The sequence below is a fragment of the Variovorax sp. PDC80 genome (assembly GCF_900115375.1).
Taxonomy (GTDB): domain Bacteria; phylum Pseudomonadota; class Gammaproteobacteria; order Burkholderiales; family Burkholderiaceae_C; genus Variovorax.
Genome location: NZ_FOWG01000002.1, coordinates 331,841 through 387,476, shown reverse-complemented (window position 1 = coordinate 387,476; position 55,636 = coordinate 331,841). Strand labels below are relative to the sequence as shown.

Sequence of the window (55,636 nt, the reverse complement as noted above, 5' to 3'; positions counted from 1 at the left end):
CGCTCGAAGACCTCGTGCTCGATGCATGAGCCCCGCCCTCCGTTTCCATCCCACCGCCCCATGAGAACCATCGATACCGAAACCACCCGCGACGCCCTGCGCTTCGAGCGCCTGATCCCCGCGCTGCGCGACATGTTCGTCGCCGGCTGCGAAGTGCCGTTGCGGCATGTACACACGCTCCAGAACCAGGCTCCACAAGCGGGCGGAACCGTGCTGATCATGCCGGCGTGGCAGGAGGGCCGCTATCTGGGCATCAAGACGGTGAACATCTTCCCGGGCAATGCCGAACGCGGGCTGCCCGGGCTGTTCTCGACCTACACGCTCTACGACGCAAGCACGGGCGAGCCGCTGGCACAGATCGACGGCAACGAGATCACCTCGCGCCGCACCGCCGCCGCATCGGCCCTCGCCGCCTCGTACCTCGCGCCCGTGAAGGCGCGCAGCCTGCTCGTCGTCGGTTGCGGCCGTGTCGGTGGCCTCGTTCCCGAGGCCTTTCGCACCGTGCGGCCGATCGAGCGCATCGCGGTCTGGGATCGCAACGAAGTGGCGGCGAAGGAACTCGCCGCGCGCCTGCACGCGCAAGATATCGATGCGTTCGTCGCCACCGACCTCGGCCAGGCCGCGAGCGAGGCCGACATCGTGAGCTGCGCCACGCTCGCCACGCAGCCGGTGATCGAGGGGGCCTGGCTGCGGCCGCACAGCCACCTCGACCTGATCGGCAGCTTCACGCCGCAGATGCGCGAGGCCGACGACGCCGCGTTCGTCGGCGCGAAGCTCTTCATCGACACACGGGAGGCGCTGCAGAAGAGCGGCGAACTGCTCGGGCCGATGTCGCGCGGCGTGTTCGCGGCGGCGGACGTGGCGGGAGAGCTGGCCGACCTGGCAGCCGGCCGGATCCAGGGTCGCACCGAGTCCGATGGACGGACCGTCTTCAAGGCCGTGGGCACAGCGCTGGAAGACCTCGCGGCGGCGATCCTCGTCTACGAGAGCGTTGAAACCGCGTGAGCAGCGGGGTTTCGGCCTCCGCACCAAATTGACAAAATAGATCAATACTGTAAAGTTCGACTTCTGTCCTCACGGACCGGCGGCCGAGCTTCGCGGCGCGTCGACCGGCGGGGGCCTTGAACACCCACCCTCATCGCCGAACTCGCCCATGCCTTCTCTGCCCTCGATCTCCTTCGGCCTTGCCGGAGCGCCCCGCTGATGGCCCCCACCCCCGACCGGCGCGTCGCGATCATGGAGGCCGCGATCGGCGTCTTCCTGCGCTATGGCTACCGCAAGACCTCGATGGACGACCTCGCGCGCGCCGCCGGCATCTCGCGCCAGGGCCTCTACCTGCACTTCAGCGCGAAGGACGAGCTCTTCAAGCAGGCCGTCACCTGGTTCGCCGAACGCGGCCTCGCGGCCATGCGGGCCGCGCTGGCGCGCGAGGAGCTGCCGATCGAGGAGCGGCTGGTCGGTGCCTTCGCGGCGCTGCATGCGCAGAACGACGGTTCGCAGATGTCGCTCGAGCACATGAACGAGATCGTCGCGACCGCGCGCGAGCTGGTCGGCCCGGTGCTCGAGGAGTTCGACCAGGCCGTGCCCAAGGAACTGGCACGCGCCATCCAGTCCAGCGGCGACGCCGTGCCCTGGCGCGGCGCCGGCCTCACGGCCAAGGCGCTCGCGCAGCACCTGTATGCCGCCTCGCACGGCCTCAAGCACTACGCCCGCACGCCGGCCGAGTACCAGGCCGGCATCCGCACCGCCGTGCGCCTCGTCTGCGGCCGTCCCGGCCCGGCGGCCGGCGCCTGAGCCCCATCCACCTGTTCACGAACGGAGTCCTCGCCATGTCCACCTTCTCGCTTTGCGCCTGCGGCTCGCGCCCCACGGCCCATCCCCGGTCGCCGCAGCAGCGCGACGGCGTCTATCGCAACGTCGTGCCGCGCGCGCCGATGGGTTTCCTGAAGACCGTGGCGATCGGCTGGCGGGTCCTGACCGGCAAGAGCGACACCACCGTGCCGAGCACCCTGATCCCGGTGCGGCCGCTGACGACCGCGGCACTGCTGGCGGCGCCGGACGGCAGCCTCTACCGCCTCGGCCATTCGACCCTGCTGCTCAAGCTAGACGGCGAGTTCTGGCTCACCGACCCCGTGTTCTCCGAGCGTGCGTCGCCGGTGCAATGGGCGGGCCCCAAGCGCTTCCATGCGCCGCCGATCGACATCGACGACCTGCCCCCGATCAAGGGCGTGATCCTCTCGCACGACCACTTCGACCACCTGGACCGCGCCGCCATCGCGCGGCTCGCGCCCAAGGTCGAGGTGTTCGTCACCCCGCTCGGCGTGGGCGACCGCCTGATCGGCTGGGGCGTCGACCCGGCGCGGGTCCGGCAGCTCGACTGGTGGGACGAGACCAGCGTCGGCGGCATCCGCCTCGCGGCCGTGCCCGCGCAACATTTCTCGGGCCGCACCCTGCTCGACGAGGACCGCACTCTTTGGGCCTCGTGGGTGATCCTGGCCGGCGACCTGCGGCTCTTCTTCAGCGGCGACACCGGCTACCACGCCGACTTCAAGACCATCGGCGATCGCTACGGTCCCTTCGACGTGACCATGCTCGAGACCGGTGCCTACGACAGGCAATGGGCCGACGTCCACATGCAGCCCGAGCAGACGCTGCAGGCCCACCTCGACCTGCGCGGGCGTTGGCTGCTGCCGGTACACAACGGCACCTTCGACCTGGCGATGCACGCCTGGAACGAGCCATTCGAGCGCATCCAGGCACTGGCACAGGCGCGCGACGTGAAGCTGGCCACGCCGGTGATGGGGGAACGGGTGGCGTTGGAGGCGCCGCGCACGGGGCGTGCGTGGTGGGTGGCCCCTGAGACTTGAAGGGTCATACGTCATCGGCATTGGGATATCGGTAAATTCCGATACGATCGGCGCATGGAACTGCTCGAAGTCTTCAAGGCCCTCTCGAACCGGACGCGCCTCGACATCCTCAAGGGCTTGAAGGATCCCGCGAAGAACTTCCCTCCGCAGGACGAAGGCGACGTCCTGACGGTGGGCGTCTGCGTCAGCAGCATCCAGGAAGGCGTTGGGCTGTCGCAGTCGACGGTGTCGGACTACCTGGCGACCCTGCAGCGGGCCGGTCTCGTCGAAGTCCGTCGCATCGGCCAGTGGACCTACTACAAGCGCAACGAGGCAACCATCAGCGCCCTTGCCGAGATCATCGGCAAGGAGCTTTGACCCTTTTTTTACCCGCAAACATCGGAAATTCCCGATATCCCTTTTTACAGAAATGAAGGACATCCAATGAAAGCCCTGAGACTCACATCGTTCGGCGGCCCCGAATCGTTCGAACTGTGCGACCTGCCCCGCCCTGTGCCCCATGCGGGACAGGTCCTGGTCCGGGTCCACGCGACCTCCATCAATCCGCTCGATTACCAGGTCCGACGCGGCGACTATCCCGACCTGGTGCCACTGCCGGCCATCACCGGCCACGATGTATCGGGTGTGGTCGAAGAAGTCGGGCCGGGCGTGACGGCCTTCTCTCCCGGAGACGAGGTCTGGTACACGCCGCAAATCTTCGACGGGCCGGGAAGCTATGCCGAGTACCACGTCGCCGCCCAAGGCATCGTCGGGAAGAAGCCCTCCTCGCTGAGCCATCTCGAGGCGGCGAGCCTGACTCTGGTGGGCGGCACGGCGTGGGAAGCGCTGGTCGTGCGCGCGGCGCTCAGGGTGGGCGAAAGCATCCTGGTGCACGGTGGCGCCGGAGGCGTCGGCCATGTGGCGATCCAGCTCGCCAGAGCCATCGGAGCCCGGGTGTTCACGACCGTGCGCGAAGCCAACTTCGAGTTCGCGCGCAGCCTGGGTGCCGACGTGCTCATCGACTACGAGAAGGAGGACTACGTCGACGCCGTCCTGCGCGAGACGGGTGGCCGCGGCGTCGATGTCGTGTTCGACACCATCGGCGGCGACACCCTGTCGCGCAGCCCCGATGTGCTGGCCCAGCTCGGCCGCGTCGTCAGCATCGTGGACATTGCCCGGCCGCAGAACCTCGTCCAGGCCTGGGGCAAGAACGCGAGCTACCACTTCGTCTTCACGCGACAGAACCGCGGCAAGCTCGATGAGTTGAGCGCCTTGATCGAGCGCGGGCAGCTACGGCCGCATGTGGGTGCCGTCTATTCGCTGGCCGACATTCCGCTTGCCCATGCGCGGCTGGAAAGTCCCAACAACGGGGTGCGAGGGAAGATCGCGATCGAGGTCGGGCCGTCGGCCTCTTGAAGGCCGATGGGGTTTTCTTCGCGGACGACAGTCCGCGAAGGACCCGACCTCACTCCCACTCGATCGTCGCCGGCGGCTTGCTCGACACGTCGTAGGTCACGCGGTTGATGCCGCGCACCTCGTTGATGATCCGCCCCGACACCTTCTTGAGCAGCGCATACGGCAGCTCGGCCCAGTCGGCGGTCATGAAGTCGCTGGTCTGCACGGCACGCAGCGCGACGACGTAGTCGTAGGTGCGGCCGTCGCCCATCACGCCGACGCTCTTCACGGGCAGGAACACGGTGAAGGCCTGGCTCGTGAGGTCGTACCAGGTCTTGCCGGTCTCGGCGTCGGTGAAGTTGCGCAGCTCCTCGATGAAGATGGCGTCGGCGCGACGCAGCAGGTCGGCGTATTCCTTCTTCACTTCGCCGAGGATGCGCACGCCCAGGCCCGGACCGGGGAACGGGTGGCGGTAGACCATCTCGGGCGGCAGGCCGAGCGCGACGCCGAGCTCGCGCACCTCGTCCTTGAACAGGTCGCGCAGCGGCTCGAGCAGCTTCAGGCCGAGTTGCTCGGGCAGGCCGCCGACGTTATGGTGGCTCTTGATGGTGACGGCCTTCTTGCTCTTGGCGCCGCCGCTCTCGATGACGTCGGGATAGATGGTGCCCTGCGCGAGGAAGGTGGCGCCCTTGTGGCCGCCGTCGCCGGCCTTGAGCTTGGCGGCTTCCTGCTTGAACACGGTGACGAACTCGCCGCCGATGATCTTGCGCTTGGCTTCGGGGTCGCTGACGCCCGCGAGCTTGCCGAGGAACAACTCGCTGGCATCGACGCGGATGACCTTGGCGTGCAGCTTGCCCTCGAACATCTCCATGACCATGTCGCCTTCGTTCAGACGCAGCAGGCCGTGGTCGACGAAGACGCAGGTGAGCTGGTCGCCGATGGCGCGATGGATCAGCGCGGCGGCCACGCTCGAATCGACGCCGCCCGACAGGCCGAGGATGACCTCCTCATCGCCCACCTGCTCGCGGATCTTCTGCACGGCCTCGGCGATGTGGTCGCGCATGACCCAGTCGGGCTTGGCCTCGCAGATGCCGAGCACGAAGCGCTCGAGGATGGCCTTGCCCTGCACGGTGTGGGTGACCTCGGGATGGAACTGCACGGCGTAGTAACGGCGCGCCTCGTCGGCCATGCCGGCGATGGGGCAGCTGTCGGTGCTGGCCATGAGCTTGAAGCCCGGCGGCAGCTCGGTGACCTTGTCGCCGTGGCTCATCCACACGTTGAGCATGCCGTGGCCCTCGGGCGTGGTGAAGTCGGCGATCTCCTTGAGCAGCGCGGTGTGGCCGTGGGCGCGCACGGCGGCGAAGCCGAACTCGCGCTTGTGGCCGCCCTCGACCTTGCCGCCGAGCTGGTGCGCCATCGTCTGCATGCCGTAGCAGATACCGAGCACGGGAATGCCGAGGTCGAACACGGCCTGCGGGCACTTGTCGGTGGTCTCCTCGTACACGCTGGCATGGCTGCCCGAGAGGATCACGCCCTTGAGATGGCCGTCGGCCGCGTACTCGCGCACCCATTCGTCGCTGACGTCGCAGGGATGCACTTCGCTGAGCACATGGGCCTCGCGCACGCGGCGCGCGATGAGCTGGGTGACCTGCGAGCCGAAATCGAGGATGAGGATCTTGTCGTGTTGCATGGGCTGGGACTCAGAGCGTTGAAATGTCGAACAGCCGGACGCCCGCTTGCGGCGCGGCCTGGATGAGTTGCTCGTCGAAGGTCGCGAGCGGAAGACCGAGCGAGCGCGCGAGCCACAGATAGCCCGCGGCATAGAGCGACACGCCGGCATCGATGGCGACGGCGAGCACGGCCTTGTGCTGGGCCGGCGCGAGCTCGTGCAGCTCGACGCGATGGCGGATGGCATCGAGCACGCTCCACAGGCCCTCGACGGCCGACGAGGGAATGCGGCCGCTGCGCACGCCGTTGGCGATGACGTTGGCGCACTCCCACTGCCAGGCATTGGGCGCCTGCGGCTCGACCTCGTCGCGGCGGATGGCGGCGTAGAGCCTGCGCGTATGTTCGTTGGCGTGGTCGGGCAGCAGCCAGGCGGCGGTGACCGAGGCATCCATGACGAAGGCGGTCATGGCTGGCGGCCCTGGTTCAGCAGCGCGCCGGCCGAGGTGCCCGGCAGGATGGCGGCATGCAGCGCGTCGATCTGGCCCAGTTCGCGCGCGATCTGCTCGTCGGTGATGACCGGCTTGCGCCGCACCGGCAGCATGCGCACCACCTCCTTGCCGTGGCGGGTGATGCGAACCTCCTCGCCCTTCTCGACCGAGTCGATCAGGGCCGAGAAGTTGTTCTTGGCTTCAGCGATGCCGATGGATTGCATTGGGGCCAGAAAATTTGAATCTGGCCCGAATTCTAAACCTGATCTGGCCCGACTTTCAAGGTCTGGCCAGAATCAGGTTCAGCCACCGCGTTACTCGGCGCGGTAGTTCGGCGCTTCTTTCGTGATCTGCACGTCGTGGACGTGGCTCTCGCGGATGCCGGCGGTGGTGATCTCGACGAACTCGGCCTTGTTCTTCATCTCTTCGATGGTGCCGCAGCCGCAGTAGCCCATGCTGGCGCGAACGCCGCCGGCCATCTGGTAGATGATCGAGACGATCGAGCCCTTGTAGGGCACGCGGCCCTCGATGCCCTCGGGCACGAGCTTGTCGGTGTTGGGGTTGCCGGTGGTCGATTCCTGGAAGTACCGGTCGGCACTGCCCTGCTGCATCGCGCCGATGGAGCCCATGCCGCGGTAGCTCTTGTAGCTGCGGCCCTGGTACAGCACGATCTCGCCGGGCGCCTCTTCGGTGCCGGCGAACATGCTGCCCATCATCACGGTGCTGGCGCCGGCCGCGATGGCCTTGGCGATGTCGCCCGAGTAGCGCACGCCGCCGTCGGAGATCAGCGGCACGCCGCTGCCGTGCAGCGCGGTGGCGACGCTGTCAACCGCCATGATCTGCGGCACGCCCACGCCGGCCACGATGCGGGTGGTGCAGATGGAGCCCGGGCCGATGCCGACCTTGACCGCGTCGGCACCGGCCTCGGCCAGCGCGCGCGCGGCGTCGCCGGTCGCGATGTTGCCGCCGATCACATCGATCTGCGGATAGTTCTGCTTGACCCAGCGCACGCGCTCGATCACGCCCTTGCTGTGGCCGTGCGCGGTGTCGACCACGATGGCATCGACGCCGGCCTTGACCAGCGCCTCGACGCGCTCCTCGGTGCCCTCGCCCACGCCGACCGCCGCGCCCACGCGCAGGCGGCCCGAGGCATCGCGCGCGGCGTTGGGGAAGGTGGTCTGCTTGGTGATGTCCTTGACGGTGATCAGGCCCTTGAGCTCCCAGTCGCTGTTGATCACGAGCAGGCGTTCGAGCTTGTGCTTGTTGAGCAGCGCCTTGGCCTCGGCCAGGGTGGTGCCGTCGGGCACGGTGATCAGCCGGTCGCGCTGGGTCATGATCTCGCTGACGGGCACGTCGTAGCGGTTCTCGAAGCGCAGGTCGCGCCCGGTCACGATGCCGACCACCCGGCCGGCGTCGACCACCGGGAAGCCCGAGATGCCGAGCTGGTCCGACAGCGCCATCACCTGCCGCACCGAGTGCGTGGGCGTGATCACCACCGGATCGCGCAGCACGCCCGATTCGTAGCGCTTGACCTTGGCCACTTCGGCGGCCTGCTGCTGCGCGGTGAGGTTCTTGTGCACGATCCCGATGCCGCCTTCCTGCGCGATGGCGATCGCGAGGCGGGCTTCGGTCACGGTGTCCATCGCCGCCGAGACGAGCGGGATGTTCAGCGTGATGTTTCGGGAGAATTTGGTGGCGAGGGAGGTGTCCTTGGGCAGGACCTGGGAGAACGCTGGCACCAGCAACACATCGTCGAAGGTGAGCGCTTTGCCGAGAAGGCGCATGGGTGAGGCTCCAAAAGACGGATTGTAACGAGGCCGCGGGGTATGCTGGCGGGCTCACCGCGGCTCGGCCCCGCGCGGTGCGGGCCTATCGCCCGCCCGTCGCCTCCCGCGTCGCCATTTGCCCACTGCCCGCTCTTCGGATCGCGGCGAAAACCAATCACTGCCTGTTGCAAAACGTAAGGCATCGCTAGACTTGCGCCCCATGAAGTTCCTGCTCAGCCTCCTGCTCGGATCGATCTGCCTGCTGCCCCTGGCCGCGGACGCCCAATGGCAATGGATCGACAAGAACGGCAAGAAGGTCTTCAGCGACCAGCCGCCGCCGACCGACATTCCCGAGAAGAACATCGTGCGTCGCGCCGGCCCGCCGGCGCGCACCGGCTCGGGCGTGGCGGCGCCCGAGGGCACGGCCACCACCGACAAGCCGGCCGAAGCCCCGGCCACGCCGAAGACACCGACGGTCGACAAGGACCTCGAGGAAAAGACAAAGAAGGCCGAGGCCGACGAGAAGGCCAAGCAGGCGGCCGAGGCCGCGAAGCTCGCCAAGGCCAAGGCCGAGAACTGCAGCCGCGCCCGCGAGAGCAAGGCCACCATGGACAGCGGCATGCGCATCGCGCGCGTCAACGCCAAGGGCGAGCGCGAGATCCTCGACGACAACCAGCGCGTGGCCGAGCAGCGCCGGCTGCAGTCGGTGATCGACAGCGACTGCAAGTAAGCCGCGCCAAGCGGCTCAGTACCCCGCCTTGCCGCCCTTGCGCCGGTTCGCGAACAGCCCGGTGCCGCGCGCGCCCTGCTGCTGGAAGCGCTCGCGCCGCGCCACCTTCGGATCGACCTCGAGCGCGCGGCACAGCTCGACGCGATCGCCGTCTTCGAGTGCATCGTCCCAATCGGCGCTGCGGCCCCAGATGCCGGGCGTCATCGTCTCGCGCCAATCGAGCGCGGGAAAGCGCTGAGCCAGCGTGCTGGCGCGGATCGCATCGTTCACGGTGGCGCCGGTGGGCAGGCGCAGCGGCTCCTCGAACACCTCGCGCGGTGCCGGCGAGCAGCTCAGGGTCACCTCGATCATCGGTGTTTCAGGGCGCGCCGTAGACCTGCTCGGCGCGCTTGACGAAGGCCTCGACCAGGCTCGAGGCGATGGTGTCGAACACCGGGCCCACGAGGGCCTGCAGCGCGAAGTTGCTGAAGCCGTAGCTCAGGTGCAGCTCGACGCGGCAGGCGCGTTCGCCGCCCTCGCCCACCGGCACGAATTTCCAGTGGCCGTCGAGGTTGGAGAACGGCCCGTCGACCAGCTTGAGCTGCACCTCGCGGCCGGGCACGTGGGTGTTGCGCGTGGTGAAGCTCTGGTGCAGGCCCGCGAAGGCCAGGCCGACCTCGGCGGTCATGCCGGCCTCGTCCTGCTCGATGACGCGCGCCTTGTCGCACCAGGGCAGGAACTGGGGGTACTTCGCCACATCGGTGACCAGCGCGTACATCTCTTCGGCGCTGTACCAGATGAGAACGGACTTGTTGACTGTTTTCATTGAATCGGATCGAGAGACCGATTCATTGTAGGGAGCCTCCGTGGCTCCCTACTCTCGCGGGACGGGAGCCCGCTCTCTAGTCCAGCCCTCTCAGCCCGAACGCGACCAGGCCGCCATCAGCGTGTTCGAGGGCTGCGTCTCGTCGAGCAGCTTGCGCGCGGTTTCGACGCCAGCCACCGGCAGGCCCTTCGGATCGAGCAGCCCCACCTGCACCAGCACGCTGGCCTGGTCCCAGTAGATGTGTTCGTGGTAGAGCTTGTCGCCGCGGAACTTCACGATCGCCACCAGCGGAATCTCCACCGGCCTGCCCGTGGGCGCCACGCCGGGCAGCAGCCAGTCGATCTCGCAGGTATGGGTGAAGCAGAACAGCATCTCGTCGACGATCTGCGTCGCGCCCACGGTGCGCGAGATCGGCACCAGCCGCGTGTCGGGCGGATTGCTGTTCACGAAATGGTGCTGGTAGAAGCGGCTCAACATCGCGTGCCCCACGCCGCCGGTCATGGTCGGGATGTGGTTGACGTAGGGCTCGGCCACCATGGTGGCCATGGTGTCGGCCACGTTGCGCGTGCCGAACTCGTATTCGCAGTGCTTGTCCCACAGCGCCGAGAAGTCGTAGTGCGGCCCCATCTCGCGCCGGAACGCGGCCACGCTGCGCTCGTGCGCCATCAGCGCCGAGGGCTTGTGGTAGTGGTCGCCGCCCAGGCGCGCGAAGGCATGGTCGACGCCCGGATAGACGTAGAGCTCGCACCCAGGCCGCGCGCCGAGCGTCTCGACGATGCGCGAGCGCGCCTCGGGCGGGCAGAAGCCGTCGAGCTCGGGGATGTGCAGCACCAGCCGGCCCTGGATGCGCTCGGCCTCCTCGAGCCGCTGCTCGATGCCCACGCCGTAGTAGCCCACGCAGACGTCGGCGTCGGTGCGGCAGGCCGCGAGGTAGGCGAGCTTGCCGCCCATGCAGAAGCCCAGCACGCCGGCCTTGCCCTGCTGCTCGGGCAGCGAGCGCAGCAGCGCCAGCGAAGCGGCCACGTCCTCGGTGCCCTTGTCCTCGTCGAAGCCCTTGTAGAGCGCGAAGGCCTTCTGCCAGTCGTCGGGCGCATAGCCGAGCTCGACCTCGGGCTGCTGGCGCCAGAACAGGTCGGGCGCGAGCACCACGTAGCCTTCCTCCGCGTAGTAGTCGGCCACCTGCCGCATGGTGGCGTTGACCCCGAAGATCTCCTGCGCCAGCACGATGCCGGGGCCCTTGCCCGAGGCCGGGGTGGCGAGGTAGGCGCGGAAGCTACCGCTGCCATCGATGGCCGGCACCTGCAGCCAGCGGCCCTTCTGAGCTGTCATGTCTTTCTCCTTGTTCCGAATCTCTGAGTCGTGGGGTGTACGGCCGGCTCAGGCCGGCACGCACTCGTCGCGCAGGGTGGTGAACTGGCCGCAGGCATAGAGCAGCGGCAGCCCCTGCGCATCGGTGATGCGCGCGGCCTTGACCTCGCCGATCAGCATCGCGTGGCTGTGCGCCACCATCATCTCGTCGACCACGCAGTCGAACACCGCAAGCGCGCCGCGCAGCACGGGCGCGCCGGTCACCAGCGTCTCCCAGTGCGCGGGATCGAAGCGCTCGCCGGCCTCGCCCTGGCGCGAGAAGGCCAGCGCCAGCGCCGACTGGTCGAGCGCGAGCAGGTTGACCGCCATGCGGCGGCTTTGCGCGATGGTGCGGAAGCTGCTGCCCTGCAGGTTGACGCAGGCCAGGATGCGCGCGGGCTCGGCCGAGAACGAGGTCACGGCCGTGGCCGTGAGTCCCACGGGCGTCTGCCCGTCGGTGCTCGTGACCACGGTCACGGCGCCGACCAGGCAGCGCATGGCGCGCCGGAAGTCGCCGGCGCCCACGTTGGGTTCGCAGCGCAGCGACTCGATGGCCCGGAACTCGCCGCGCATGGTCAGGCCGCCTCCGGTTGCGGCGCCAGCGAGCGCAGGTAGGCGCTGCTCGCGTCGGGCGTCATGAAGAACTCGGCGTAGTCGCGCGGATCGTTGAAGCCGTTGACGAAGCGCCGTGCCACGGCCGCGTTGCCCTGGGCCGCGCCCAGCACCTCGAGCACGTGCGGGGGCGGCGGCTGCAGCATCGCGTTGGTCCACTCGACGACGTGGCGCGCATAGCGCCAGTAGCCGTCGAAGGCCGACTGCATGAAGTCCGCGTCGAAGGCGCCCTCGCCCTGCGCGAGGATGGCGCACAGGTAGGCATCGGCGCACTTGGCGGCGTTGTTCGAACCCTGGCCGGTGATCGGATCGTTGAGGCACACCACGTCGCCCATGCCGAGCACGGCGCGGCCCGAGGGCAGCCGCCCGACCGGCTTGCGCACCGTGGGCGCGAAGCGCCCGGCCAGGATGCCGTTGTCGTCGGTCAGGCGCACGTCGCGGCAACGTTCGGCCTCCCAGGGCGTGAAGGTGTCGAGGATCGACAGCGAACGCTCGAGGTGCTGCGCGGGCGTCTTCACGTCGGCCCAGCAGTCCATCGGGCCGCCGGGCACGCCCTCGAAGACCATGATCTCGCACGGCCCGGTCACGGTCAGCGCGGGGAACACGAAGTACTCGCCGACGCCGGGGATCAGGTTGAAGTTGACGGCCGAGTACTCGGGGCGCGGCGTCATGCCGTGCACATAGGTCAGGGCCAGTGCGCGCTGCGGCTTGTCGTAGGGCGAGCGCTGCGCGTCGCGCTCGAACATCTGCGCGATCTCGCCCTTGCCGGCGGCCACGATCACGAGGTCGTGCGACTGGGTCCAGCGCTCGAGGTCCTCGATGCCCGCGTCCTGGAACAGGATCTGTCCGCCGCGTTCCTCGAAGGTCTTCATCCAGGCCGGCACCTTCACGCGCTGGTCGACCGAGCGCGCGGGCGCGTCGAGGCGGTGCGACCAGCCGAGCAGCTTCTCGCCGGGCTTCTCTGGATGCGGCACGGCGAAACCGATGCCCTCGACCGGCGGGCAGCTGTCGGCCCACTGGTCGATGCCGAGGTCGCGCTCGATCTGCAAGCTGGCGTCGAACATGCACTGGCTCGACATCACGCGGCCGGTGCGGATGTCCTCGGCGCTGCGGTTCGAGACCACGGTCACCTCGTGGCCCTCGCGCTGGAGGCCCAGCGCCAGTTGCAGGCCCGACTGGCCCGCGCCGACGATCATGAAACGGCGCGGCTTGGCGCCCTGCGATGCGATGTTGCTCATGGGTATGCCTCGTTCGTGGGTGGGGTGATGAAAGGGATGCGCCGGCCGCCTTCAGGCCGCGAGCTTGGGAATGGCCGGCTCGCCCTGCTCCGGGCCCAGGGCCGAATAGCCGCCGTCCACGGCCCAGTCGGCGCCGGTGACGAACGAGGCCTTGTGCGAGCACAGGAAGGCCACCACGTGGCCGACCTCGACCGGGTCGCCCACGCGGCCGAGCATGTGGAAGGGCCGGGCCACCGCGTCGGTCTTGGCGCGGTTGCCGCCGGTGAGCTGGTCCATCACGGCCGACCAGGTCCAGCCCGGCGAGACGGAATTGACGCGCACGTTCATCGCCGCCAGGTCCAGCGCCATGTTGCGCGTGAGCTGCACCAGCGCGGCCTTGCTCACCGGATAGAGCCAGCGGCCGGTCTGGGCCACGCCCGAGGAGATCGAGGTGAAGTTGACGATGGCGCCGCCGCCCGCGGTCTGCATGAAGGGCAGCGTGGCGCGCGCCATCATCACGGCCGAGACCACGTTGACGTCGAGCGCGGTCTGCCATTCGCCGCGCGGCGAGGCCAGGCCGTTGTCGAGGTAGCTGCAGGCCAGGTTCACGAGCGCGTGGATGCGGCCCTCGGCATCGGCCGCCTGCTCGACGCAGGCCTGCACGGCGGCGTCGTCGGTGATGTCGGTGGCGATGAATTTCGCACCGATCTCGCGCGCCACCGCCTCGCCGCGCGCCACGTCGATGTCGGCCAGCACCACGCGTGCACCGGCATCGCGCAGGCAGCGGGCCACGCCCGCACCGATGAGGGTCGCGCCACCGGTGACGAGCACCGTCCTGTCCTGCAAGTCCTTGTCGCTCATGCCTTTTCTCCTGGTTGGTCCCGTTGTCAATTGCTTGCAGTTACTTTAGATTTGAAGGATTCAGACCCCAATCCGGATTGCGCAGCCGCTGTCCGCAAAACGCATTTATTCGCTGCCCCCACGCCGCCCCGCATGGAACACGCTGTCGCTGCATCGGCCTCGCTTCCCCTGTCGCGCTATGCCGTCATCGCCACGCCCGACCTCGACGAGGCGCGCGACGAGGTGGCGCGCATCTTCTGTCCGCACCGGCTGCACCTCGGGCACGGCAGTTCGCGCTTCGACGCGCGCCACCACGTCGCGCCGCTGGGCGACATCTCGCTGAACTACGTGCAGTACGGCGCCGAGGTCGAGATCGATCCCGGCTGCCTCGGCGACTTCTATCTGCTGCAGATCCCGCTCAGGGGCAACGCCCGCATCGAATGGGCCGGCCGCTCCTTCACCTCCGACGCGCACCGGGCCTCGCTGGCCTCGCCGAGCCAGCCGCTGCGCATGCGCTGGGGCGACGACACGCCGCACCTGATCGTGAAGATCGGCAAGGCGGTGGTGCAGCGCCACTGGGAGTCGCTCTGCGGCGAGCCGGCCGGTGCGCGGCCGCTCGAGTTCGAGCCCGAGATCGCGCTCGACGAGGGCGCGGGCGCGAGCGTGAAGCACCTGGTCGAGTTCCTCGCGCAGGAGCTCTCGTGCGGCCGCACGCCGCTGACCACGCCCTTCCTGGCCCAGGCCGAATCGGGCCTGATCCACACCCTGCTGGGCCAGTTGCCGCACAACCAGAGCGCGCGCCTGGGCGCCGAGCGCGGCGACGTCTCGCCGCGCGCGCTGCGCCGTGCCCGCGAGTACATCGAGGCCCACCTGCCCGATGCGCTCACGGTCGACGAGATCGCCTCGGCCAGCGGACTGTGCGTGCGCAGCCTGCAGGTGGCGTTCCGCCAGCATGCGGGCCAGACGCCGATGGCCTACCTGCGCGAGCGGCGGCTGCTCGCGGTGCACGAGCGCCTGAGCGAGCCGGGCGCCGACACCACCGTGACCTCGGTCGCGCTGCAGTTCGGCTTTGCCCACCTCGGGCGCTTCGCGCAGGACTACGCGCGCCGCTTCGGCGAATCGCCCCATCGCACGCTGCAGCGGCAGCGCTGAAGGCACCTGCTGCCACTTTCATAGAATCCACGCCCTGTGCATGCCGGGCGGTTGTCCGGGCGCCATGCGCCCCCAAATGACAACGATGGCCACCAAGAAACAAGACACCTCCTCCCGCATCGCCGACAACAAGAAGGCCGCGTACAACTATTTCTTCGAGGAACGCTTCGAGGCCGGCATGGTGCTGGAAGGCTGGGAAGTGAAGGCGCTGCGCGAAGGCAAGGTGCAGCTCACCGACGGCTACGTGGTGATCCGCGACGGCGAGATGTTCGTGCTGGGCTGCCAGATCAACCCGCTCAAGAGCGCCTCGACCCACGTGACGCCCGACTCGGTGCGCACCAAGAAGCTGTTGCTGCACAAGGAGGAGATCCGCCGCCTGACCGGCAAGGTCGAGCAGAAGGGCTACACCCTGGTGCCGCTGAACCTGCACTGGAAGGCCGGCAAGGTGAAGTGCGAGATCGCGCTGGCCAAGGGCAAGGCCGAGCACGACAAGCGCGACACCATCAAGGACCGCGAAGGCAAGCGCGAAGTCGAGCGCGCGATGAAGAGCCGCAGCCGCTGAGCCGCGGCGTTCGCGCTTTTTTTGCGCGGCCATGGAATAAACGCGGCGCCGCGGGCGTTCATGCAGGTGTCGCCGGATCGTCCGGCGCCACAACCAGGAGCTCTTCCATGCCGCTGACCTCGCGCCGCCTTCCCTTCCTCGCCGCCACGCTGCTGGCCGCCGGTTTCCTCTCGCTGCCCGCCGCGGCCCAACCCAAGGCCGCCGATGGCGCCCTGGTCGGCCCCAACGGCATGACCCTCTACACCTTCGACAAGGACACGGCCGGCAACGGCAAGTCGGTCTGCAACGGCCAGTGCGCCACCAACTGGCCGCCATACATGGCGGCCGATGGCGACAAGGCCGCGGGCGACTTCAGCATCGTGACGCGCGACGACGGCAAGAAGCAGTGGGCCGCCAAGGGCTGGCCGCTGTACTACTGGATCAAGGACACGAAGCCCGGCGACAAGACCGGCGACGGCGTCAACGGCAGCTGGAAGACCGCCAAGCCCTGAGCCCGGGCCTTCCCGCCTTCCATGGACGCCCGCCAGCTCGCCCCGCACATTCCCGGCCTGCGCCGTTATGCGCGCGCGCTGACCGGCAATGCCTGGGCCGCCGACGACCTGGTGCAGGACACGCTCGAGCGTGCCTGCAGCAAGTGGCGGCTGTGGGTGGCGGGCAGCGACCTGCGCGCCTGGCTGTTCGCGATCATGCACAACCTCTTCGCGAGCCAGGTACGCCGCGCACCGCCGCCGCATGCGGCCGTGTCGCTCGACGAACTGCCGCCCGAACAGCAGGGCGGCGTCGATCCCGGCCGCGACCACGGCGTGCGGCTCGACCTGCAACGCTGCCTGCTGCAGCTGCCGGAAGAGCAACGCGCCGTGCTGCTGCTGGTGACGCTCGAAGACCTGTCCTATGCCGAGGTCGCGAAGGTGCTCGGCATTCCGCTGGGCACCGTAATGTCGCGGCTGTCGCGCGCCCGCGTGCGGCTGCAGGAACTGCTCGACGGCGCGGCCGTAGCCGGCACGTCGGCGGGCACACTGGCGGGCAGTGCGGCCCCGCGCCCCGGCCTGCGCCGCCTCAAGTAACGCCATGAACCGCCCCGCCCCGCCCCCTTCCGACGACGACCTGCACGCCTGGGTCGACGGCCAGCTCGCGCCCGAGCGCCGCGCCGCCGTCGAGGCCGCGCTGGCCGACGATCCGGCCCTCGCAGCCCGGGTTTCGCTCTGGCAGGCGCAGCGCGACACGCTGCGGCAACTGCATGCCGAATTGCTCCATGAACCCGCGCCGGCCCACCTGTCGGCCGTGCTCGAACGCGAGGCCGCGCCGCGCGACGGCTGGTGGCGCTGGGGCGGCATCGCGGCCGGCCTGTTGATCGCCTTCGGCGCCGGCTGGCTCGGCAATGCCCAATGGAGCGCCACCCAGCGCCCGGGCACCGCGCTGGCGCGCGCGCCGGCGGTGCGCGAATTCGTCCATGCGGCCTCGCTCGCGCACCAGGTCTACACGCCCGAGAAGCGCCATCCGGTCGAGGTGGCCGCGGCCGAGCAGCAGCACCTGGTGCAGTGGCTGTCGCGGCGGCTCGACCGGCCGCTCAAGGTGCCGGACTTCTCGACCCTGGGCTACACGCTGGTCGGCGGCCGGCTGCTGCCCGGCGAGAACGGCGCCCGGGCCCAGTTCATGTTCGAGGATGCGGCCGGCGAGCGCGTCACGCTCTATGTCGGCCAGCTCGATCCCAAGACCGCGGGCGCCAAACCGGCCCCCGCGCCCGAGACCGCCTTCCGCTTCGCCACCGAGGGCGCCGTGCCCAGCTTCTACTGGGTCGACCAGGGTTTCGGCTACGCGGTGGCCGGCCGGCTGCCGCGCGAGACCCTGATGAAACTGGCGACGCTGGCCTACCGGGATCTGTCTTGAGCGCGGCATACACTCGGCCGGTTCGCGCATGCATTCCCTCATTTCCATGTTCGCGATCACTCAACGAAGGAGAAACTGCATGAAATTGCTCAGCGCCTCGATCCTCGCGGCCGCCCTGCTCGCCGGCTGCGGCAGCATGTCCAACCAGAGCGCCAGCGCGCCCGACACCCCGACGCGCACCGCCGACGGCGTGCTCGTCGGCCCGAACGGCATGACGCTCTACACCTTCACCAAGGATGCCGCCGGTTCGGGCACCTCGGCCTGCAACGGCCAGTGCGCGACCAACTGGCCGCCGCTGGGCGTGGCCGAGACCGCCCGGCCGATGGGTGGCTACACCATCATCATCCGCGAGGACGGCAAGCGCCAATGGGCCTACAAGGGCTGGCCGCTGTACTACTGGGCCAAGGACGCCAAGCCGGGCGACAAGACCGGCGACGGCTTCGCCAACGGCGCCTGGAAGCTCGCGCGTCCCTGAGACCGCGCTCGTCACCCCGGGGCTCGCGCCCGGGTGATCCACGCCACGAAGGCGGCCCGCAACGGCCGCCTTTTTCGTTTCCGGGCCCGGCGCGCGCAGACGGCAGAATGGCCCGATGCCTTCGAATGCCAACCTCGACGCTTTCGCCGCCCTGCTCCCCCTGGGGCTGATCACCGACGAACAGCACGATGCCGTGCTGGCCCACCCCGGCTTCCCCACGCTGGCGCCGTTGCCGAGCCCGGCCCATGCGCTGGACTGGATGCAGCAGCAGGGGCTGATCGACCCCGTGGCCTCGCACGTGCTGCGCATCCAGCTCGACCGGCGCGTCGAGCGCAACGAGCTCGACCGCGGCACGCGCGACGAGGCCGTGGAGGTCGCCGAGCAGGCCGAGGCGCTGCACCGGCTCGGCGAGCGCGGCATCGTGCGCGAGGCCGTGCTCGAGCTGCACGCGGACGGCCGCCTCGACGCCGAGGCGCGCGACGAGGCACTGGAGCGCGTGCCGGTCAGCGGCGCCGCTCCCGACCCCGAGGCCGCGCACGCCTGGCTCGACCCCGAGCCCTTCGAGGCGCTGGTCCTCCAGGGCCTGGTCGACGCGCCCCGGCTCGCCGCCGCGCGCGCCCATCCCGAATACGCGAGCCTGCCCAAGCCACCCACGCCGGCCCATGCCTATGCCTGGATGCGGCTGCGCGGGCTGCTGCCGGCCGAGAACGAGGACCAGGATGCGCTGATCGAGCGCATCGTCGCGACCCACGGCGATTCGATGGCCGAGGACGCGGAAGACACGCTCGACGAATCCGACGAGCTGCTCGAGGCCGGCGCGCTCGGTCTCTCGCATGCGGTGGTGCAGGCACTGCGCGACGACGGCCTGCTCGACGCCGAAGACCTCGAGGAGGCGCTGCCGTGGGTGCCGCTGGTGTCCGACCAGCGAGCCGACCCGGCCACCGCCCTCGCCTGGCTCGTGACCGATGGCTGGCTCGAGGAAGAGCGCTTCGAGGCCATCGCCGCGCGCGTGGAGGCCGAGCCGGCCTTCGTCGGCGCGGACGAACGGCGGCAGATCATCGCGCAGGCGCGCGAACGCATCGCGGCCGAGAACGCGAGCTCGAAGGTCATGGCGCGCAGGCGCTCGACGGGGCTGCGGCCCCCGCGCTGGCTCGGCGTGCTCGCGGTGATCGCGATGATCGGCGCGGCGGGCGCGTACCTGTGGAAGCTGAACGCCCTGCCGGCCTGCAACAGCGACCTGGCGCGGCGCGAACTCGACGGCCTGGTATCGAGCACCAGCAACGACGAGCGGTTGCGTTCCGAGCCCGGCGTCGAGGCTCGCGTGAGCGCGCTGCACGAGATCGGCTTCCTCAAGGCCGACAAGGTGCGCGGCTGCCTGGCCACCCTGTCGCGCGACGGGAAGACCGAGACCATCGGTTTCACCATCGGGTCCGACAGCGGCGGCTCGAGCGGCGACACGGTGGTGCGCGGCGCCGAGGCGGCGATCGTCGAGGCGCGCTTCGGCGCGCTCGATGCCGAAGGCCGCCCGCAGCACAACGCCGAGCCGGTCGGCCGGCTGGCGCTCGCGGACGCGCTGCGCGAAGGCGTGGACAACCTGGAAGCGCGCATGCGGGCGCCCAAGAACCTGCAGGAACGCCTGCGCGCGCTGCGCGAAGCGCCGCTCATGGCGATCGATCCGGACCCCAGGCTCACGCTGACCGAGATCGAACCCGCCGGCGCCTGCCAAGCCGGGGACGGGCAGCAGCAGGTCTGCCCGGTGGTGATGGTCTACGACGACCGCCGGCTCGGCGCGCTCGGCGGCGTGCAAGCCAGCAATGCCGCGTCGCTGCCGCTGCGCGCCGAGATCACGCTGGCGCCCGACGACACCGGCATCTGGCGCGTGGCCGGCGATTTCGAACGCAGCTTCGCGATGGCGGTGGTCGAGGCGCGGCTCACGAAACAGGGCGTGAGCGATGCCGCGCTGGGACCGCTCGAACTGCCCGAGCCGCCGCCACCCCCGCCGACGCTCGTAATGCCGAAGCTGCCGCCGCCCAAGACGCGATAACCAGCGCGCCGATTGGCGCGCTCAGTGCGCGCCCGGCACGGCCTGGTCGGCCACCGTCGTGCGCCGCCCGCGCAGCGCCAGCAGCTCGTTGAACAGCAGCGCGCCGATCACCATGGCGCCGCCGGTCAGCACGCTGGGAGCCGGTTTCTCGTTCGCGCCAAGCCAGGCCAGCGCGATGCCGAAGATCACCTCGAGCAGGGCCAGCAACGCCACCTCGGGTGCCTTCAGCACGCTGGCGCACAGCACCGACAGCACGCAGGGAATCGCGAGCTGGAACAGGCCGAGAAAAGCCAGCAGGCCGAGGTCGTGGGCGCTGGCGCGGAACGGCATGGCCAGCGGCAAGGTGGCGAGCGTGCACAGCACGGCGCCGACCAGCACCGCGGGCACGAGGTCGATGCGCTGGCCCCTGGCCTGCGCATGCTGCACCACGGTCCAGTTGGCGGCGCCGGCCAGCGGCACGCACAGCGCGACCAGCGTGCCCAGCAGCGAACCGCCCGCCCCGCCCGTACCACCGAGCAGCTGCGCGCCGTACATCCATCCGATGCCCAGCCCCGCCACCACGATGGCGAGCCAGGTGCGCGCCGGCAGCCTGTGGCCGATGAACAGCCGCGCCGCGAGCGCAGTGAGCAGCGGCCCGAGCGACATGGTGACCAGCACGCTCGCGGTGGACGCCAGCGTGAGCGCCACCATGAAGGCCGTGAACATCACGGCCCAGCACAGGCCCGAGATCCAGAGTTCGCGCCCGCCGGCCAGCAGCGCGCGGAACACCTTCGGCCCGCGCCACAGCGGCAGGATCGCGCACAGCGACAGCACGGTGAACAGGCCGCGCCAGAAGGTGATCTCGAAACTGTGCGCGCCCTCGAGATGGCGCGTGACCATGCCCGCCGTGCCCCACATCAGGGTCACGGCCACCATCAGCCCCACGGCGCCGCCGTGGGTCAGGTGCAGGGGCATGGCGCGGAGGCGGTCCTCAGACGGCCGATTCGCGGCTCGCGCGCTTGCGCTCGTGTTCCTTCAGGAAGCGCTTGCGCAGGCGCACGCTCTTGGGCGTGATCTCGACCAGCTCGTCGTCCTCGATGAACTCGACGCCGTATTCGAGCGTGAGGTCGATCGGCGGCGTGATCTTGATCGCGTCTTCCTTGCCCGAGACGCGGAAGTTCGTGAGCTGCTTGGTGCGGGTGGCGTTCACCACCAGGTCGTTGTCGCGGCTGTGGATGCCGACGATCATGCCTTCGTACACCGGATCGTTCGCCTTCACGAACATGCGGCCGCGGTCGTCGAGCTTGCCGAGGGCGTAGGTGAAGATTTCACCGTCATCCATCGAGATCAGCACGCCGTTCTTGCGGCTGCCGATCTCGCCCTTGTGCGGCTCGTAGCTGTCGAAGATGTTGCTGATCAGGCCCGAACCGCGCGTCAGGTTCAGGAATTCGTTGGTGAAGCCGATCAGGCCTCGCGCCGGGATGCGGTACTCGAGGCGCACGCGGCCACGGCCGTCCGGTTCCATGTTGACCAGTTCGCCCTTGCGCTCGCCCAGGGCCTGCATCACGCCGCCCTGGTGCTGCTCCTCGATGTCGGCCGTCACCAGCTCGATCGGCTCGTGCTTCTCGCCGTTGACGTTGCGGAACACCACGCGCGGCTTCGAGACGGCCATCTCGTAGCCTTCGCGGCGCATGTTCTCCAGCAGGATGGTCAGGTGCAGTTCACCGCGGCCCATGACCTCGAACACGCCTTCTTCGTCGGTCTCGTTCACGCGCAGCGCCACGTTGTGCTGCAGTTCCTTCTGCAGGCGGTCCCAGATCTGGCGGCTGGTGACGTACTTGCCTTCGCGGCCGGCCAGCGGGCTGGTGTTGACGCAGAAGTTCATGGTCAGCGTGGGCTCGTCGACCTTGAGCATCGGCAGCGGCGCCGGGCTCGCGGGGTCGGTCACGGTGACGCCGATGCCGATGTCGGCGATGCCGTTGATCAGCACGATCTCGCCCGGGCCGGCTTCGGTGGCCTGCACGCGGTCCAGGCCCTGGAAGGTCAGCACCTGGTTGATGCGGCCCTTGACGGACTGGCCGTCCGGGCCTTCCATCACCAGCACGTCCATCATCGGCTTCAGCGTGCCCTGGCTGATGCGGCCCACGCCGATGCGACCGACGAAGGTCGAGAAGTCGAGGGCCGAGATCTGCAGCTGCAGCGGCGCGGCCGGGTCGCCCTTCTGCGAGGGCACGTGCTTCAGGATGGTGTCGAACAGGGCCGACATGTCGGGACCCCACTGCTCGCCGGGCGCGCCCTCTTCGAGCGAGGACCAGCCATTGATGCCCGAGGCGTAGACCACGGGGAAGTCGAGCTGTTCGTCGGTCGCGCCGAGCTTGTCGAACAGGTCGAAGGCGGCGTTCACCACCTTGTCGGGGTTGGCACCGGGCTTGTCGACCTTGTTCACCACCAGGATCGGCTTGAGGCCCAGGGCCAGTGCCTTCTTGGTCACGAAGCGCGTCTGCGGCATCGGGCCTTCCTGCGCGTCGATCAGCAGCACCACGCCGTCGACCATCGACAGCGCGCGTTCCACTTCACCGCCGAAGTCCGCGTGGCCGGGGGTGTCGACGATGTTGATGTGCGTGCCCTGCCAGGTCACGGCGCAGTTCTTCGCCAGGATCGTGATACCACGTTCCTTTTCGATCGCGTTGTTGTCCATCACCGTGTCGACGACCTTCTCGTGCTCGGCGAAGGTGCCCGATTGGCGCAGCAGCTGGTCGACCATCGTGGTCTTGCCATGGTCCACGTGGGCAATGATGGCGATATTGCGGATTTGCTTGGTCATGGTGTCGCTTCGGTCTGTGGTGCGTTCAAAAGAATTTGCTGGATTTCGATGGGGTTCAGCAAGCGCCCCGGGATCAGTTCATGGGCGGCCACGTGGGCCGTGCCGAGGAAGGCCGGGGGCGATTCGCCGAACACCGCGACCCGGGCCGCATCGGCCCACGGCCCGCGCCGACGCAGGCCGGACAGAAAGCGCCCTGCATCCTCGCTGCCCAGCGTGACGATCGTGTGGCCCTCGACCAGGCATTCGGCAGGCAACAACCGCGCCAGCCGCTCGTCCTCGTCCATGGCCTCGAGGGCCTCGAGCGTGATGCACTGGGCCGCCACGAAGCCGCCGGTGGCGGTGCGGCGCAGCGAGCTCAGGTGGGCGCCGCAGCCCAGCGCCTCGCCGATGTCCTCGCCCAGGGTGCGGATGTAGGTGCCCTTGCTGACCGAGGCCTCGATGCGGATGACATCGGCCGCGGTCTGCGCGATCTTCAGCGCATGGATGACGACGTCGCGCGGCGCGCGCTCGACCTCGATGCCCTCGCGCGCGTATTCATAGAGTGCCTTGCCGTCCTTCTTGAGCGCGCTGTGCATCGGCGGCACCTGGCGGATCGGGCCGGTGTAGAGCGCCTCGGCGCGCGCCAGGTCCTCGGCCGTGACCTGGACCGGACGTTCGGCGATCACCTCGCCCTCGGCATCGCCGGTGGCGGTGCGGATGCCCAGCCGCGCGGTGGCGACGTAGGTCTTGTCGGCGTCGAGGTGCAGCTGGCTGAACTTGGTGGCCGCGCCGAAGCACAGCGGCAGCACGCCGGTGGCCAGCGGATCGAGCGTGCCGGTATGGCCCGCCTTCTCGGCGCGCAGCAGCCACTTGGCCTTCTGCAAGGCCTGGTTGCTGGACAGTCCCAGCGGTTTGTCGAGCAGCAACACCCCATGCACAGGGCGCCGCTGCACCCTTGTGCGTGGCGCATTCATGGCTAGTCGTCTTTCGAACGCGAAGCGACGGCCTGCGCGATCAGCGCGTTCATGTCGGCGGCACGCTCGGTGGTGCGGTCGAACACGAAGTGCAGCGTGGGCACGGTATGGATGTGCAGGCGCTTGAACAGGCCGTTGCGCAGGAAACCCGCGGCCTGGTTGAGCGCTTCGGTGGTCTCGTCCACGTCGCCGGTGAGCAGGCTGAAGAAGATCTTCGCGTGCGCATAGTCGGGCGTGACTTCCACCGCCTGCAACGTGACCATGCCCACGCGCGGGTCCTTCAACTCGCGCGCGATCAGCTCCGTCAGATCGCGCTGGATCTGATCGGCGACCTTGAAGGCGCGGTTGGGAGTAGCGGCTTTTCTTTTGGGCATTGGCGAATGCGGAAGCGTTCCCGGATGTGGAAAGCGCAGATCGCGAAGCTTGGCGCTTCGCGACCTGCGCGTTCGACCGTCCGTTTACAGCGTCCGGGCGATCTCCTTGATTTCGAAGAACTCGAGCTGATCGCCCTCTTTGATGTCGTTGTAGTTCTTGAGCTTGATACCGCACTCGAAGCCTTCGCGCACTTCGCGGACATCGTCCTTCATGCGCTTGAGCGAGTCGACTTCGCCGGTGTAGACCACCACGTTGTCGCGCAACAGGCGGAAATGCGAGCTGCGGGTGACATAGCCCGAGGTGACGTACGAACCGGCAACAGTACCGATCTTCGAGGCCACGAACACCGTGCGGATCTCGGCCGAGCCGATGATTTCCTCGCGGCGCTCCGGTGCCAGCATGCCCGACATGGCGACCTTGATCTCGTCCACCGCGTCGTAAATGATGCTGTAGTAGTTGAGCTGGACACCATTGCCCTCGGCCAGCTTGCGCGCGCCGGCATCGGCACGCACGTTGAAGCCGATCACCACCGCCTTCGAGGCGATCGCGAGGTTGATGTCGCTTTCGCTGATGCCGCCCACGCCTGCATACACCACCTGCACCTTGACCTCGTCGGTCGCGAGCTTGAGCAGCGATTGCGCGAGCGCTTCCTGCGAGCCCTGCACGTCGGCCTTGATGATGATGCGCAGCGTCTGCACTTCGCCCGCCGACAGGTCGGTGAACATGTTCTGCAGGTTCGCGGCCTGCAGCTTCGCCAACTTGGTGTTGCGGAACTTGCCGGCACGGTAGGTGGCGATTTCGCGCGCACGGCGCTCGTCGCTCATCACCATGAACTCGTCGCCGGCCTGCGGCACTTCGGTCAGGCCCTGGATCTCGACCGGGATCGACGGACCGGCCGTCTTGGTCGGCTTGCCGTCCTCGTCGAGCATGGCGCGCACGCGGCCATAGGTCGAGCCGGCCAGCACCACGTCGCCGGTCTTGAGCGTGCCGGACTGCACCAGCACGGTCGCGACCGGGCCGCGGCCCTTGTCGAGCTGCGCTTCGATGACCAGGCCCTTGGCGGCGGCATCCACCGGCGCCTTGAGTTCCAGCACTTCGGCCTGCAGCAGCACCTGTTCGAGCAGGTCGTCGATGCCCTGGCCGGTCTTGGCCGAGACGCCGACGAACGGAACGTCGCCGCCGTACTCCTCGGGCACCACCTCTTCGGCCACCAGTTCCTGCTTCACGCGGTCCAGGTTGGCATCGGGCTTGTCGATCTTGTTGATCGCGACCACGATCGGCACACCCGCCGCCTTCGCGTGCTTGATGGCTTCCTTGGTCTGGGGCATGACGCCGTCGTCGGCCGCCACCACCAGGATCACGATGTCGGTGGCCTGCGCACCGCGGGCACGCATGGCGGTGAACGCCTCGTGACCCGGGGTGTCGAGGAACGACACCATGCCGCGTTCGGTTTCCACGTGGTAGGCACCGATGTGCTGCGTGATGCCGCCGGCTTCGCCCGCGGCCACCTTGGCGCGGCGGATGTAGTCCAGCAGCGAGGTCTTGCCGTGGTCGACGTGACCCATGACGGTCACGACCGGTGCGCGCGGCAGGGCTTCGGCGGTTTGCGCCGACACGTCCTCGTCGGTGAAGGCTTCGGGATCGTCGAGCGCGGCAACCACCGCGTTGTGACCCATTTCCTCCACCACGATCATCGCGGTGTCCTGGTCGAGCGCCTGGTTCATCGTGGCCATCTGGCCCAGCTTCATCAGCTGCTTAATCACCTCGGACGCCTTGACCGACATCTTGTGCGCGAGCTCGGACACCGTGATGGTTTCCGGCACGTGCACCTCGATGATGCGGGCCTCGACCGGTGCTGCCGGTGCGTGCTGCTGGTCGTCGTGGCCACGGTCGTTGCCGCGGCGTCCGCGCGGACCGCCGCGCCAGTTGCCACGGCCCACGCCACCGCTCGCGTCGCCGCGGGTCTTGATTTCCTTCTTCTTGGCGGTGTCGCCGGCCCAGCTCGAGGAGAGCTTGGCCGATTTCACTTCCTTGCCGGCGGCACCGCCGGCGGGCGCGGCCGCAGCACCCGGCGCGGCCGGAGCTCCGGCGCGGGCCGCGGGCGCGGTCGGCTTGTGCAGCGTGCCCTTGACGCCACCGGCGGGCTTGACCTCGGCCACCGGCTTCTCGACCTTGTGCGGCACCAGCACGCGGGCCGGTGCATTCATCATGGCGCGGATGGCCTCGGCTTCGGCCAGGGCCTTGCGGCGGCGCTCGTCGAGATCGCGCGCACGCGCGGCTTCCTCGTCGGCACGGGCCTTGGACTCGGCGGCGGCCTTGGCCTTCGCGTCTTCCTTGGCCTGCGTGGCGGCGGCCTGGGCCGCGGCCTTGGCCTCGGCGGCCTGCTTGGCGGCGACGACCTGCGCTTCCGCGGCTTCCTTCAGCGCGGCGACTTCGGCCTCGGCCTTGGCGGCGCTGTTGGCGGAGCTGCGGGCGACCGGCTTGGCCGCTTCGGCGGCCGTCTCGGCCTTCTTCTGGGCTTCCTGGCGAGCCGCCTGCGCGGCTTCCTGGCGTGCCTGCTCGGCCTGTTCGGCCTGCTCGGCGCGTTCGACCTTCTCGCGTTCGCGCGCTTCGGTTTCCTCGCGCTGGCGACGCTTCTCGGCCAGCTCTTCTTCCTGGCGGCGGATCAGCTCGGCCTGGCGGCGGGCTTCCTCCTCGCGGCGGGCGAGTTCGGCTTCATCGATGCGCGGCGCGGCCGGCTCGGCCGGCGCGGCGACGGGCGCGGCGGCAACCGGTGCCGGGGCCTCGACGGCACCCGCGGGGCCTTCGTCGCGCTGAATGAAGGTGCGCTTCTTGCGCACCTCGACCTGGATCGTGCGGGCGCGACCGGTGGCGTCGGCCTGCTTGATCTCGCTGGTCGACTTCTTGGTCAACGTGATCTTCTTGCGCTCGGGCTCGACAGTGCCGTGGCTGGCCTTCAGGAAACCGAGCAGGCGCTGCTTGTCCGACTCGGTCAGCGCGTCGCTGGCGGCCGCTTTGGGCACGCCGGCGCTGCGAAGCTGATCGAGCAAGGTTTCGGGAGTCTTCTTGAGTTCATTCGCGAACTCGGCGACAGTGGTACTGGACATATTCGTTTCGTGCCTCCATGACCATCACTCTTGGCCAGCGAACCAGTGTTCGCGGGCCTTCAAGATGAGGGTTTTGGCGTCATCGGCGCTCAGGCCGGTGATCTCGGTGAGTTCATCGACCGCGAGGTCGGCCAGGTCGTCGCGGGTGTTCACCCCCGCCTCGGCCAGCTTCGGAATCAGGTCGGGGTTCAGGCCTTCGAGGTCGCGCAGGTTCTGCGAGACGGTATCGACGCCCTCTTCCTTGGCGATTTCCATGGTCAGCAGCGCATCCTTGGCACGCGAGCGCAGTTCGTTGACCGTGTCTTCGTCGAAGGCTTCGATCTCGAGCATCTCGGAGATCGGCACGTAGGCCACTTCCTCGAGGCTGGTGAAGCCCTCGGAGATCAGGATGTCCGCGATTTCCTCGTCGACGTCGAGCTTCTCCATGAACAGGCGGCGCGCGGCGTCGGTTTCGTTCGCCTGCTTCTGGGCCGACTCGTTGGCGTCCATGATGTTGATCTTCCAGCCGGTGAGCTCGGAAGCCAGACGCACGTTCTGGCCGCCACGGCCGATCGCGATCGCGAGGTTTTCCTCGTCGACCACCACGTCCATGGCGTGCTTTTCCTCGTCCACCACGATGGACGATACGTTGGCCGGCGCCAGGGCGCCGATCACGAATTGGGCCGGATCCTCGCTCCACAGCACGATGTCCACGCGCTCGCCGGCGAGCTCGTTGGTCACGGCGTTGACGCGCGTGCCGCGCACGCCGACGCAGGTGCCGATCGGGTCGACACGCTTGTCATGCGAGAGCACGGCGATCTTGGCGCGCGAACCGGGGTCGCGAGCGCAGCTCTTGATCTCGAGCAGGCCCTGTTCGATCTCGGGCACTTCCTGGCGGAACAACTCGATCATGAACTCGGGGGCCGAGCGCGACAGGATGATCGGCGCGCCGCGCAGCGTCAGGTCGACCTCCATGATCATGGCGCGCACGCGGTCGCCGTTGCGCAGGTTTTCCTTGGCGATCATCTCGCTGCGGCGCAGGCGGCCCTCGACGCGGCCGGCCTCGACGATGATGTCGCCCTTGTCCAGGCGCTTGACGGTGCCCACGAAGATCTTGTCGCCGCGCGACATGAAGTCGTTGAGCAGCATCTCGCGCTCGGCGTCGCGGATCTTCTGCAGGATCACCTGCTTGGCGGCCATGGCGCCGATGCGGCCGATCGGCACCGAGTCCACCGATTCCTCGATGTACTCGTCGACCTCGATGTCGGGCATCTCTTCCTTGGCCTCGAACAGCAGGATTTCCTGGTCGGGCTGCTGCAGGCCGGCTTCGTCGGGCACCACGTGCCAGCGACGGAAGGTCTCGTAGTCGCCGCTGTCGCGGTCGACGGCGACGCGGATGTCCACCTCGCCCTGGTACAGCTTCTTGGTGGCCTGCGCCAGCGCGGACTCGACCGCGCCGAAGACGACGTCACGCTCGACGTTCTTCTCGCGCGAGATCGCATCCACCAACATCAACATTTCGCGATTCATGCCACCACTCCTCTAGTCAGTCCGGAACCTTTGTTCCGCCAATGTCCTGCGAGCCCTGACGGGCCCTGGGCTTGCGCCCCTTGAAATCCACGATGGGTGCCAGCCGCGCTTCGCGCAGCTCGTCCAGCACGAAGCCCAGCGCCTGCAACGGTGCCGGCGCGCGCTTCCTGCTGACTTTCTGACCCGGCTTGGGCTCCGGCTCGTCGCTCCAGACGATCTGCCAGCCCTGAGGGCCGTCGGCCCCTTCCGCCTGTGCGGCCCGCTCGAGCGTGCCGCGAAACTTCTTGCGATTGGCCGACACCTGGCCGGCCGCCGCCTCGCCGATCGGCGCCTTCAGCGTGATGTCGATCACCTCGCCCTCGAAGCGCTCGAAATCCTTCTCGTGGCGCAGCGGACGGTCGATACCCGGCGAGGACACCTCGAGCCGCTTGTAGTCGGCGCCATCCACCTCGAGCGCGAACTGGAGCTGTCGCGTGACCTTCTCGCAGTCCTCGACCGTGACGAAGGGCTCGGGCGTGCCGGCGGCGAGAGCCTCCGATGTGGGGGCCGTCCACGGCAAATCAATCGTCACGCGCAGCAATCCTCCCGCCGAGCGTTCGATCTCGACCAGGTCGTAGCCGAGACCGGCCACGGTTTGTTCCACTGTCTGCTGCAATGCCACGTGTTCGAAGGTGCCTTTTATTCAGTCAACGATGCGCAGGACCCGCCCGCCAGGTACCGCGCGATCGATAAAAAATCCGTGAGAAACCGGGTCTTGCCCAGCGATCCGAGAACGGATGGACCAAAAAAAACGGGCGGTTGGTACCCGCCCGTTTGGTCGTGAGCCTCGAATTATATGCCACTTCTGTGATAAATGAAGGGGCACTTCTGCACACGGGCCACACCCGTTCGCAGCTCAGGGCGTGGCGGCCCTTTCGCGGGCGGCGGCGACCCGCCTGGAACGTGCCCAGACGGCCGCGAAAAGCACTGCGCCCAGCGCCAGCGCGGCCGCCGCCACCAGCAGCGGAATCTGGAACGAACCGGTGCGCTGCGCCAGCGGCGCCGCGAACAGCGGGCCGATGATCTGCCCCACGCCGTACGAGGCGGTGGCATAGCCGATCAGCCCGGCCGCCGCGTTGCCGCGCAGCCGGCGCGCGTCGCGCACCGCGAACAGCGTGATGGCGGTGAACGGCATGCCCAGCAGCAGGCTGCCGAGGGCGAAGCCGACCACGCTGGGCCAGGCCACCGACAGCACCACCCCGACCGCCTGCAGCGCATAGGCGATCGCCAGCAGCAGCCGGTTGTCCCAGTGCACCGGCGCGCGCGCCCCGATCAGGGCGCCCGGGATGATGGCCGCGCCGAACAGCGGCCAGAAATAGTCGGGCCAGAACGAGCCCGGCAGCGCCTGGCGCGCGATCACCGGCAGGAAGGTGGCGGTGATGATGTAGCCGAAGCCCGCCAGCCCGTAGAGCGCCACCAGCCAGAGGGCGTCGGCGCGCGCCGCGGCCGAGTCCTGCGCGCTCGGTACCGCGACCGGCGCCGGCGCCGCGCCGCCGGCCACGGCCTGCTCGCCATCGTTGAAGACGCGCCAGATCACCGCGATCAGCACCAGCGCCAGCAGGCCCAGGCCGATCCAGCCGGTTTCCGATCCCCAGCGGCCGAGTGCCCCGCCCAGCAGCCCCGTCATGGCGATGCCGACGCCGGGGCCGGTGTAGATCACGCCACCGAGCGCCGGCGAACGCGTTTCGGCCAGCCGGCGCAGGCCCCAGCTCGAGGCGAACACGAACACCCAGGCGCTCATCACCCCGGCCGCCGCGCGCAGCACGCCCCAGGCACCGAAGCTGTGCAAGAGCCCCATGCCGATCAGCAGCACGGCGGTGGCCAGCAGGCCGCCGCGCACCATGGTCTTGGCGCGCACGCCGATGGCGGCGCAGCTCACCGCGCCGACGAAATAGCCGAGGTAGTTGAGCGAGGCCAGCAGCCCGCCGGCCTCGAGCTCGAGCTTGCCCTCGTGCAGCATGATCGGCAGCATCGGCGTGAAGGCGAAGCGCCCCAGCCCCATGGCCACCGCCAGCGTCACCATGCAGGCGAGCGCCGCCCGCCAGGCGCCGCGCCTGTCTTGTCCGATTTCCGACATCTTTTCGCGCAATGCTCGTTGTTGTGGGTCGCGTTCGCCGTCAGGCCAGTTGCGCGGCGGCCACCAGTTTCTGCGTGTAGGGGTGTTCGGGCGCGTCGAGCACCCGGTCGACCGGGCCCGATTCGAGGATCGCCCCGTCCTTCATGACGATGACCTGGTGCGCCATGGCGCGGATCACCTCCACGTCGTGCGTGATCAGCAGATAGCTCAGCCCGCGTTCGCGCTGCAGCCGCTGCAGCAGCCCCAGCACCTGCTTCTGGATCGTGACGTCGAGCGCGCTGGTGGGCTCGTCGAGCACCAGCAGGCGCGGATCGACGATCAGCGCGCGCGCGATCGCCAGCCGCTGCCGCTGCCCGCCCGAGAACTCGTGCGGATAGCGGTCGAGCAGCGCCGGGAACTGCGCCTCGGTGAGCCCGACGTCGGCCAGCGCCTGCAGCGCCCGCGCGCGCCGGTCGGACGCCTTGAGCTCGGGCGCATGCACCAGCAGGCCCTCGCCGACGATCTGCTCGACGGTCATGCGCGGCGAGAGCGAGGAGAACGGGTCCTGGAACACCACCTGCATCGCGCGCCGCAACGCGAGGTCCGAAGCCTGGCCCTGCCCCCAGCCCTGCCCCTCGACCTTCAGCGCGCCCTGGAAGCGCAGCAGCCCCAGCGCGGCCAGTGCCAGGGTCGACTTGCCCGAGCCCGACTCGCCGACCACGCCCAGGGTTTCGCCGGGCGCGATGCGGAACTCGGCGCCCTGCACCGCCACGAACTCGCCCTTGCCGAACCAGCCGGCGAAGCCGGGCCTGGGCACCGGGTAGCTCACGCGCAAGCCCGTGGCCGAGAGGATCGGCGCCGCGTCGGGCCGCGCCGGCGCGGGCGTCACGTCGCGCGTGGGATGGCTATCGATCAGCTTGCGCGTGTAGGGGTGTTGCGGCGCCTCGAACACGGTCGCCACCGGGCCGTGCTCGACGATGTGGCCCTGCTCCATCACCGCGACGCGGTCGGCGAAATGGCGCACCAGGTTCAGGTCGTGGGTGATCAGCAGCACCGCCATGCCGTACTTGCGCTGCAGCTCGGCCAGCAGTTCGAGGATCTGGGCGCGCACCGTCACGTCGAGCGCGGTGGTCGGCTCGTCGGCCAGCAACAGGCGCGGCCGGCAGGCCAATGCCATGGCGATCATGGCGCGCTGGCGCTGGCCGCCCGAGAGCTGGTGCGGCAGCGCGCGCGCGCGCCGCGCCGGTTCGGGAATGCCGGTGTCGGCCAGCAGCTGCACCGCGGCCTCCTGCGCGGCGCGTGCCGGCAGGCCCTCGTGCAGCTGCAGCACCTCGGCGATCTGGTCGCCCACGCTGTAGAGCGCGTTGAGCGCGGTCATCGGCTCCTGGAAGATCATCGCGATCTCCTTGCCGCGGATGCCGCGCAGCTCGCGCTCGGGGATCGACAGCAGGTCGCGCCCGTCCTGCGCACGCCCGGCATCGAACAGCCGCGCCGAACCCGAGAGCTCGGCGTTCTGCACCAGCCGCAGCAGCGACAGCGCGGTGACGGTCTTGCCCGAGCCCGACTCGCCCACCAGCGCGAACTTCTCGCCGGCCGCGATCCGGAAATCGACGCCATGGACCACCGGCTTGCCGGCGAAGGCCACGCGCAGGCCGCGCACGTCGAGCAGCGGCGCGCCGGCCGCGAGGGAGGATTCGCCCGGCTTCACTTGTCGGCCTTCCGTGGATCGAGGGCGTCGCGCAGCGCGTCGCCCATGAAGGTCAGCAGCATCAGGGTGAAGACCAGCACGCCGAAGGTGGACATCGAGATCCACCAGGCGTCGATGTTCGCCTTGCCCTGGTTGAGCAGCTCGCCCAGCGAGGGCGTGCCCGGCGGCACGCCGAGCCCGAGGAAGTCGAGCGAGGTCAGCGCGAGGATGGCAGCGCTCATGCGGAACGGCAGGAAGGTGACGACCGGCACCATGCTGTTGGGCAGGATGTGGCGCCGCATGATCTGCAGGTTGCTCACGCCGAGCGCGCGCGCGGCGCGCACGTAGTCCATCTGGCGGTTGCGCAGGAACTCGGCGCGCACGTAGTCGGCCAGCGCCATCCAGCCGAACAGGCTCAGCAGCACCAGCAGCAGCAGCACGCTGGGCGTGAAGATGGCACTGAAGATGATCAGCAGGTAGAGCTCGGGCATCGATCCCCAGATCTCGAGCAGCCGCTGCAGGAACAGGTCGGTCTTGCCCGCGAAGAAGCCCTGGATCGCGCCGATGGCGATGCCCAGCACCACGCCCACGACCGTGAGTGCCAGCGCGAACAGCACGCTGACGCGAAAGCCGTAGATCAGTTGCGCCAGCAGGTCGCGCCCGCGGTCGTCGGTGCCCAGCAGGTTCTCGCCCGAGGGTGCGGCCGGGTTGGGTTGCTTCGCGAAGTAGTTGAGCGTGCGCGGGCCGTAGGGATTGGGTGCGTAGAGCGCCCAGTTGGCGCCGGCCGTGATGCGGTCGCGGATGAAGGGATCGAGGTAGTCGGCCGGGGTCTCGAAGTCGCCGCCGAAGGTCTTCTCGGAATAGTCGCGCAGCACCGGGAAGTAGGTCTGGCCCTCGTAGCGCACCACCAGCGGCTTGTCGGTGGACAGCAGCTCGGCGAACAGGCTCAGCACCACCAGCACGGAGAACAGGACCAGGCTCCAGAAGCCCAGCGGATTGCGGCGGAAACGGCGCCAGGCGCGCCGACCCGGGCTGTCCGACTTGGCCGGCGGACGCGGCGCGGCGGGAGTGGGCATCGATTCAGTCAAACTTCACCCTCGGATCGACCCAGACGTAGCAGAGATCGGAAATCAGCTTGGTCACCAGCCCGATCAGCGTGAACAGGTAGAGCGTGCCCAGTACCACCGGGTAGTCGCGCCGGATCACGCTCTCGTAGCTCAAGAGGCCCAGGCCGTCGAGCGTGAACAGGGTCTCGATCAGCAGCGAGCCGGTGAAGAAGGCGCCGATGAAGGCGGCCGGAAAGCCCGTGATGATCGGGATCAGCGCGTTGCGGAACACGTGCTTCCAGAGCACCTGCCGCTCGGCGAGGCCCTTGGCGCGCGCGGTCAGCACGTACTGCTTGCGGATCTCCTCGAGGAAGGAGTTCTTGGTCAGCATCGCCGTCACGGCGAAGCTGCCGATCACCATGGCCGTGACCGGCAACGCGATGTGCCAGAGGTAGTCGACGATGCGCGCGCCCCAGCTCAGGCTCTCCCAGTTCGGCGAGGTGAGGCCGCGCAGCGGGAACCACTGCAGCTGGCCGCCGAAGATCACCAGCAGCGCCACGCCGAGCACGAAGCCCGGGATGGCATAGCCCACGAGCACGATCAGCGTGGTGAAGAAGTCGAAGCGCGAGCCCGCGCGCACCGCCTTGGCCACGCCCAGCGGCACCGCGATCAGGTAGCTGATGAAGAAGGTCCACAGGCCCAGGCTGATGGAGACCGGCATCTTCTCCTTGACCAGTTCCCACACGTCCTTGCGCTGGTAGAAGCTGGTGCCGAGGTCGAAGCGCGCGAAGGACTTGAGCATGGTCCACAGGCGTTCGTGGGCCGGCTTGTCGAAGCCGTAGAGCTTCTTGATCTCCTCGATGCGCTGCGGATCGAGGCCCTGGCGGCCGCGGTAGCCGGCACCGCTGCTCGCGGCCCGCTCGCCGCCCGAATCGCGGCCCTGCAACTGCGCCACCATCTGCTCGACCGGACCGCCCGGCACGAACTGGATCACGCCGAAGGTGATGATCAGCACGCCCAGGAGCGTGGGAATCATCAGCAGCAGTCGCTTGAGGATGTAGCTGGCCATGCGGGTGTCGTGCTCCGGATCTCTTCTCGTGCGGCGGGCGCTACTTGTTGGCCGGCGAGGCCCACCATGTCGCGAGGGCCCAATCGCCGACATCGTAGTACGGCGGTATCGTCGGCGGCAGCACCACGCCGGCCGGCCGGTAGCCGACCAGGAAGGCGCTGCCGTAGTACATCGGGATCGAGTAGTAGCCGGCCGACAGCACGCGGTCGAGCACGCGCAAGGCGGTGGTGAGCTCGGGGCGCGTGGTGGCCGTCACCACCTTGCCGACGATGGCGTCGACCGCCGGATCGGCGATGCCCCAGTAGTTGGAGGAGCCCGGCGTCTCGGCCGACTTCGAGCCGAACAACTCGAACAGCTCGCCGCCCGGCGCGGTGTTGCCCGGCAGCCGCATCGAGGTCATGTCGAAGTCGTAGTTCTGCATGCGCTGCTGCGAGAGCGAGAAGTCGACGGTGCGAAAGCTCATCTCGATGCCCAGCTTCTTGAGCGCGGTCTGCAGCGGCGTCGCCACGCGGATCAGCGAGGGCTGGTCGTTGAGGAATTCGATGGTGAAGGCCTCGTTCTTCGCGTTGCGCAGCGCGCCGTCGCGGTAGGTCCAGCCGGCCTCGGCCAAAAGCGCCCTCGCCTTGCGCAGGTTCTCGCGCAGGCTGCCGGGCGGATCGGTGCTCGCCGGCACCGGCGCGGGACCGAACACCTCGGGCTTGAGCTTGGCGCGCAGCGGCTCCATCAGCGCCAGCTCGTCCGGCCCGGGCAGGCCGTCGGCATGGAAGTCGCTGTTCGGGAAGTAGCCCTGCACGCGGGTGTAGATGCCGTAGAAGAGCTGGCGGTTGAGCCACTCGAAGTCCATCGCGAGAGCGATGGCCTGTCGCACGCGCACGTCCTTGAACTTGTCGCGGCGCGTGTTGAAGATGTAGCCCTGGAAGTCGCCGGGGTTGTGGTTCTCGAAGGCGCGCTTGGCGATCTCGCCGTTGTCGAACTGCTTGCCCTTGTACTGGCGCGCCCAGTTGCGCGAGACGAACTCGCGCATGAAGTCGAACTCGCCGGCCTTCAGGCCCTCGAAGCGCGCGGTCTCGTCGAGGTAGACCTTGTAGGCGACGCGATCGAAGTTGAACATCCCCTTGCGCACCGGCAAATCGACGCCCCAGTAGTCGGCGCGGCGCACGTAGGTGATGTCGCGGCCCAGGCGGTCGCTCGCGGGCCTGTAGGGGCCGGAGGCGATCGGCACCTCGGTCACGATCTGGTCGAAGGGCTTGCCGCCGCCCCATTTGCGGCTGAACACCGCCATGCCGCCGACCACCAGCGGCAGCTCGCGGTTCGGGCTCGCGAAGTCGAAGCGCACCGTGCGCTCGTCGACCGCACTCGCCTTCTTGACCTCGGCATAGATGGTCTTGTACTGCGGGGCCGCGAGCGGGCCGATCAGGGTCTGGAACGAATAGACCACGTCGGCCGCCAGCACCGGCGAGCCGTCGTTGAAGCGGGCCTTGGGGTTGAGCCTGAAGGTGGCCGAGAGGCCGTCGGGCGCCACGTCGATGTCTTCGGCCAGCAGGCCGTAGGCGGTGGTCGGCTCCTCCGAGTTGCCGGTCATCAGGCTCTCGAACATCAGCTGGCCGAGGCCCGAGGGCCCGGTGCCCTTGAGCGTGAACGGGTTGAACTTGTCGAAATTGGTGGGCCGGGTCGGCGGCACCAGCCTGAATTCACCGCCCTTGGGGGCGTTCGGATTCACGTACTCGAAGTGCGTGAAGCCCGGCGCGTACTTGACGTCGCCGAATTGCGCGTACGCATGGGCGGCCCACGAAGGGGCCGCCGAGAGCGCCAAACCGAACCAGAGCAGCCAACCTCGCATGCGAGAATTCTGCCCCGAGATTTTCACGAGGCAACTCCATGGGCTTTCTTTCCGGCAAAAAACTCCTGATCACCGGCGTGCTGAGCAACCGCTCCATCGCCTACGGCATCGCCAAGGCCTGCCATGAACAGGGTGCCGAGCTCGCCTTCAGCTATGTCGGCGAGCGCTTCAAGGACCGCATCACCGAGTTCGCGGCCGACTTCGGCTCGACGCTGATCTTCGACTGCGACGTCGGCGACGATGCCCAGATCGAGAAGCTGTTCGCCGACCTGTCGCAGGTCTGGCCGACCTTCGACGGCTTCGTGCACAGCATCGGCTTCGCGCCGCGCGAGGCGATCGCGGGCGACTTCCTCGAGGGCCTCTCGCGCGAGGGCTTCCGCATCGCGCACGACATCAGCGCCTACAGCTTCCCGGCCATGGCCAAGGCCGCGCAGCCCTACCTCAATGACAAGTCGGCCCTGCTCACGCTGACCTACCTGGGCGCCGAACGCGCGCTGCCCAACTACAACACCATGGGCCTGGCCAAGGCCTCGCTCGAGGCCTCGGTGCGCTACACGGCGGCCTCGCTGGGTCCGAAGGGCGTGCGCGTCAACGGCATCAGCGCCGGTCCGATCAAGACGCTCGCGGCCAGCGGCATCAAGGGCTTCGGCAAGATGCTCGGCGCCGTCGCCGAGGCCTCGCCGATCCGCCGCAACGTGACGATCGAGGAAGTCGGCAACGTGGCGGCCTTCCTGCTGAGCGACCTCGCCAGCGGCGTGACGGCCGAGATCACCTACGTCGACGGCGGCTTCAGCAACGTCGTCGGCGGCATGGCCGAGTAAGCGGCACGCCCGCTCCCGGGCGCGCTCTCGCGCCCGTCGGACGGCGATGCACGCCGGTCGCGCAGCGCTTGTCTCGCGAAGGAACTTCGGCCACAAATGGGCATCCATCGGTCGTTTCCAGCTACTCATTTCATAGCACCCGTGCTCCATCGACGTTCCCTGCTGCTCGCCACCCTGGGCTTTGCGCTGACCTTGCCGGCGCACGCCGGCGCGCCCGCGCTGATGCTGGCCGAGGTCTACAAGCCGGGCATGTCGCTGGCCGACTACTGGGTCAGCGAGAAGTACGACGGCGTGCGCGCGTACTGGGACGGCCGGCAGCTCTTCACGCGCGGCGGCGAGCGCATCCTGGCGCCGGCCTGGTTCACCGCCGCGCTGCCCAGGCAGCCGCTCGACGGCGAGCTCTGGGCCGGCCGCGGACGCTTCGCGCATGCGGTGTCGACCGTGCGCAGCCAGACGCCCAACGACGTCGCCTGGCACGAGATGAAGTTCATGGTGTTCGACCTGCCGGCCCAGGGCGGCGACTTCACGGCCCGCCTCGGCGTGCTGCGCAAGTTGCTGCCGATCACCGACGCGCCCTGGGTGGTGGCGGTGCCGCAGGAGCGCGCGACCACGGCCGAGGCGCTGCAGGCACTGCTCGACAAGACCGTGAAGATGGGCGGCGAAGGCCTGATGCTGCACCGCGGCGCCTCGCTCTACCGTGCCGAGCGCAACAACGACCTGCTCAAGGTCAAGACGCATGACGACGCGGAAGCCCGCGTGGTCGGCCACGTGCCCGGCAAGGGCAAACACGCTCACCGGCTCGGCGCGCTGCTGGTCGAGATGCCCGGCGGCCAGCGCTTCAAGCTGGGCACCGGCCTGAGCGATGCCGAGCGCGAGCAGCCGCCCGCGATCGGCACCTGGGTCACCTACCGCTACAACGGGCTCACGGCCGGCGGGCTGCCGCGCTTCGCACGCTTCATGCGCGTGCGCGAGGACGGCTGAGCCGCCCCTCGCACCCTGCCCGCCCTGCCCGCTTTGGGCCCCGGCGCTCAGGCGCTCTTCCGCACGCAGTCCGCGTAGTAGCGCTTCTTGCCCGTCTCGTCGATGCGCGCCACCAGGCCGTGGATGTCGGTCTCGAAGCCCGGGCACTGCGTGTTGAACTCGCGCGAGAACTTCAGGTAGTCGACGATCTTCTTGTTGAAGACCTCGCCCGGAATCAAGAGCGGAATGCCCGGCGGGTACGGCGTGATCAGGCTGGTGGTGATGCGGCCCTCGAGCTCGTCGATCTCCACGCGCTCGGTCTTGCGGTGCGCGATGTGGGCGAAGGCGTCGCTGGGCTTCATCGCCGGCGTGAGGTCGCTCAGGTACATCTCGGTCGTCAGGCGGGCCACGTCGTAGCGCGCGTAGAGCTGGTGGATGTGCTGGCACAGGTCGCGCAGGCCGAGGCGCTCGTAGCCCGTGTGCTGCTGGCAGAACTCCGGCATGATCCGCCACATCGGCTGGTTGCGCGCGTAGTCGTCCTTGAACTGCTGCAGCGCCGTCAGCAGCGTGTTCCAGCGGCCCTTGGTGATGCCGATGGTGAACATGATGAAGAAGCTGTAGAGGCCGGTCTTCTCGACGATCACGCCGTGCTCGGCCAGGAACTTGGTCACCACGCTGGCGGGAATGCCGGTCTCGGCGAAGTTGCCCTCGAGGTCCAGGCCCGGCGTCACGATGGTCGACTTGATCGGGTCGAGCATGTTGAAGCCGTCGACCAGCTCGCCGAAGCCGTGCCAGTTGCGCGGCGACTTCTTCGAGCGGCTCTTGCCGTTCTTCTCGCCGTGCATGATCCAGTCGTCCGGGACGCCGATGCCCTCGTCCACGAGTTTCTCGGGGCCCCAGACCTTGAACCACCACTCATCCTTGCCGAACTCCTCCTCGACCTTGCGCATGGCGCGGCGGAAGTCGAGCGCCTCGAGGATGCTCTCCTCCACCAGCGCGGTGCCGCCGGGCGGCTCCATCATCGCGGCGGCCACGTCGCAGCTCGCGATGATCGCGTACTGCGGGCTGGTCGACGAGTGCATCAGGTAGGCCTCGTTGAACAGGTCGCGGTCGAGCTGGCGATTCTGCGAGTCCTGCACCAGCACGTGGCTGGCCTGGCTGATGCCGGCCAGCAGCTTGTGCGTGGACTGGGTCGCGAACACCAGCGATTCCTTCGGCCGCACGCGGCGCTTGCCCATCGCGTGGTAGGAGCCGTAGAACGGGTGGAAGGCCGCGTGCGGCAGCCAGGCCTCGTCGAAGTGCAGCGTGTCGACATAGCCGTCGAGCGTGTTCTTGATGGTCTCGGTGTTGTAGATCACGCCGTCGTAGGTCGACTGCGTGAGCGTCATCACGCGCGGCTTGACCTTGTTGGCATCGACGTCGGCCAGCAGCGGGTTGGCCTTGATCTTGGCCTTGATGGCCTCGGGCTCGAACTCGCTCTTGGGGATCGGGCCGATGATGCCGAAGTGGTTGCGCGTGGGCTTCATGAACACGGGAATCGCGCCCGTCATGATGATCGCGTGCAGGATCGACTTGTGGCAATTGCGGTCCACCACCACCACGTCGTCGGGCGCCACCGTGTGGTGCCACACCATCTTGTTGCTGGTGCTGGTGCCGTTGGTCACGAAGAAGCAGTGGTCGGCATTGAAGATGCGCGCCGCGTTGCGCTCGCTGGCCGCCACCGGGCCGGTGTGGTCGAGCAACTGGCCCAGTTCCTCCACCGCGTTGCAGACGTCGGCGCGCAGCATGTTCTCGCCGAAGAACTGGTGGAACATCTGGCCCACCGGGCTCTTGAGGAAGGCGACGCCGCCCGAGTGGCCCGGGCAGTGCCACGAGTACGAACCGTCTTCCGCGTAGTCGATCAGCGCCTTGAAGAACGGCGGCTGCACGCCCTCGAGGTAGCTCTTGGCCTCGCGGATGATGTGGCGTGCCACGAATTCGGGGGTGTCCTCGAACATGTGGATGAAGCCGTGCAGCTCGCGCAGGATGTCGTTCGGGATGTGGCGCGAGGTCTTGGTCTCGCCGTAGATGTAGATCGGCACGTCGGCGTTCTTGCGCCGCACTTCGCCGATGAAATTGCGCAGGTTCAGCACCGCCGGATCCAGGTCGGGGCCGACCGTGAATTCCTCGTCGTCGATCGACAGGATGAAGGCGCTGGCACGGCTTTGCTGCTGAGCGAACTGGCTCAGGTCGCCGTAGCTCGTGACGCCCAGCACCTCGAAGCCCTCCGTCTCGATGGCCTGCGCGAGCGCGCGGATACCGAGGCCCGAGGTGTTCTCGGAGCGGAAGTCCTCGTCGATGATGACGATGGGAAAGCGGAATTTCATGGGGCGGAGCTCCGGGACAGGCAATGAGGCGCGAAGTGTACGGAATTCAGATGAAGAATTCGCCGACACGCCGAATGTCCGCCGAATGACGGTGCGACACGCTTTTCGCCGCCGCGCCGGGAGCCCCCACAAAGTGCAGGCGAGTCCGGGCCACCCGGAGCGCATGCCTCAGAATGGCGTCGCCTGAAACAACTACAGAGGAGATGTCATGGCGAATTCCACGATCTGGTGGTTGATCGCTGGCACGGCAATCGTGGTCGAGCTCCTGTCCGGCACGGTCTACCTGCTGCTGCTGGCCGGCGGTTTCGCCGCCGCGGCGATCTCCGCCCACCTGGGCTTCGGCACCGTCACGCAACTGCTCGTGGCCGCCGTCGTCGGCGTGGTGGCGGTGCTGACCTGGTACTCGATCCAGCGCAAGCGCCCGCCGCCCCCACCCACCGAAGCCAACCGCGACCTCAATCTCGACATCGGCGAGAGCGTGCAGGTCGAGGCATGGAACCCCGACGGAACCGCCACCGTGCGCTACCGCGGCGCCCAGTGGACCGTCGTGCAGCGCGCGGGCCATGCGCCCTCCACCGGCGAACACCGCGTGGTCGAGGTCGTCGGCAGCCGGCTGGTGGTCGACAAGGTCTAGCTAGAACCCGAGAACGAAAGAGGAAAGGTACAGAGCCATGGAATATTCGGTCCCCATCATCATCCTGGTCATCGCGATCATCTTCATCAGCCAGTCGGTGAAGTTCGTGCCGCAGCAGAACGCCTGGGTGCGCGAGCGCCTGGGCAAGTACCACGGCACCATGACGCCCGGCCCCAACTTCCTGATCCCGTTCATCGACCGGGTGGCCTACAAGCACAGCCTGAAGGAAATCCCGCTCGACGTGCCGAGCCAGATCTGCATCACGCGCGACAACACGCAGTTGCAGGTCGACGGCATCCTCTACTTCCAGGTCACCGACCCGATGCGCGCGAGCTACGGCTCGTCGAACTACATCGTGGCCGTGACCCAGCTCGCCCAGACCTCGCTGCGCAGCGTGATCGGCAAGCTGGAGCTCGACAAGACCTTCGAGGAGCGCGACGTCATCAATGCCCAGGTGGTCGCAGCCATCGACGAGGCGGCGCTCAACTGGGGCGTGAAGGTGCTGCGCTACGAGATCAAGGACCTGACGCCGCCGAAGGAAATCCTGCAGGCGATGCAGCGCCAGATCACGGCCGAACGCGAGAAGCGCGCGCTGATCGCGGCCTCCGAGGGCCGGCGCCAGGAGCAGATCAACATCGCCACCGGCGAACGCGAGGCCTTCATCGCGCGCTCAGAAGGCGAGAAGCAGGCCCAGATCAACAACGCCCAGGGCGAGGCGGCCGCGATCACCGCGGTGGCCACGGCGACGGCCGACGCCATCGAGCGCGTGGCGGCCGCGATCCAGCAGCCGGGCGGCGAACAGGCGGTGCAGCTCAAGGTGGCCGAACGCGCGGTCGATGCCTACGGCAAGGTCGCGGCCGATTCCAAGACCACGCTGATCGTGCCGAGCAACATGACCGAGACCGCCGCGCTGATCGCCTCGGCCATGCGCATGGTGCAGGCCGGCAAATCCTCGGGCCCCACGGCCTGAGGCTTCCGGAAACGGCCCCGGCGACTGCTACAATCGTGGGCTTCGGAGCGGTGGATGAGCGGTTTAAGTCGCACGCCTGGAAAGCGTGTGAGGGTTAATAGCCCTCCGCGGGTTCGAATCCCGCCTGCTCCGCCAGAGAGTCTTTGTTCGCAACCGTTCGCGAACATGCAGAAAGCCCGAGTTGCCATTGGCACTTGGGCTTTTTTGTGGGCGCCTGTTGCTTGCGCGCCCCTTGTCTTCACCGATGCGCCGGGCCGAGCCCACCGCCCGCGCAGACCTCACACCGCCCTCCCCGATCCGTCTGGCGGTACGATCCCCAGGTTTTCAGTTCCCCAGGAGGCGCCGCATGGCAGGACATCCCAGCACCAAGCCGCACGGCAGCACGTCGCTCGACCGCACGCTCGAAAAAACCGAGCGGGTCGCCGCCGACGTGCAGAAGGCCTCCGACAACCTCGCGGTGGTCAACACGGTGCTCGAGCAGGAGCTGCCCGAGGAGGTGCAGGTGGGCGAGGTGGCGCTGGCCATCGCGCACACGAGCCAGCTCGAGGAAAAGCTCGCGCAGTCGGCCGAGCAACTCGCCGAGGTCAACGCGGCGCTCAGCGAGGAGATCGAGAAGCGCATCGAGGCCACGGCCCAGCGCGACGAGAGCGCGGCCCGTGTGAAGAAGCTCGAGGCCCGGCAGGCCACTGCGGCCGAGCCCGGCACGGGCAAGCGCGCGAACGACTGACGCGACACGCGCGCCGGCGGCGGAGTGCCGCGGACATCGTATGAAATAGGGACACGCCGCGTTTCTCCGTCTCCTTTCTCCTACGCAGCAAGCGCGCGCGGCACGCTACGCTATTGGTTCTCACACCCTATCCGTGGCATGGCCCTCATCACGTTCCTCGTCGAGGACAACAAGACCATCAGGGACAACCTGGTTCCGGCACTCGAGGACCTGGTGAATGCCCAAGTCGTTGGCTTTGCCGAAACCGAATCCGAAGCGCTGGCGTGGCTGCGCGCCCATCCGGCCGAGTGGCAGTTGCTGATCGTCGACCTGTTCCTCAAGGAAGGCTCGGGCCTGGGCGTGCTCGCGGGCTGCAAGGAACGCCTTCCTGGCCAGCGCGCGGTGGTGCTGAGCAACTACGTGACGGCCGACATCCGCGCGCGCTGCGAGACGCTCGGCGCGGACGCGGTGTTCGACAAGTCGCGCGACCTCGACGCCTTCATCGAGTACTGCAACACCGACCGCCCCTCGGGACTCGCGCCGCTCTGAGCAGCAGGCGCCCTCCTCCTCCTTCTCCCCCGCCGTTTCGAGCGCCCATGAAAAAAGGGCCCGAAGGCCCTTCTCGTTGGAACGCGGATCGAAGCCGATCAGCGCACCACGGCGATCTGCGTGCGCTGGCCACCCTTGTAGGTGTAGAGCGTCAGGGCGCCGCCCTTGATGTCGCCCTTTTCGTCGAAGGCGATCGGGCCGGTCACGCCCTTGTACTGGATCTTGCCCACTTCGGGCAGGTACTTCTCGGGATCGGCCGAACCGGCCTTGACCATCGCTTCGGCCAGCACGTTGACCGCGTCGTAGACGTACGGTGCGTAGATCTGGACATCGACGCCGTTCTTGGTCTTGAACTTGGCCTTGAAGTCTTCCAGCGGCTGCTTGAAGTCGCCGTCCACGCCGCCGGCTTCGGCGCACACCACCATGTCTTCGCCGATGGCATCGCCAGCGAGCTTCGGCAGTTCGCCGGTGCACAGGCCGTCGCCGCCCATGAACTTGACGTTCAGGCCGAGCTGCTTGACCTGCTTGAGCATCGGGCCGCCGACGGCGTCCATGCCGCCGAAGAACAGCACGTCGGGCTTGGCGGCCTTGAGCTTGGTCAGGATGGCGTTGAAGTCGGTCGACTTGTCGGTGGTGAATTCGTGGCCCACGATGGTGGCGCCGGCGGCCTTGGCCGACTTCTCGAATTCTTCGGCGACGCCCTGGCCGTAGGCGGTGCGGTCGTCGATCACGGCGATGTTCTTGCCCTTGAGCGTTTCGACCGCGTACTTGCCCAGCGTGCCGCCGAGTTGCGTGTCGTCAGCCACCACGCGGAAGGTGGTCTTGAAGCCCTGGCGGGTGTACTTGGGGTTCGTTGCCGAAGGCGAGATCTGGGGGATGCCGGCGTCGCTGTAGAGCTTCGAGGCGGGGATGGTGGTGCCCGAGTTCAGGTGACCGACCACGCCGTTGACCTTGCTGTCGACCAGCTTCTGGGCCACGGCCGTGCCTTGCTTCGGATCGCCTGCGTCGTCTTCGGCGACCAGCTCGAACTTGGCGACCTTGTCGCCGATCTTGAGGCCCTTGGCATTCAGTTCCTCGATCGCCATCTTGGCGCCGAACTCGTTGTCCTTGCCGAGGTGGGCAATCGGACCGCTGGTCGGAGCCACGTGGCCGATCTTCACGACCAGTGCATCGGCGGGAGGTGCAGCGGGTGCCGGGGCGGCCGCGGTGGGCGCCGGGGCAGCAGCGGGTGCCGCAGCTTCTTCTTTCTTGCCGCAAGCCACCAGCGTGAGTGCAGCCAGAGCGACCGCAGTCCATTTCAATTGCATGAGAACCTCCAGAACATGGATGATGAGATTGAGAAACCGGTCGTGTGATCCGGGCGCTCCTGACCTCGCAAGTTCCGCGCCGCAGACCCGGGCCACCCTAACCCTCCAGCTTTGGCCCACCCGACCTGGCGCGCAGTTTAGCTGAAGCTTCACCCCTCGAAAGTTGGCGTAGACCCTGGGTTTTCCGAGAGTTCGGCGGCCATCGCCTCGATCACCAACGCACGCAAAACGGCTTCGATTTCGCCGCGCAAACGCGGCACCATCGCATCGAGTTGCTGCTGCACGGCGGCGGCCACGGTGTCGCTCAAACGCTCCTCGAGCGAGAAGTCCACGCGCTGCAGAACACGGTGCAGCAACTGCTCCTCGAGCCGCACGATGTCGGCCTCGGAACGCTGCACCGCGGGCGGCAGTGCGACGGCCTGGGACGGATCGGGCATGGCCGGCGCGACGGCATCCGGTCCCGCGTTGTCCGCCAACGGCGAATGCGCCGCGACCGGCTCGGCGGGCAGGTCGAGCACGGTCGTGAGCGTGGGGACGAAACGCGGCGGCGTGCGGGTCGGGGTGGCCATCAGGATGCGCTCCTCGCGAAGTCGTGCGGCTGGATCGTGTAGCCGCGGTCGGCGTAGTGGCGCCAGCGCGCGCGGCCGATCTGTCGGTCATCGGGCTCGTTGCTCACGATGTCGATCAGGCGCTCGTAGCGCTCGAAGCCCGCGGGCACCTGCGCACCGAGATTGACCAGCAGTTCGCGGTGCGGCAGCGCGGCCGATTCCGCGCCCTCGTCGGCCAGGATCACCGGCGAGCGCGACAGCACGTGGGCCGGCGCATCGCCGCGGCAATGGGCGACGAACTCGGTCGGAGCCAGTTGCCAGAGCCCGGCGTCGATTGCGTCGAGCCATTGCGCCTCGCCGACCACCACCACCCGCATGCCGCGCGTGGCGACGGCCTTGCGCACGAGCCGGCAGGCGTAGCTGAGCTTGTCCGGCGCGTTGTAGTGAAAGCCGATGTCCGTCACTGCACCGAACGCGCCTTGCGGGCCGCCGCCTTGCTCTCGGACTTGCCCTCCGTCTTGCGCTCGGCCTTGGCTTTCGCCTTGCCCTCGCCGGCGCCGGTCGCGCCGTCCTGCGCGCGGCGCGTCAGGTACGAGACCAGCAGGCCGACCGGTCGGCCGGTCGAGCCCTTGGCCGCGCCGCTCTTCCAGGCGGTGCCGGCGATGTCGAGGTGCGCCCAGGCGAAGTCGGCCGTGAAGCGCTGCAGGAACTTGGCCGCCGTGATGGCGCCGCCCGCGCGGCCCGCCACGTTGGCCACGTCGGCGAAGTTGGTCTTCAGGCCCTCGGCGTACTCGTCGTCGAGCGGCAGGCGCCAGCAGCGGTCCTGCGAGCTTTCGCCGGCCGCCTCGAGCGCAGCGGCCAGCGCGTCGTCGCTCGAGAACAGGCCGCTGCGCACGCCGCCCAGAGCCACCACGCAGGCGCCCGTGAGCGTCGCGATATCGATCACGGCGGCGGGGTCGAAGCGCTTGGCGTAGGTCAGCGCGTCGCAGAGGATCAGCCGGCCTTCGGCATCGGTGTTGAGGATCTCGATGGTCTGGCCGCTCATGCTGGTAACCACGTCGCCCGGCTTGATGGCGCGGCCGTCGTTCATGTTCTCGCACGAGGGGATCAGGCCGACCACGTTGATTGCGGGCTTGATGCCGGCCAGCGCGCGGAAGGTGCCGAGCACGCTCGCGGCGCCGCACATGTCGAACTTCATCTCGTCCATTTCGGCCGCCGGCTTGAGCGAGACGCCGCCGGTGTCGAAGGTGATGCCCTTGCCGACCAGCACCACGGGCGCCTGGTCCTTGGACCCGCCCTGGTAGCGCAGCACGATGAAGCGCAGCGGCTCGGCCGAGCCCTGGGCCACGGCCGCGAAGGCGCCCATGCCGAGCTTGTCGACCTCCTTGGGGCCGAGCACCTCGCACTTGATGCCGGGCAGCTTGCCCAGGCCCTTGGCGGCCTCGGCCAGCATCGTCGGCGTGGCATGGTTGGCGGGGCGGTTGCCCCACTCCTTGGCGAACTCGATGCCCTCGACGGTGGCGCGCGCCTGCTCGAAGGCCGCACCGACCGTGGCCGCATTGGCCACGCCCACGGTCACCTGGCGGATGCTGCGCGGCTCGGCCTTGGACTTGGTGGCGGTGTACACATAGCTGGCGTCGGCGGCCGCGATCACGGCGCTCGCCACGGCCGCGGGCTCGGCGTCCTGGGCGAAGGCCAGCACCACGCGCTTGGGCGACTGGGCCTTGGCGGCGTTGACCGCGGCGATCACGCCGCTGCGCACCGAGGCCGGCTTGCCGTCGCCGATGGCCGCCAGCACCACGCGGGCGGCGGCCACGTCCTCGGGCCGGTACAGGGACAGCAGCTTGCCGGCCTTGTCGGGCAGGTCGCCGGCCTTGCGGGCGGCGGCGATCTGGACGGAGAGGGGGTCCTTGGACGCGAGCGGCGCACTGCCCACGAGCACGATCAGGACGTCGGATTTTTCGGCCGCTGCGCGGGCGACTGTGAGGGTCTTGAGTTGAAAGTCCATAATCCTTTTTTTCCTCGAACGATGTTATTCCATTCTTCCCTACGCAAGGAGCTGTCCCGCAGCTTCGGAGCGACCCTCGTGGTCCTGGTCACCATCGTGATGACCATGATGCTCATCCGCACGCTCGGACTGGCCTCCAAGGGCAGCGTGAACCCGTCCGAAGTGTTCCTCGTCATGGCCTACACGGTGCTCGGCTACATGCCGACCATCCTGAGCCTGAGCCTGTTCATCGCCATCGTCGGCACCCTGTCGCGCATGTACCGCGACAGCGAGATGGTGATCTGGTTCTCCAGCGGCCGCGGGCTGTCCGACTTCGTCGAGCCGCTGTTCCGCTTCGCCTGGCCGGTGCTGCTGCTGATCGCCGCCATGGCGCTGATCGGCTGGCCCTGGGCCAACTCGCAGACCATGGGCATGCGCCAGCAGTACGAGCAGCGCGGCGACCTCGAGCGCGTGTCGCCCGGCGAATTCCGTGAATCGGCCGGCCGGCTGCGGGTGTTCTTCATCGACAAGGACTCCGCCGACAGCGCCACCGCCACCAACGTCTTCATCTGGTCGGTCGAACGCAACCTGCAGATCACGACCTCGGCGCGCAGCGGCCGCATCGAGACGCTCGGCAACTCGCGCTACCTGATGCTCAGCAATGGCCAGCGCCTGGAGCGCCCGCTGCTGCCCAACGGCGCCCTGAAGATCAGCGAGTTCGAGACCTACGGCACGCGCGCCGGCGGTAGCGCGGCCGGCACCAGCGACGCCACGCCGCCACGCGCGCGCACCACGCTGTCGCTGCTCGGCGACTTCAACGCAACCGCGGCGCGCGGCGAACTCGCCTGGCGCGTGGGCATGCTGCTGGCGGCCATCAACTTCGTGCTGCTGGCCCTGGCCGTCTCCAGCGTCAATCCGCGCGTGGGCCGCAGCGGCAACCTGCTGTTCGCGCTGTTCGCCTTCGTCATCTACTACAACCTGCTGAACCTGGGCCAGAGCTGGATCAGCTCGGGCCGCTACGGCATGGGCGGCTTCATGCTGCTACTGCACGGCGGGGTGGCGCTGTTCGCCATCTCGTGGCTCACGCTGCGCAACAACAACTGGGCGCGCCGCAAGAGCCGCGGCGGCCGGGCCTCCGGCCCCACGCCGCCGCCCTCCACCGCCCGGCTGGAGCCCACGCCATGAGAACCATCCGTCGCCTGATCTACATCGAGGCGCTGAAGGCCGTGGCCTTCGTGACCCTCGGCTTCCTGAGCCTGTTCTTCTTCTTCGACTTCGTCGACGAGCTGCAGGCCGTGGGCCGCCCCGAGAGCCTGGCCTACGGGCCGGCGCAGGCGCTGCTCTACGTGACCTTGCTGCTGCCGAGCCATCTCTACGAGCTGCTGCCGATCACCGTGCTGATCGGCTGCATCTTCGTGATGGCGCGGCTCGCACAGAGCTCCGAATACACCATCCTGCGCACCAGCGGCCTCGGCCCCTGGCGCGCGCTGCGCACGCTGCTGGTGCTGGGCCTGGGCTTCGTGGTGCTGACCTTCGCGGTGGGCGACTACCTCGCGCCGGCCGCCGAGCGCGCCGCCCAGCTCGTGAAGTCGCGCTACCAGGGCACCTTCACCTTCGTGGGCAACACCGGCGCCTGGCTCAAGGAGCGGCAGGACAAGGCGTCCTACGCCGTCAACGTGCTGTCGATCTCGCGCAACGGCGGGCTCAAGACCGCGCGCATCTTCGAGTTCGACGACAAGGGCTACCTGCGCAAGCAGATGACGGCCGCCACGGCGCGCATCGAGCGCGGCTACTGGGTGCTGTCGGAGATCGAGCAGCAGGACTACGACACCCGCGCCGCCGAAGGCAAGGCGCATGTCGCCACCACCCGGATGGCCGAGCTCAACTGGCCGACCTCGCTGACGGCCGAGATGGTCTCGGTGGCGCTGCTGCGGCCCGACCGCATGAGCACCATCGACCTGTTCGACTACATCCGCCACCTCGACGCCAACGGCCAGACCGCGCAGCGCTACGAGATCGAGTTCTGGCGCAAGGTGTTCTATCCGCTGTCCTGCCTGGTGATGGTGGTGCTCGCCCTGCCCTTCGCCTACCTGCACTTCCGCCAGGCCGGCATCACCACCTACGTGTTCGGCGGCGTGATGATCGGCATCAGCTTCTTCCTGCTGAACAACGTGTTCGGCTACCTCGGCAACCTGAGCAACTGGTCGCCCTGGATCACGGCGGCGGCGCCCGGGCTCATCTATTCGGTGATGTCGCTGGCGGCCTTCAGCTGGCTGGTGCTCAGACGCTGATGGCCACGCCGACGGTGCAGGGCATCGTGCTGCTGGCGCACGGCTCGCGCGACCCGCGCTGGCGCGAGCCGATCGAGGCCGTGGCTGCGCGAACGCGCGCGCTGTCCCCCGAGGCCCGGGTGCGCTGCGCCTACCTCGAGCTGGCCGAGCCCGACCTGCGCACCGCGGCGGCCGCGCTGGTCGACGAAGGCGCCAGCGCGATCCGCGTGGTGCCGCTGTTCCTCGGCATGGGCAAGCACGCACGCGAGGACATCCCGCGCCAGCTCGACGCGCTGCGCGCTGAATGGCCCGCGCTGGCCTTCACGCTCGCGCCCACCGTGGGGGAATCGCCGCAAGTGATCGACCTGCTGGCCCGAATTGCGGTGGAAATCTGAACATTAGGCAATTTCCATAGATTCCGAAGGCATAATAAATTCCGCAATAAGACGGAATTTGATATGAATCTGCACCAGTTCAAGTTTGTTCAGGAAGCCGTGCGGCGCAACCTGAACCTGACCGAGGCCGCCAAGGCGCTGCACACCTCCCAGCCCGGGGTGTCGAAGGCGATCATCGAGCTCGAGGAAGAACTCGGCGTGGAAATCTTCGCGCGCCACGGCAAGCGCCTCAAGCGCGTGACCGAGCCGGGCCAGCACGTGATCGCGAGCATCGAACTGATCATGCGCGAGGTCGGCAACCTCAAGCGCATCGGCGAGCAGTTCAGCGCACAGGACAGCGGCACGCTGTCGATCGCCACCACCCACACGCAGGCGCGCTACGTGCTGCCCGTGCCGGTGGCCAAGCTGCGCGAGGCCTATCCCAAGGTCAACGTGAGCCTGCACCAGGGCTCGCCCGACCAGGTGGCGCGCATGGTGATCGACGAGGTGGCCGAGATCGGCATCGCGACCGAATCGCTCGCCGACTACACCGAACTCGTGACCCTGCCCTGCTACGAATGGCAGCACGTGCTGGTGCTGCCCAAGGAACATCCGCTGGCGACCAAGGAGCGCATCTCGCTCGAGGACCTGGCGTCCGAGCCGATCATCACCTACCACCCCTCGTTCACCGGCCGCACGCGCATCGACCATGCGTTCGCGCAGAAGAAGCTCGCGCCGCGCATCGCGCTCGAAGCCATCGACTCCGACGTGATCAAGACCTACGTGCGCCTCGGGCTCGGCGTGGGCATCGTGGCCGAGATGGCGGTGCGCGACGAATCGAACGCCGACCTCGTGGTGCGCCCGATGGGCCAGGTGTTCGGCCAGAACATCGCGCGCGTGGCCTTCAAGCGCAGCGCCTACCTGCGCAACTTCGTGTTCAAGTTCGCCGAGCTGCTGTCCGACCGGCTCGACCGCAACCTGATCGCCAAGGCCCTCAGCGGCCACCAGCAGGACTACGAACTCTGAGCGCCCGCCGAGGTTCACGCGCTCGTCCCGACTTTCCTCCCACGCATCCCACCATGAGCACCGCCCTTTCCCCCCGCACGCCCGAGATCGCGACCAAGCTGCCCGCCGTCGGCACCACCATCTTCACCGTGATGTCCGCGCTCGCGGCCGAGAAGAACGCGGTCAACCTGGGCCAGGGCTTCCCCGATTTCCACTGCGATCCGCAGCTGCTCGAGGACGTGACGGCCGCCATGGCCGCGGGCCACAACCAGTACCCGCCGATGCCCGGCATCCCCGCGCTGCGCGATGCGATCGCGGCCAAGATCGAGGCGCTCTACGGCCACCGCTACAGCGCCGCGGCCGAGATCACGGTGACCGCGGGCGCCACGCAAGCGATCATCACGGCCATCCTCGCGGTGGTGCGCGCGGGCGACGAGGTGATCGTGCTCGAGCCCTGCTACGACAGCTACGTGCCCAACATCGAGCTCGCGGGCGGCAGCGTGGTGCGCGTGCCGCTGGTGCCGGGCACCTTCCGCCCCGATTTCGACCGCATCGCCGCCGCGCTGAGCCCGCGCACGCGCGCGATCATCGTCAACACGCCGCACAACCCTAGCGCCACCGTGTGGACCGAGGCCGAGATGCGCCGGCTCGAGGAGCTGCTCGCGCCCACCGAGGTGTTCGTGATCGCCGACGAGGTCTACGAGCACATGGTCTACGACGGCGCGCGCCACGAGAGCGTGGCCCGCTTCCCGGGCCTGGCGGCGCGCAGCTTCATCGTCAGCAGCTTCGGCAAGACCTACCACGTCACCGGCTGGAAGGTTGGCTTCGTGGCCGCGCCCGCGCCGCTGATGGCCGAGTTCCGCAAGGTGCACCAGTTCAACGTGTTCACCGTCAACACGCCGATGCAGCATGCGCTGGCGCGCTACATGGGAAACCCGGCGCCCTACCTCGAGCTGCCGGCCTTCTACCAGCGCAAGCGCGACCTGTTCGCCGCCGGCCTCGCCAAGACCCGCTTCAAGCTGCTGCGCAGCGAAGGCAGCTACTTCCAGTGCGTCGACATCTCGGCGGTCAGCGATCTCTCCGAAGCCGACTTCTGCCTCTGGCTCACGCGCGAGATCGGCGTGGCGGCGATCCCGCTGTCGGCCTTCTACGGCGACGGCTTCGATCAGCGCGTGGTGCGCTTCTGCTTCGCCAAGAAGGACGAGACGCTGGTCGCCGCGCTCGACCGGCTCGCCAAGCTCTGAGCCCATCGACCGGCGCCGGGCCACGAGACCGCACGCGATGAAGGCGCCACGGCTCATCCTCGGCGCGCTGGCGCTGTCCTTTTTCGCCGCCGGCGTGGCCGACGCCTTCGTGCCGATGCTGCCGGGCCGGCAGTACTCGGCCGTCGACATGCTGCACATGCCGCTGATCACCGCGCTGTGCTACGCCTGGTGCCGCGCCGACCTGCTCGCGCGCGGCCAGGTGCCGCGCGGGCGCATCGCGCTGTTCGCGGGCGTGTTCCCGCTGCTGGGCGTGCCCGTGTTCTTCCTGCGCACGCGCCCCTGGCGGCAGGCGCTGCTCGGCCTGCTGCGCACCGTGGGCTTTCTCGCCTTCTGCCTGCTGCTCGCGAGCCTCGGCGGCCTGCTCGGCGACTTCGCCGCGGGCGCATCGCACCGCGGCGGCTGAAGGAGGCACGCGCCATGGCGAATCCCCAGCTTCGCACCCTGCAGAAGGTCTTCGGCGGCGTCGGCGCGGCCCTGTTCGTGATGGCGCTGCTGGTTGCGGCCCACACCGTCTACTTCATCCGCTCGGCGGTGCACGCGCAGGGCGAGGTGATCGACCTGCTGCACGTGGAGTCGGACGACGACGGCGATGGCACCTGGAAGCCGCGCGTGCGCTTCCGCACGGCCGCGGGCGAGACGATCGATTTCGAGTCCTCGACCAGCAGCAACCCGCCCTCCTACGAAGTCGGCGAGGCGGTGCGGGTGCTGCATGCGCCCGGCAATCCGCGCAACGCGCGCATCGACAGCTTCTTCTCGCTCTGGGGCATGCCGATCGTTTTCGGTGCCATCGGCACGGCCTTCCTGGTGGTCGTGCTGGTGCTCGCCATCGCCGCGGCGGCTACACCGGCGCAGCCTACCCGGCGCGGGCGCCGACGCCCACGGTAGGACAGTCCTGACCGGCGAAGGCGCGGCTCTCTTGCGCTGCGCGCACCCCAGGGTCACGAGCATCGAGGCTCGATAACAACGTCCCTGGAGAAAACATGTCGCTCTCGTTCATTCTGCTGATCGTCCTGATCCTTCTGCTGATCGGCGCGCTGCCGAGTTGGGGACACAGCCGTACCTGGGGCTATGGTCCCAGCGGCGGTCTTGGCCTCGTGCTCGTGATCGTGATCATCCTGGTGCTGATGGGCAGGATATGACGCGCGGGCGAGGCGGCGCGCTGCCTCGCCCTTCGTGACGAGGCGATGGCCTCTTCGGACGAAGCCCGCGACAGCGGGCTTTTTCTTTGGAACGTCGAACGGTCCGTCAGGCCTGCAACTGCGCCCAGGCCTTGTCGAGCCGCTTCACGCTCACCGGCTGCGGCGTGCGCAGCTCCTGCGCGAAGAAGCTCACGCGCAGCTCCTCGAGCAGCCAGCGGAACTCGAGCATGCGATCGTCGACCACGCCCTTGCGCTCGGCCACCAGCCGCCAGTAGCGCTGCTCCTGCGGCCGCAACTCGGCCAGCTTGGCGGTGTCGCGCGCCGGGTCGCCGCGCAGCTTGTCGAGCCGCAGCACGATGGCCTTGAGGTAGCGCGCGAAATGCTGCAGCTGCGTCCACGGCGCATCGGCGATGAAGCGCTTGCCGACCAGCTTCTGCAGCTGCTGCGCGGCGTCCTGCACCGACTCGGGCTGGATCTTCGTGTCCTTGATCTTGCGCGCCGCCGCGGCGTATTCGGCGAGGATCGTCGCGGCCAGCCGCGCCACCTCGTTGGCGATCAGGGTCAGCCGGCCGCGCCCCTCGTCGAGCCGCCGCTTGAAGGCGAACTCGTCGGCCGGCAGCGGCTCCTGCAGGAAGGCGCGGTCGATCGCGACCTCGACGATCTGCGCGCGCAGCTCGTCCGCGGTGCCCAGCGGCATGTAGGCCACGGCCATCTTCTGCAGGTCGGGGATGTTCTTCTCGAGGTACTTGAGCGCGTCCTTCAACTGCAGCGCGAACAGCCGGCGCAGGCCCGCGCGGTGCTTCGCGGCCGCGACCGCGGGTTCGTCGAAGACCTCGATCGTGACGGCGTCGCCCTCGTCGCGCAGCGCCGGGAAGCCCACCAGCGACTGGGCACCGCGGCGCACCTCCATCAGCTCGGGCAGTTCGCCGAAGCTCCAGGCGGTGTAGCGCTGGCCGGCCGGCAGCGCCGGCGTGGCGGGTGCGGCCGGCGCGGCCTCCTGCGCGCGGCGCGCGTCGGCGGGCGCCGCGGTCCTGGCGGGTTCGGCCGAGGCCTTCACGTTGAGCCCGGCCAGCGCCTGGAATGCGCCGCGCGCCTTCGCGCCGAGCTCGGCCTTGAGCGCGCCGAGGTTGCGCCCCATGCCGAGCTGGCGACCGTGCTCGTCGACCACGCGCAGGTTCATGAACAGGTGCGGCGCGAGCATGTCGAGCTTGAAGTCGGCGCGCTTCACGTCGATGCTGGTCATGTCGCGCACGCGCTTGAGCAGCACGTCGGTCAGCGAGCCGGTGCCGAACAGCTCGGGCTCCGACAGCGCCTCGGCCAGCTTCGCCGCCGACTCGGGCAGCGGCACCAGCCGCGAGCGCGGCCGCTGCGGCAGGCTCTTGAGCAGCGCCTGGATCTTGTCCTTGAGCATGCCCGTCACCAGCCATTCGCAGCGTTCCTCGCTGACCTGGTTGAGCACGAACAGCGGCACGCTGACGGTGAGGCCGTCCTTGGCATCGCCGGGTTCGTGCAGATAGGTCGCGGCGCAATCCACGCCGCCGAGCCGCAAGGTGGGCGGGAACGACTGGGTGGTGATGCCGGCCGCCTGGTGGCGCATCAGCTCGTCGCGCGAGAGGAACAACAGGCGCGGCTGCTCCTTCGAGGCCTGCCGGTACCAGTTCTCGAAGGTCGTGCCGCTGGCCACGTCGGCCGGCAGCTGCGCGTCGTAGAAGGCGAAGATCAGCTCGTCGTCGACCAGCACGTCCTGCCGGCGCGACTTGTGCTCGAGGCCCTCGACCTCGCGCACCAGCTTGCGGTTGGCCGCGAGGAACGGAAAGCGGCTGTCCCACTGCCCGCCGACCAGCGCCTCGCGGATGAAGATCTCGCGCGCGGCGACCGGATCGACGCGCGTGAAGTCGACGCGCCGGCCGCTGTAGACCACCAGGCCGTAGAGCGTGGCACGCTCGAGCGCGGCCACCTGCGCGCTCTTCTTCTCCCAGTGCGGATCGAGCAGCTGCTTTTTCAGCAGATGCCCGCCCACTTCCTCGAGCCACTGCGGCTCGATGTTGGCGATGCCGCGGCCGAACAGCCGCGTGGTCTCGACCAGTTCGGCCGCCACGATCCAGCGACCCGGCTTCTTCTTCAGGTGCGCACCGGGATGCTTGTAGAACTTGATGCCGCGCGCGCCGAGGTAGGCCTCGTCGTCCTCGAGCTTCCAGCCGATGTTGCCGAGCAGGCCGGCCAGCATCGACAGGTGCAGCGGCTCGTAGCCCGCGGGCTCGGCGTTGATGCGCCACTTGTGCTCGGTGACCACCGTGAGCAGCTGCGAATGGATGTCGCGCCATTCGCGCACGCGGCGCACGTTGACGAAGTTCTGGCGCAGCAGCTGCTCGTACTGGCGGTTGCTGAGCTTGTGGCTGTCGCCATGGCCGCCGCGC

General features: G+C 68.5%; 56 protein-coding genes and 1 tRNA gene (2 of these 57 cut by a window edge). 29 read left to right on the top strand and 28 right to left on the bottom strand.

Translation table 11 applies throughout. The annotated features are described in order from the left end of the window. The 6 genes from BM109_RS07505 to BM109_RS07480 form a co-directional block, all read left to right on the top strand. Positions 1–29, top strand: the 3' end of a protein-coding gene (locus BM109_RS07505) for a molybdopterin-dependent oxidoreductase (RefSeq protein ID WP_093341796.1). It extends 3,430 nt beyond the left edge of the window; only the last 29 of its 3,459 coding nucleotides appear in the window; its start codon lies beyond the left edge, outside the window; its stop codon occupies positions 27–29. 31 nt (positions 30–60) lie between these two features. Continuing rightward, positions 61–1,005: a bifunctional Delta(1)-pyrroline-2-carboxylate/Delta(1)-piperideine-2-carboxylate reductase gene (locus BM109_RS07500; protein WP_093341794.1), complete on the top strand. Its 945-nt coding sequence runs from the start codon at positions 61–63 to the stop codon at positions 1,003–1,005. 198 nt (positions 1,006–1,203) lie between these two features. After that, positions 1,204–1,794, top strand: a complete 591-nt coding sequence (locus BM109_RS07495) for a TetR/AcrR family transcriptional regulator (protein WP_057591691.1) — start codon at positions 1,204–1,206, stop codon at positions 1,792–1,794. A gap of 35 nt (positions 1,795–1,829) precedes the next feature. Continuing rightward, positions 1,830–2,867, top strand: a complete 1,038-nt coding sequence (locus BM109_RS07490) for an MBL fold metallo-hydrolase (protein WP_093341793.1) — start codon at positions 1,830–1,832, stop codon at positions 2,865–2,867. A 54-nt stretch (positions 2,868–2,921) separates the two neighbouring features. Then, a complete protein-coding gene (locus BM109_RS07485) occupies positions 2,922–3,224 on the top strand; it encodes an ArsR/SmtB family transcription factor (protein WP_093341792.1) in 303 nt (100 codons plus the stop codon). 66 nt (positions 3,225–3,290) lie between these two features. Next, on the top strand, positions 3,291–4,262 hold the full coding sequence (locus BM109_RS07480) for a zinc-dependent alcohol dehydrogenase family protein (protein WP_093341791.1): 972 nt from the start codon (positions 3,291–3,293) through the stop codon (positions 4,260–4,262). 49 nt (positions 4,263–4,311) lie between these two features. Here BM109_RS07480 and guaA read toward each other — a convergent pair whose 3' ends face one another. From guaA to guaB, 4 genes are all read right to left on the bottom strand, one after another. Further along, a complete protein-coding gene (gene guaA / locus BM109_RS07475) occupies positions 4,312–5,931 on the bottom strand; it encodes a glutamine-hydrolyzing GMP synthase (RefSeq protein ID WP_093341790.1) in 1,620 nt (539 codons plus the stop codon). A 10-nt stretch (positions 5,932–5,941) separates the two neighbouring features. Further along, positions 5,942–6,376 carry a type II toxin-antitoxin system VapC family toxin gene (locus BM109_RS07470; RefSeq protein WP_057591696.1) on the bottom strand — a complete coding sequence of 145 codons (435 nt, stop codon included), beginning with the start codon at positions 6,374–6,376 and terminating at the stop codon, positions 5,942–5,944. Then, the gene (locus BM109_RS07465; RefSeq protein ID WP_057591697.1) at positions 6,373–6,621 is read right to left on the bottom strand and encodes a type II toxin-antitoxin system Phd/YefM family antitoxin; all 249 of its coding nucleotides are present in this window, start codon (positions 6,619–6,621) and stop codon (positions 6,373–6,375) included. Before BM109_RS07465 ends, BM109_RS07470 begins: the two co-directional genes overlap by 4 nt. Positions 6,622–6,711: 90 nt before the next feature. Beyond that, complete coding sequence (guaB, locus tag BM109_RS07460) at positions 6,712–8,181, bottom strand: IMP dehydrogenase (protein WP_093341788.1); 1,470 nt, start codon at positions 8,179–8,181, stop codon at positions 6,712–6,714. Positions 8,182–8,383: 202 nt separating this feature from the next. Between guaB and BM109_RS07455 the strand changes: the two genes are divergently transcribed. Next, positions 8,384–8,893: a DUF4124 domain-containing protein gene (locus BM109_RS07455; RefSeq protein ID WP_093341787.1), complete on the top strand. Its 510-nt coding sequence runs from the start codon at positions 8,384–8,386 to the stop codon at positions 8,891–8,893. 15 nt (positions 8,894–8,908) lie between these two features. Here the strand turns inward: BM109_RS07455 and BM109_RS07450 are convergent, their stop codons facing one another. The 6 genes from BM109_RS07450 to BM109_RS07425 form a co-directional block, all read right to left on the bottom strand. Beyond that, positions 8,909–9,244, bottom strand: coding sequence for an RnfH family protein (locus BM109_RS07450; protein WP_093341785.1), 336 nt, complete (start codon positions 9,242–9,244; stop codon positions 8,909–8,911). Positions 9,245–9,251: 7 nt separating this feature from the next. Further along, complete coding sequence (locus BM109_RS07445; RefSeq protein WP_093341784.1) at positions 9,252–9,698, bottom strand: type II toxin-antitoxin system RatA family toxin; 447 nt, start codon at positions 9,696–9,698, stop codon at positions 9,252–9,254. Between the two features lie 90 nt (positions 9,699–9,788). After that, entirely contained in the window at positions 9,789–11,027 is a 1,239-nt protein-coding gene (locus BM109_RS07440; protein ID WP_093341782.1) for a dienelactone hydrolase family protein, read from the bottom strand. 48 nt (positions 11,028–11,075) lie between these two features. Next, complete coding sequence (locus tag BM109_RS07435) at positions 11,076–11,618, bottom strand: flavin reductase family protein (RefSeq protein ID WP_057591703.1); 543 nt, start codon at positions 11,616–11,618, stop codon at positions 11,076–11,078. 2 nt (positions 11,619–11,620) lie between these two features. Next, a complete protein-coding gene (locus BM109_RS07430) occupies positions 11,621–12,895 on the bottom strand; it encodes a styrene monooxygenase/indole monooxygenase family protein (protein ID WP_093341781.1) in 1,275 nt (424 codons plus the stop codon). Positions 12,896–12,946: 51 nt separating this feature from the next. Then, on the bottom strand, positions 12,947–13,735 hold the full coding sequence (locus BM109_RS07425) for an SDR family oxidoreductase (protein ID WP_093341779.1): 789 nt from the start codon (positions 13,733–13,735) through the stop codon (positions 12,947–12,949). A 132-nt stretch (positions 13,736–13,867) separates the two neighbouring features. Here BM109_RS07425 and BM109_RS07420 point away from each other — a divergent pair, with 132 nt between their 5' ends. From BM109_RS07420 to BM109_RS07390, 7 genes are all read left to right on the top strand, one after another. Next, positions 13,868–14,866, top strand: a complete 999-nt coding sequence (locus BM109_RS07420) for an AraC family transcriptional regulator (protein ID WP_093341778.1) — start codon at positions 13,868–13,870, stop codon at positions 14,864–14,866. A gap of 85 nt (positions 14,867–14,951) precedes the next feature. Further along, positions 14,952–15,428: an SsrA-binding protein SmpB gene (smpB, locus tag BM109_RS07415; RefSeq protein ID WP_057591776.1), complete on the top strand. Its 477-nt coding sequence runs from the start codon at positions 14,952–14,954 to the stop codon at positions 15,426–15,428. 107 nt (positions 15,429–15,535) lie between these two features. Continuing rightward, positions 15,536–15,919: a COG4315 family predicted lipoprotein gene (locus tag BM109_RS07410; RefSeq protein ID WP_093341776.1), complete on the top strand. Its 384-nt coding sequence runs from the start codon at positions 15,536–15,538 to the stop codon at positions 15,917–15,919. A gap of 21 nt (positions 15,920–15,940) precedes the next feature. Then, the gene (locus tag BM109_RS07405; RefSeq protein ID WP_093341775.1) at positions 15,941–16,492 is read left to right on the top strand and encodes a sigma-70 family RNA polymerase sigma factor; all 552 of its coding nucleotides are present in this window, start codon (positions 15,941–15,943) and stop codon (positions 16,490–16,492) included. A gap of 4 nt (positions 16,493–16,496) precedes the next feature. Beyond that, a complete protein-coding gene (locus BM109_RS07400) occupies positions 16,497–17,315 on the top strand; it encodes an anti-sigma factor family protein (protein ID WP_093341774.1) in 819 nt (272 codons plus the stop codon). A gap of 79 nt (positions 17,316–17,394) precedes the next feature. After that, on the top strand, positions 17,395–17,790 hold the full coding sequence (locus BM109_RS07395; protein WP_093341773.1) for a COG4315 family predicted lipoprotein: 396 nt from the start codon (positions 17,395–17,397) through the stop codon (positions 17,788–17,790). Positions 17,791–17,905: 115 nt separating this feature from the next. Then, on the top strand, positions 17,906–19,834 hold the full coding sequence (locus tag BM109_RS07390; RefSeq protein ID WP_093341771.1) for a hypothetical protein: 1,929 nt from the start codon (positions 17,906–17,908) through the stop codon (positions 19,832–19,834). A gap of 21 nt (positions 19,835–19,855) precedes the next feature. Here the strand turns inward: BM109_RS07390 and BM109_RS07385 are convergent, their stop codons facing one another. The 12 genes from BM109_RS07385 to BM109_RS07330 form a co-directional block, all read right to left on the bottom strand. Further along, positions 19,856–20,788, bottom strand: a complete 933-nt coding sequence (locus tag BM109_RS07385) for a DMT family transporter (protein WP_177239271.1) — start codon at positions 20,786–20,788, stop codon at positions 19,856–19,858. A 16-nt stretch (positions 20,789–20,804) separates the two neighbouring features. Continuing rightward, positions 20,805–22,637, bottom strand: a complete 1,833-nt coding sequence (typA, locus tag BM109_RS07380) for a translational GTPase TypA (protein WP_093341770.1) — start codon at positions 22,635–22,637, stop codon at positions 20,805–20,807. Further along, the gene (gene truB / locus BM109_RS07375; RefSeq protein ID WP_093341768.1) at positions 22,634–23,590 is read right to left on the bottom strand and encodes a tRNA pseudouridine(55) synthase TruB; all 957 of its coding nucleotides are present in this window, start codon (positions 23,588–23,590) and stop codon (positions 22,634–22,636) included. The genes typA and truB overlap by 4 nt, the downstream gene beginning before the upstream one ends. Before the next feature lie 2 nt (positions 23,591–23,592). Continuing rightward, on the bottom strand, positions 23,593–23,964 hold the full coding sequence (gene rbfA, locus BM109_RS07370) for a 30S ribosome-binding factor RbfA (protein WP_093341767.1): 372 nt from the start codon (positions 23,962–23,964) through the stop codon (positions 23,593–23,595). A gap of 84 nt (positions 23,965–24,048) precedes the next feature. Further along, positions 24,049–27,072 (bottom strand): translation initiation factor IF-2, encoded by a 3,024-nt coding sequence (gene infB / locus BM109_RS07365; protein WP_093341765.1) that lies wholly within the window; start codon positions 27,070–27,072, stop codon positions 24,049–24,051. Between the two features lie 24 nt (positions 27,073–27,096). Continuing rightward, the gene (nusA, locus tag BM109_RS07360) at positions 27,097–28,581 is read right to left on the bottom strand and encodes a transcription termination factor NusA (protein WP_093341763.1); all 1,485 of its coding nucleotides are present in this window, start codon (positions 28,579–28,581) and stop codon (positions 27,097–27,099) included. Positions 28,582–28,597: 16 nt separating this feature from the next. Further along, positions 28,598–29,242, bottom strand: coding sequence for a ribosome maturation factor RimP (gene rimP / locus BM109_RS07355; protein ID WP_093341761.1), 645 nt, complete (start codon positions 29,240–29,242; stop codon positions 28,598–28,600). Between the two features lie 234 nt (positions 29,243–29,476). After that, positions 29,477–30,697, bottom strand: a complete 1,221-nt coding sequence (locus tag BM109_RS07350; protein WP_093341759.1) for a YbfB/YjiJ family MFS transporter — start codon at positions 30,695–30,697, stop codon at positions 29,477–29,479. Positions 30,698–30,737: 40 nt separating this feature from the next. Beyond that, positions 30,738–32,384 (bottom strand): ABC transporter ATP-binding protein, encoded by a 1,647-nt coding sequence (locus BM109_RS07345; protein ID WP_093341758.1) that lies wholly within the window; start codon positions 32,382–32,384, stop codon positions 30,738–30,740. Beyond that, positions 32,381–33,439, bottom strand: coding sequence for an ABC transporter permease (locus BM109_RS07340; protein ID WP_093341756.1), 1,059 nt, complete (start codon positions 33,437–33,439; stop codon positions 32,381–32,383). Before BM109_RS07340 ends, BM109_RS07345 begins: the two co-directional genes overlap by 4 nt. A gap of 4 nt (positions 33,440–33,443) precedes the next feature. Next, positions 33,444–34,478: a microcin C ABC transporter permease YejB gene (locus BM109_RS07335; protein WP_093341754.1), complete on the bottom strand. Its 1,035-nt coding sequence runs from the start codon at positions 34,476–34,478 to the stop codon at positions 33,444–33,446. A gap of 40 nt (positions 34,479–34,518) precedes the next feature. Next, a complete protein-coding gene (locus BM109_RS07330; protein WP_093341752.1) occupies positions 34,519–36,318 on the bottom strand; it encodes an extracellular solute-binding protein in 1,800 nt (599 codons plus the stop codon). A 38-nt stretch (positions 36,319–36,356) separates the two neighbouring features. Between BM109_RS07330 and fabI the strand changes: the two genes are divergently transcribed. Beyond that, positions 36,357–37,139, top strand: a complete 783-nt coding sequence (fabI, locus tag BM109_RS07325; protein ID WP_093341750.1) for an enoyl-ACP reductase FabI — start codon at positions 36,357–36,359, stop codon at positions 37,137–37,139. A gap of 141 nt (positions 37,140–37,280) precedes the next feature. Further along, the gene (locus BM109_RS07320; RefSeq protein ID WP_093341748.1) at positions 37,281–38,120 is read left to right on the top strand and encodes a DNA ligase; all 840 of its coding nucleotides are present in this window, start codon (positions 37,281–37,283) and stop codon (positions 38,118–38,120) included. A gap of 47 nt (positions 38,121–38,167) precedes the next feature. On the opposite strand, the gene BM109_RS07315 is transcribed toward BM109_RS07320, so the two are convergent. Next, a complete protein-coding gene (locus BM109_RS07315) occupies positions 38,168–40,465 on the bottom strand; it encodes an arginine/lysine/ornithine decarboxylase (RefSeq protein ID WP_093341746.1) in 2,298 nt (765 codons plus the stop codon). Between the two features lie 208 nt (positions 40,466–40,673). Between BM109_RS07315 and BM109_RS07310 the strand changes: the two genes are divergently transcribed. From BM109_RS07310 to BM109_RS07290, 5 genes are all read left to right on the top strand, one after another. After that, on the top strand, positions 40,674–41,099 hold the full coding sequence (locus BM109_RS07310; RefSeq protein WP_093341745.1) for an NfeD family protein: 426 nt from the start codon (positions 40,674–40,676) through the stop codon (positions 41,097–41,099). A gap of 37 nt (positions 41,100–41,136) precedes the next feature. Next, positions 41,137–42,069, top strand: a complete 933-nt coding sequence (locus tag BM109_RS07305) for an SPFH domain-containing protein (protein WP_093341743.1) — start codon at positions 41,137–41,139, stop codon at positions 42,067–42,069. 44 nt (positions 42,070–42,113) lie between these two features. Next, positions 42,114–42,204, top strand: a tRNA-Ser gene (locus BM109_RS07300). Between the two features lie 211 nt (positions 42,205–42,415). Next, complete coding sequence (locus BM109_RS07295; RefSeq protein ID WP_093341741.1) at positions 42,416–42,796, top strand: hypothetical protein; 381 nt, start codon at positions 42,416–42,418, stop codon at positions 42,794–42,796. 138 nt (positions 42,797–42,934) lie between these two features. Beyond that, positions 42,935–43,324: a response regulator gene (locus tag BM109_RS07290; protein ID WP_093341739.1), complete on the top strand. Its 390-nt coding sequence runs from the start codon at positions 42,935–42,937 to the stop codon at positions 43,322–43,324. Between the two features lie 98 nt (positions 43,325–43,422). Here the strand turns inward: BM109_RS07290 and BM109_RS07285 are convergent, their stop codons facing one another. From BM109_RS07285 to BM109_RS07270, 4 genes are all read right to left on the bottom strand, one after another. Beyond that, a complete protein-coding gene (locus BM109_RS07285) occupies positions 43,423–44,631 on the bottom strand; it encodes a branched-chain amino acid ABC transporter substrate-binding protein (RefSeq protein ID WP_093341737.1) in 1,209 nt (402 codons plus the stop codon). Positions 44,632–44,780: 149 nt separating this feature from the next. Continuing rightward, entirely contained in the window at positions 44,781–45,200 is a 420-nt protein-coding gene (locus tag BM109_RS07280; protein ID WP_093341735.1) for a hypothetical protein, read from the bottom strand. Then, on the bottom strand, positions 45,200–45,643 hold the full coding sequence (locus tag BM109_RS07275) for a DNA polymerase III subunit chi (protein ID WP_093341733.1): 444 nt from the start codon (positions 45,641–45,643) through the stop codon (positions 45,200–45,202). Before BM109_RS07275 ends, BM109_RS07280 begins: the two co-directional genes overlap by 1 nt. Continuing rightward, the gene (locus BM109_RS07270; protein ID WP_093341731.1) at positions 45,640–47,187 is read right to left on the bottom strand and encodes a leucyl aminopeptidase; all 1,548 of its coding nucleotides are present in this window, start codon (positions 47,185–47,187) and stop codon (positions 45,640–45,642) included. The genes BM109_RS07275 and BM109_RS07270 overlap by 4 nt, the downstream gene beginning before the upstream one ends. Positions 47,188–47,208: 21 nt before the next feature. On the opposite strand from BM109_RS07270, the gene lptF reads away from it, so the two are divergent. From lptF to BM109_RS07230, 8 genes are all read left to right on the top strand, one after another. Continuing rightward, a complete protein-coding gene (lptF, locus tag BM109_RS07265) occupies positions 47,209–48,351 on the top strand; it encodes an LPS export ABC transporter permease LptF (RefSeq protein WP_093341729.1) in 1,143 nt (380 codons plus the stop codon). Beyond that, a complete protein-coding gene (gene lptG / locus BM109_RS07260; protein WP_093341727.1) occupies positions 48,348–49,457 on the top strand; it encodes an LPS export ABC transporter permease LptG in 1,110 nt (369 codons plus the stop codon). Before lptF ends, lptG begins: the two co-directional genes overlap by 4 nt. Continuing rightward, positions 49,457–49,831 (top strand): sirohydrochlorin chelatase, encoded by a 375-nt coding sequence (locus BM109_RS07255; protein ID WP_093341725.1) that lies wholly within the window; start codon positions 49,457–49,459, stop codon positions 49,829–49,831. The genes lptG and BM109_RS07255 overlap by 1 nt, the downstream gene beginning before the upstream one ends. A 63-nt stretch (positions 49,832–49,894) precedes the next feature. Beyond that, a complete protein-coding gene (locus tag BM109_RS07250; protein WP_093341723.1) occupies positions 49,895–50,836 on the top strand; it encodes a CysB family HTH-type transcriptional regulator in 942 nt (313 codons plus the stop codon). A gap of 53 nt (positions 50,837–50,889) precedes the next feature. Next, positions 50,890–52,059 carry a pyridoxal phosphate-dependent aminotransferase gene (locus BM109_RS07245; RefSeq protein WP_093341720.1) on the top strand — a complete coding sequence of 390 codons (1,170 nt, stop codon included), beginning with the start codon at positions 50,890–50,892 and terminating at the stop codon, positions 52,057–52,059. A gap of 37 nt (positions 52,060–52,096) precedes the next feature. Then, positions 52,097–52,483 (top strand): rard protein, encoded by a 387-nt coding sequence (locus tag BM109_RS07240; RefSeq protein WP_093341718.1) that lies wholly within the window; start codon positions 52,097–52,099, stop codon positions 52,481–52,483. 14 nt (positions 52,484–52,497) lie between these two features. Then, positions 52,498–52,965: a DUF3592 domain-containing protein gene (locus BM109_RS07235; protein WP_093341717.1), complete on the top strand. Its 468-nt coding sequence runs from the start codon at positions 52,498–52,500 to the stop codon at positions 52,963–52,965. Positions 52,966–53,060: 95 nt separating this feature from the next. Next, positions 53,061–53,219: a DUF3309 family protein gene (locus BM109_RS07230; protein ID WP_082321553.1), complete on the top strand. Its 159-nt coding sequence runs from the start codon at positions 53,061–53,063 to the stop codon at positions 53,217–53,219. A gap of 106 nt (positions 53,220–53,325) precedes the next feature. Here BM109_RS07230 and hrpA read toward each other — a convergent pair whose 3' ends face one another. Further along, positions 53,326–55,636: the 3' portion of an ATP-dependent RNA helicase HrpA gene (gene hrpA / locus BM109_RS07225; RefSeq protein ID WP_256222468.1), read on the bottom strand. 1,475 nt of this gene lie beyond the right edge of the window; 2,311 of the gene's 3,786 nt are visible here — the last part of the coding sequence; its start codon lies off the right edge, out of view; its stop codon occupies positions 53,326–53,328.

Coding starts and splice junctions, on each gene's coding strand:
- BM109_RS07430 (WP_093341781.1), bottom strand. CDS start 12,895: ATGAGCAACATCGCATCGCAGGGCGCCAAGCCGCGCCGTTTCATGATC.
- BM109_RS07240 (WP_093341718.1), top strand. CDS start 52,097: ATGAAGGCGCCACGGCTCATCCTCGGCGCGCTGGCGCTGTCCTTTTTC.
- BM109_RS07480 (WP_093341791.1), top strand. CDS start 3,291: ATGAAAGCCCTGAGACTCACATCGTTCGGCGGCCCCGAATCGTTCGAA.
- BM109_RS07485 (WP_093341792.1), top strand. CDS start 2,922: ATGGAACTGCTCGAAGTCTTCAAGGCCCTCTCGAACCGGACGCGCCTC.
- guaA (WP_093341790.1), bottom strand. CDS start 5,931: ATGCAACACGACAAGATCCTCATCCTCGATTTCGGCTCGCAGGTCACC.
- BM109_RS07315 (WP_093341746.1), bottom strand. CDS start 40,465: ATGAAATTCCGCTTTCCCATCGTCATCATCGACGAGGACTTCCGCTCC.
- BM109_RS07290 (WP_093341739.1), top strand. CDS start 42,935: ATGGCCCTCATCACGTTCCTCGTCGAGGACAACAAGACCATCAGGGAC.
- BM109_RS07455 (WP_093341787.1), top strand. CDS start 8,384: ATGAAGTTCCTGCTCAGCCTCCTGCTCGGATCGATCTGCCTGCTGCCC.
- BM109_RS07390 (WP_093341771.1), top strand. CDS start 17,906: ATGCCTTCGAATGCCAACCTCGACGCTTTCGCCGCCCTGCTCCCCCTG.
- BM109_RS07465 (WP_057591697.1), bottom strand. CDS start 6,621: ATGCAATCCATCGGCATCGCTGAAGCCAAGAACAACTTCTCGGCCCTG.
- BM109_RS07445 (WP_093341784.1), bottom strand. CDS start 9,698: ATGAAAACAGTCAACAAGTCCGTTCTCATCTGGTACAGCGCCGAAGAG.
- BM109_RS07395 (WP_093341773.1), top strand. CDS start 17,395: ATGAAATTGCTCAGCGCCTCGATCCTCGCGGCCGCCCTGCTCGCCGGC.
- BM109_RS07235 (WP_093341717.1), top strand. CDS start 52,498: ATGGCGAATCCCCAGCTTCGCACCCTGCAGAAGGTCTTCGGCGGCGTC.
- BM109_RS07405 (WP_093341775.1), top strand. CDS start 15,941: ATGGACGCCCGCCAGCTCGCCCCGCACATTCCCGGCCTGCGCCGTTAT.
- nusA (WP_093341763.1), bottom strand. CDS start 28,581: ATGAATCGCGAAATGTTGATGTTGGTGGATGCGATCTCGCGCGAGAAG.
- BM109_RS07250 (WP_093341723.1), top strand. CDS start 49,895: ATGAATCTGCACCAGTTCAAGTTTGTTCAGGAAGCCGTGCGGCGCAAC.
- truB (WP_093341768.1), bottom strand. CDS start 23,590: ATGAATGCGCCACGCACAAGGGTGCAGCGGCGCCCTGTGCATGGGGTG.
- BM109_RS07330 (WP_093341752.1), bottom strand. CDS start 36,318: ATGCGAGGTTGGCTGCTCTGGTTCGGTTTGGCGCTCTCGGCGGCCCCT.
- lptF (WP_093341729.1), top strand. CDS start 47,209: ATGTTATTCCATTCTTCCCTACGCAAGGAGCTGTCCCGCAGCTTCGGA.
- lptG (WP_093341727.1), top strand. CDS start 48,348: ATGAGAACCATCCGTCGCCTGATCTACATCGAGGCGCTGAAGGCCGTG.
- BM109_RS07245 (WP_093341720.1), top strand. CDS start 50,890: ATGAGCACCGCCCTTTCCCCCCGCACGCCCGAGATCGCGACCAAGCTG.
- guaB (WP_093341788.1), bottom strand. CDS start 8,181: ATGCGCCTTCTCGGCAAAGCGCTCACCTTCGACGATGTGTTGCTGGTG.
- BM109_RS07490 (WP_093341793.1), top strand. CDS start 1,830: ATGTCCACCTTCTCGCTTTGCGCCTGCGGCTCGCGCCCCACGGCCCAT.
- BM109_RS07450 (WP_093341785.1), bottom strand. CDS start 9,244: ATGATCGAGGTGACCCTGAGCTGCTCGCCGGCACCGCGCGAGGTGTTC.
- BM109_RS07340 (WP_093341756.1), bottom strand. CDS start 33,439: ATGCCCACTCCCGCCGCGCCGCGTCCGCCGGCCAAGTCGGACAGCCCG.
- BM109_RS07230 (WP_082321553.1), top strand. CDS start 53,061: ATGTCGCTCTCGTTCATTCTGCTGATCGTCCTGATCCTTCTGCTGATC.
- BM109_RS07280 (WP_093341735.1), bottom strand. CDS start 45,200: ATGGCCACCCCGACCCGCACGCCGCCGCGTTTCGTCCCCACGCTCACG.
- BM109_RS07440 (WP_093341782.1), bottom strand. CDS start 11,027: ATGACAGCTCAGAAGGGCCGCTGGCTGCAGGTGCCGGCCATCGATGGC.
- BM109_RS07285 (WP_093341737.1), bottom strand. CDS start 44,631: ATGCAATTGAAATGGACTGCGGTCGCTCTGGCTGCACTCACGCTGGTG.
- BM109_RS07410 (WP_093341776.1), top strand. CDS start 15,536: ATGCCGCTGACCTCGCGCCGCCTTCCCTTCCTCGCCGCCACGCTGCTG.
- BM109_RS07495 (WP_057591691.1), top strand. CDS start 1,204: ATGGCCCCCACCCCCGACCGGCGCGTCGCGATCATGGAGGCCGCGATC.
- BM109_RS07425 (WP_093341779.1), bottom strand. CDS start 13,735: ATGAGCGACAAGGACTTGCAGGACAGGACGGTGCTCGTCACCGGTGGC.
- BM109_RS07270 (WP_093341731.1), bottom strand. CDS start 47,187: ATGGACTTTCAACTCAAGACCCTCACAGTCGCCCGCGCAGCGGCCGAA.
- BM109_RS07310 (WP_093341745.1), top strand. CDS start 40,674: ATGGCGAATTCCACGATCTGGTGGTTGATCGCTGGCACGGCAATCGTG.
- rbfA (WP_093341767.1), bottom strand. CDS start 23,964: ATGCCCAAAAGAAAAGCCGCTACTCCCAACCGCGCCTTCAAGGTCGCC.
- infB (WP_093341765.1), bottom strand. CDS start 27,072: ATGTCCAGTACCACTGTCGCCGAGTTCGCGAATGAACTCAAGAAGACT.
- BM109_RS07385 (WP_177239271.1), bottom strand. CDS start 20,788: ATGCCCCTGCACCTGACCCACGGCGGCGCCGTGGGGCTGATGGTGGCC.
- BM109_RS07435 (WP_057591703.1), bottom strand. CDS start 11,618: ATGCGCGGCGAGTTCCGGGCCATCGAGTCGCTGCGCTGCGAACCCAAC.
- BM109_RS07350 (WP_093341759.1), bottom strand. CDS start 30,697: ATGTCGGAAATCGGACAAGACAGGCGCGGCGCCTGGCGGGCGGCGCTC.
- BM109_RS07255 (WP_093341725.1), top strand. CDS start 49,457: ATGGCCACGCCGACGGTGCAGGGCATCGTGCTGCTGGCGCACGGCTCG.
- BM109_RS07335 (WP_093341754.1), bottom strand. CDS start 34,478: ATGGCCAGCTACATCCTCAAGCGACTGCTGCTGATGATTCCCACGCTC.
- BM109_RS07305 (WP_093341743.1), top strand. CDS start 41,137: ATGGAATATTCGGTCCCCATCATCATCCTGGTCATCGCGATCATCTTC.
- BM109_RS07420 (WP_093341778.1), top strand. CDS start 13,868: ATGGAACACGCTGTCGCTGCATCGGCCTCGCTTCCCCTGTCGCGCTAT.
- typA (WP_093341770.1), bottom strand. CDS start 22,637: ATGACCAAGCAAATCCGCAATATCGCCATCATTGCCCACGTGGACCAT.
- BM109_RS07400 (WP_093341774.1), top strand. CDS start 16,497: ATGAACCGCCCCGCCCCGCCCCCTTCCGACGACGACCTGCACGCCTGG.
- fabI (WP_093341750.1), top strand. CDS start 36,357: ATGGGCTTTCTTTCCGGCAAAAAACTCCTGATCACCGGCGTGCTGAGC.
- BM109_RS07500 (WP_093341794.1), top strand. CDS start 61: ATGAGAACCATCGATACCGAAACCACCCGCGACGCCCTGCGCTTCGAG.
- BM109_RS07470 (WP_057591696.1), bottom strand. CDS start 6,376: ATGACCGCCTTCGTCATGGATGCCTCGGTCACCGCCGCCTGGCTGCTG.
- BM109_RS07295 (WP_093341741.1), top strand. CDS start 42,416: ATGGCAGGACATCCCAGCACCAAGCCGCACGGCAGCACGTCGCTCGAC.
- smpB (WP_057591776.1), top strand. CDS start 14,952: ATGGCCACCAAGAAACAAGACACCTCCTCCCGCATCGCCGACAACAAG.